A 55,699-nucleotide genomic window follows, 5' to 3' on the forward strand; every position below is an offset into this window, starting at 1 on the left:
CCAAGCAGCAGAGTGGCGGGCAGCAGGTCTCACTGCATCAACAACTGTCCCTATTCATCCGTACGAGACTGGGGACGTTCACGTGTACGCCGACAGCCGGGCGAATCGTTGGAGGCTGGGCAGGTCGGCGTTGGTCGCAGCCTCGATCCATGCCGGAAGTTGGTGGCCTTGCAGCTGAGTCAGCATGTGGGCGAAGGAACGGACGTGCCCGGCGAGTGCGTCCAGTTCGGGGCAGTTTGCCAGTACGACCTTGAGCTGGAACCGGTCGCCCTCGGCCAGGGCCTCGGGGTGGGTAAGGATCCAGCGGGTGACGGCGCGAGCGGATGGCGGCCGGGGCCCGACCGGCTGGGGCTTGCCTCGCAGGTTCCGGCTGACGTAGGCGCGAACGTTGCCGTAGCCGTCCGGGTAGCCCTGTTCTTTGATCTCCTCCCACAGCTTCCAGGCGTTGGTGCAGCCCTCCTGCCATCGCTCATCGAGGTAGGGCTTGAAGGCATCGAGCTTGGTGGGTCGGCTTTGCCACTGTCCGGTGAAGAGCTGCTCGGGCTCCGCGGCATGGGCAAAGCGCAGGACCGTGCTGAAGCCCATGCCGAGCTGGCGGGCGATGGACCGTTTGCTGTGGCCAGCGGCCAGGAGTGTGTGGATGGTTGCATGCTTGGCGCGGGTTCGCTCAGCGAATCGGTGCCCTGTCGGCCACGGCGACGACACGGGCGGAGGTGGCTCCTGCTGGGGCTCCTCCGGACGCGCCGACGTCGATCGCAGGCAGGCCCGATGCCGGAAGACACACTTCTCAGCGGCTTCGCCGAGGTTGTGCCACAGGTGCCATCGGTCGGCGACCTGGAGGGCCTGCGGGGCGCCGCGGGTAGCGCCTTCGGCGTAGAACACGGCGCGGTCACGGCAGATGATCTCGATTCCCGGCCCCTCGGAGAGCCAGGCCGCGAGCGTGTCCGCCTCACGGTTCGGAAGGAGATCCACCGGCCGACGCGTCTCGACGTCGACGAGGACCGTTCCGTAGATCCGGCCCTTGCGCTGAGCGTATTCGTCCACACCCACCACCCGCGGGGTGGCGGTGGGTGGATCCGGCAGCGAGGTGATCAGCCTCAGCAGAGTGTTCCGGCTGACCCGCACCCCGAAGGCGTCCGACATCCGGGCGCCGGCCCGTCCCGCGAGCGCGAGACCGACAGAGACCAGGGTCCACCGCAGCCGCTCCGTCCGTCGGCCGAACCGACGGGTGAGCCCCGGCACCTGTTCGACAAACGTCTTGCGCGAGCAGGACGCCTCGACGCAGAGGAACCGACGCACTCGTAAAGACACCACGACCCGCTTGTCAGCGATTGGCAGGTCACAGGGAAACCGCGGGTAGGAGCCGTGTATTCGCCCTGACCAACACTCGCAGCCCGGACAGGCGGCCCTAATGGCCGTGGCCTGGGCCTGCACGCGCACGACGGTGTCGGCCACCTCGACCAACTCCACCGACACGTTCTCCACCGGCGGCCGCGGCCCCATTGACTGATTTTCTTGTCGCAGTAGGTGCGGGAGGTGGGATTGGCCAGGGCAGCGAACGCAGAGAGGAAGGAAGCCGGTTTGAGCTGCTTGTTTCCGCGTCGGGAGGGCTGTTCGCCACGGATTGACGAGCCTGAGCCGCTGGTCTCCGGGGCCAGGCCGGCGTAGGCGGCAAGGTGGGCGGCAGACGGGAAGCCGGATCCGTCGCCGACGTCGATGAGGATCCGTGCTCCGGTCCTGACGCCGATCCCCGGCGTGGGCGTCAGGACCTTGAAGAGGCCGAATACCTCGCTCACTGCATCGCGGACTCGCCTCCCGAGGCCTGGACTGCGCTTGGCGCAGTCAAGCCGGCGACCCGCCGGTAGAGCCCAAAGGCACAGCCGGCGAAAGCCAGGTACAGGAGCGCCGCGGAGACGGGGTTCGCCAGAGCGACGAACACCTGTGCTGGGACGAGGGCGGCAGCGAGGTTGAAGCCCAGGTGCAGGAGCACGCAGGGCAACAGCACGCGCGTGTGTTCGTAGATCAGGGCCAGAAGCACCGCCAATGGCAGGGTCGAGGCGAACTGCACGGCGTTGCCGTGCAGCAGGCCGAACACCACGGCGGTGACCAGAGTGGAAGCGAGGATGCTCACCCGCTTGCGCAGCAATGGGTAGACCAGCCCTCGGAACAGGGCCTCCTCCCCCGCAGGAGCCGCGACCACGGCGAGCAGCAGGGTCGCCAGCACTCCAGCCGCGTGCCTCGTCTGGTTCGACGCATCGAAGCCTGTGGACCCGGTCGTGGCGTAGATCCACAAGGCCATCGACTGCCCGGCGAGGAATGCCAGAACCGCGCAGCCGACGACGGTCCATCCGAAGCGCGGAATTTCCACGCTCGGCCGCGGGGCCGGCGCATGCGCGAGCCACTGGGGCCGCTGGATCCTCACCGAGCCGACCAGGATGACAACAAGCATGCCCAGGACGGAGGTCGCGACGATCGGCTCTCCGATGAGGCGGACTGCGACGGTGCCCAGACCGAGGTAGACCGCGACGACGGCGAACGGCACGAGAGCGCACCACCCGATGCCGAGCAGACGCGAAGTGGTCGGTGGCGTCGTCATGGTCTCCTCCTCTACGGGGCTCAAGCACCCGTGATGATCTGTTCGTTGATGACGGCCTGGACGCGGGTGTCGCCGCGGAAGGTGTCCAGCTGCGACGTCGCCGTGAAGCGCAGCGTCCCGAGCCGGGTACGGCCGGCGCGCTGCACGAAGCTCTGGATCACGTCGAACTTCTCCTCGGCGACGTTCCACCACAGGCAGGACAGGCCGGACCGGGTGACCAGGCGCAGGTGCTGCGGATCGGATCCGATCCGGTCCACGCACGGGCCCCAGGGCTCGATCACGATCTCGACGACCGGCGTGGTGGAGCCGTGCCCGAAGGGCTTGAGGCCCTCGGTCCGGCGCACCGGCTCGAACAGCGGCCGCAGATCTTCACGGCCGGCGTCGCAGTCGGCGTCCGGGCCGAGCACGAGATCGCCCTTGGGGCCACCTGGTGCCCGATGGCGCTGAGACCGTCGTGCTGCTCCAGGTTGGTGGTGATGTCGAACCACCTCGGCGCGCGGCCGGAACCGCTGACGAAATCGTCGGGGCCGGCAGGCCGGTTGACGACGACGACCGGGTGGCCGTTCGGCACCGTCGGCGGTGAACACCGCGAAGCACGGATCAAGCGCGGCCCCCGTGCGGCGCGGGCTGTTCATCGCCGGGGCGAGGCAGAAGCCGCAGAAGCCCGCGTCGCGGTCGTCGGCGTCTCGGATCTTTCCGACCTGGGCGAAGGTCTTGAGCACGATCGCGAAGCCCTCGAAGGCCCGGAGGAAGACCGGGTGATGCGGCTCGGTGCGCAGCAGCTGCATCAGTATCGACTGCTCGATGTCGATGGCATCGGGGTCGGCGTCGACCCCACCGCAGGGATTGGGGATGGTCTTCGGCGCGGCGACGCGCAGCAGGCGGATCTCCCACGGCTGCTCGGGCCGGTGCACGCGGGTGTAGGCCTCGATCGCCGTGTAGAGGACGTGGGCACCGCAGATCCCGGTGTGGGTGTAGGTCTCGTCGATCCGGCACGGGGCGACAGTGATGTCCGCGGTCGAGCCCGGCGCGAGTTCCTCGTGGTGGTCGGTCACCAACGTCGGCCAGCCCAGGGCACGCGCGGCGGCGATACCGCGGTGGGGGTTCACTCCGCCGTCGCAGGCGAGCAGGAGCCGGGTATCAGGCCACTTCGCATGGATCTCGGCGACGTCCTCGGGCGCGAACTCGTGGCCGCGGCGGTAGTCGGGCAGGTGCGGCGCGACGTCGAAGCCGAGTTCGGACAGACCTGCGTGGCCGAGGACGCCAGAGGAGATGCCGTCCATGTCGACTCGATCTCCTTCGGGCACTGATCCGACCATCCAGTGCGCCGGCACAGCTGCGTGAAGAGGTCGATGTCCTCGTCGATGAGCGAGTGGTCGTCGACGGCATGAAGCGCGGACATGGTGGAGGCCCTCTCGATCGGGGTCGCTGGTCGGTGGAGAACGAGGTATGAGACACCTTTCAACGTTGCTGCGATTCTAGCAGTAACAGTCACTTCTTCTGCCAATTCATCAGCATCTTTGAGTCTCATTCAGGCTCCGAATGGCGCACTTATATCGAATGATCACGACAGGCTTTCCAAACTCCTTGCGCATCGGCTACGCTCGCCGGTATGGCTATTCGAAGCATTGTCGAGTCAGATCTCAGCGGTAAGCCGGATGCGGCTACCGTGACCTTCGGCCTGGGAGACACCTGGTACGAAGTCGATCTCACAGTTGAGGAGAAGAAGGGCCTTGAGGCTGCGCTGAAGTCGTACCTGGAAGTCAGCCGGAAAGCCGGGAAGCCCGCACCCAGGAAGCGAGTCGTACCCGAGACGACTGCCGAGGAGCGAGACAAGATCCGCGAGTGGGCCAAGGAGAAGGGCCACGAGTTCGCGGATCGGGGGCGCATCCCGAAGAAGGTCATGAAGGCCTACGACGAGGCTCACGACATCGATCGGAGCATCTAGCGCTGAGCCCGATGTTCGCCTCCTTGCCGACTTCTCTCGTTCACCCCCGAAGGGCCCTGCAGCACATTGCAGGGCCCTTCGCGCGTCTTCAGACCGGATGGATCACGTCGGTCGCCTTGATCCCCGCAGCTCGCGCCCGAGCCCTGCAGTGGATGGTCCGTCTGAGAAGTGCGCCGCTGTATCCGGCATGAGCCGCTCCTGGCTCCGCTGCGGGCATCCGGGCTTCTGGCAGAAGTCGAGGAAGGCCGTGCACAGCACCTGAGCCCCGGCCTCGCGGAAGACCTGGGCGGCGTCGGCCATCTCCTGGTTCCGCCCGAAGCCGGCCGCCCTCCCGTGGGCCGACCAATCGGCGGGAAAGAAGACGATCTCGAAGCCTGCGTCCCGCCACATCGGTTCAGCCATGGCGTCAGCCCCCTTGGGACAGTGCCCCGAAAGAAGCACCGGCCGGGTGACGTTCTTTGGCCCCCCCAGCCGCGCCAGGCGTCGTTCAACGTCTCACGCACGCTCTTCGCGTCGTTCCAGCTGCGGAAACCGGTGACGAGGACGACGTGCGAGAACGATTTCGGAATCATTTCAGCAATCATTCGAGTCTCCTCTCCTTATGACTCGGCGCTCTCCACGGCTGGAGTCGAGAGCTGTGGTCACGACGTCCGGGCAGGCGCGGCGGCCTGCGTGCCGCTGCCCCATTCCGGCCGGCCGGTACTGGACCCGATCACGGCCAGGCCCTTCTCCCGATGGAGCTCGACGCGGATCCGATCGTCACCACACACCTGCATGAGTCGGACGATGTACATCCCGTCACCGCTGCGGGGGATGTTCACGGTGACGACCGTGCTGTCCTCGTCGTCGGTGAAGTCGGTGTTACCGACGTCCCCGACTTCGCCGGAGCGCGTCCTCGGCGACCGGCTTCGCTGTTCGACTGCCACAACTTCGGCACGCAGCGGGCTCCTCCATCGCAAGACGAGTTGAGGCTGCGGCTGTGTCGTGGTTGTGCCTCTTCGTGGACTCGCGTGGGGTGGCGACCATCGAGTGCGGACCCCGGTGGGGCCCGTGCGATCTCGATGTTCAGCCCAGCTCCCGCGCCGGCCCTGCCGGCTGACGCCCCGGAAGATCCCGCTGGATTGATCCACCCCCGGACGGATCGCACTGCGAGCCACCGCGCGGAGCGTCTCTTCTCGCCCGAGCCGGGCGCTGCGCGCCTGCCTATCCGCTGCCGCACCCTTCGCCCCTGTTCACGTCTGTGGCCAACTGCGGCGGGGCAGTGTCGGGGGTCGTCTCTCAAGCGCAGGGCCGGGCATGGCCAGAGGGAGCGCCGGCGACCGACGGACCGGCGAGCCAAGCGACCGGTGGAACCCGTCGGCCATGCCTGACACGTCATCGGAGCGCGATGAAAAGGCCGAGCGGAGCGAGGGTCGGCAGGACCCGTGTTATCAGATTCCCTTATGCCCTTTTCACTTCCTTGTCGACGTCCCCGCTGTTCCACGGCTGGAGCATTGGCGGAAGCCTGGAACATCAGGGGAAACGGTCCGTACCCCCTCGACTCGTACCCCTCCCCCCTTTCGCGCAGCGGGGGTACGGGTCCGGCTTTTTCGCCTGGTCATCACACCTTCTGGCCGTACTGCTGTTTCGCCGTTCGGGATACGGCCGTACCCCCGTGCCGATCCGTCCTCGTAAGGCACGAACGAGGCGGGGTACGGGTCTGCTCCGGACGGGGCGCAGCTCCGGTTCATCACCTTGCCGCCGCAGGCGGCACAGCCCTCGCCCGGCAGCGGATCCGTCCTCTCGCGACGCCGTCGCTCCGGCCGCGGATGACGCTCTGCTTCACCGGTCACTGCCGACGGCGTAGCCGGCCTCGCAGCATCGTGTTGCGCTGGTTGCGCCAACCTGGATTTGCCGTGCCCCGGTCGTTGCTCCGGTGCTGCTGCGCAGCGTGCCGGCACGTCATGCACCGCGTCCGAGGCGGGCGTTCGGCACTACCTCGTCGACACACGATCCGGCCTCCGGCCGTGTTTCGTTTCGCGCTTGCGCGGCGAGCCCGGAACGGCCTCTCGTGGATGCATCAGAAGAAGAGAGTCCCGGCTGCTGCGACCATCCGCCCATCGGGCACAGCGAGCAGCTCGAGGGGTACCGGAGCGTTGTCGTCTTCCTCCAGGGGGTGCCTCCGCGGCAATGCCTCCGAGCCTCTTCCACCCCACGGCCCATGCTGCGCAAGCACGTCGTTCCTCGCACGCTCGCCGGGTGTGGGGGCCTACTCCCCCTTCGACCTTTCTCTCTCCGCGCAACCTTGTCGGCTCGATGACGCCCCTGCGCCGACCGCCGCACCAGCGCCGTGTCGGTGTCTCGCTGACAGCTGTACCGGCCAGGCTCCGCCGGCGGTCCGTGACCGTCTCGACGTACCCGCCGGATGGCTTTGGCAAGGGGTGCGGTCAGGCCTCGCGGCCCCGTGAATCAGCCCTTCTCTCGCGTCTCTGCGGTGACCCATCGGAACGCGCAGGGGCCGCAACTGGGACACGCACAAGACACCGACTGCTGCTGCTGGGTCTTACAGAGTCCCGCACGTGTCCGCGCAGCATCTCGCGCGCGCTCCAAAAGTGCCGCCCCGGTGTCGCACATGGTGCACTCGGAGGACACATCTGCGTCGGGGAGCCGGGCGGTGTCTCTCAGGAGGCACAGTCGGGACACGAGTGGGAGCTCAGTTGTGCCCCCGTGCGGCTTCCCCGAGACCACGCCCTGACGCCAGGTGTCTCACAAGTGTCCCGTGGGAGCCCTTGTTGCGTTGCATGCGGGACGCATGGGCGCATGGCGCCGTCGGCTTGCGCCCAGCCGTCTCCGGCAGGGGCGCTGCGGCGTCTCACAGATGCCCCCGCCAGAGACGATTGGGGACATCAATGGCGTCTGACTCGCGTATCGAATGAGACTTGCATGGGACTCGATAGGGACACTAGAGTCGACTCATGGCGATTCATATTCGAAGGGAAGCATGAAGGGCGGCGAGTCCACGTGACAGAGCGAGAGACATCCGGCGAACGACCGGATGGAGTGCAGGAGCGAGTGGCAGGGCGAGGTGAGTTCAATGGCGAATCAGCCGAGTGAACCTCGCAAGGTCCGCTGGACCGTGCCCGCTGCCGACACCTCGGTGATCGAGTGGCTCGATCAGCAGGAGAACATCTCGCAGTCACTGCGACTGCTCATTCGGGAGTCCATTCAGCGCGACGGATACGTCGACGTCTACTACAAGCCCGTCGAGCAGCTGCCGCGTCGCGGCCGGCCGCCGCTGGAGAGCACCGATCAGCGCGAGGACGACGAGGCGGTCACCGAGCGCCGTCCGGCCGCCATTCCTCGCCGGCCACAGCCCGTGGCCGCCGACGAGACGGACGCCGTCGGCGAGAAGGCAGCGCCAGCGCCGGTAGCCCAACCCGAGCCGGTTCCGAGACCTGTCGAGACCGTCGAGGATCCTGCGGTAAGTGCCCCCGGCCCAACCCCGGAGCCGCCGAAGCTGGCCTCCATTGACGAAATCATGGCGAGTACTCGGCGCTGAGTGACGCGGTGATTTTCATCTTCCAGGCAGACAACACAGACACCGAGGGACCGCATTCATGAGCGCCAACAGCAACGACATCATCACCCTCACCGGCGGCATCGACGTCGGCAACGGCTACGTCAAGGGCGTCATCCAGAATACGAAGCTGGAGATCTTCGACGAGATCGATCTGCCCAGCGCAGTCGTCTCGACTTCCCGCACCTCGCCGAAGGTGCCGCTCCCCGACGCGGATGCGGCCTCCGTGATGGCCGGCGACTTCTACAACCAGCTCGACTGCTCGCTCACCACGACCCTGGTAGCGGCGTCGGACCGCCGAATCTTCGGCCGGGCAGCGCTGAGCGTGCGCGGCTCGAAGTTCACCGAGTTCGAGGTACTGGGCAAGCACTCCAAGGCTGATCAGGAGCTGAGCAAGGTCCTGGTCCTGGGTGCCTTCGCCGCGAAGGCCCTGCGCGACTACGTCCGCGTGAACGGCGCGCTGCCCGATCACGAGCTGCGCGTGCACGTGCGCGCCGGCCTGGCGCTGCCGATCTCCGAGTTCGTCGCGCGCCGCCACTCCTACGCCGCCGAGTTCATCGGCCTGCTGGGCGGCTCCGACCCCACGGTGCACCTGGTGACGATCAAGAACTTCAGCACCCCGGTCTCGGTGCGCCTGCAGTTCGTCGACATTCAGGTGATGGCCGAGGGTGCCTCCGCTCAGTTCGCCATCACCGACAAGGGCGAGCCGCTGGCCCAGGCTCTTCTCGATGATCTGCGCACGCGCGACGCCTCCGTCGTGGAAGGGGTCACGGCCTCCGATCTGGTGGCGGTGCAGAACACCATCGGCGTCGACGTCGGTGAGGGCACCGTGAACTTCCCGGTCTTCACCGATGGGCGGTTCAACCCCGAGGCGGCAGCCACGCTCGACGAGGGCTACGGCACCGCGCTGATGAACGCCATGGAGCGCATGAGTGAGTCGGACGCCACGCTGCAGTTCTCCTCACGCAAGCAGCTGGCGGACTTCCTCCACGCGAAGCCGTCCGTGCTGGTGAAGAATCGTCACCAGCGCGCCGCCGGCTTCGTCGAGGACGAGGCCGGCTACCTGGTCGACGAGATCGCCTCTTCCTTCGGCGACGTCCTCTCCCAGGCCGGTGCGACGACCGAGGTCGTCTACGTCTACGGCGGCGGCTCGGGCCCCATCAAGCACCTGCTGCACCCTGTGCTCCTGAAGGCCGCCGGCGATGTGCCCGTGCTCTACCTCGACTCGAGCTACTCGCGGCACCTGAACCGCGAGGGCCTGTACATCGCGGCACGGCACGTCGAGCGGCAGGCCCTCGCCGCGAAGGCCCGCGGGCAAGCACAGTAGGGAGGTGGCCTGATGTGTGAAGAAGCATTGGACGCGACCTCGAAGGCCGAGGTCGAAGAGATCAGCGGCATCGAGCTGCCGGACTAGATCAGCGGGCACCTCCGGAAGGAGGTCGAGGTCACGGGTGACGACCAAACGGTGAACCGCGCAGCCGGCTGCATCGGCCAAGGTGCGCCGCGCCTGGTGGACGGGCTCCTTGAGGATCCGGCAGTGAGACCCCCGCCGCTGCTCTGCAGCGGAGCGCCTGGCTCACGGCTTTACTCCTGGCGCGGACGTGATCTTCCGAAGGCCAGACCGGATCAGCTCCGCTGATCATGCAGTAACGGAGAGCCTCCAGTCGGCTACGGCTGATACTGCCGTGGTCTCCGTACGCCGACCGGAGTGCGGTCGGTGCCCACGCCCCGCCTCGAACTGGGAGGGACCGGCCAAAGGCCCCGCGTCCGGAGGCGCCCTGGCGTTAGAACGGAGGGCAGTAGCGGCGACCAGTGCACACGTGCGCGGTGGTCGCGGCTCCCGCCGCACACGGCGCGTTGTCGCGCCGGCTGTGACCGGTGGTCCCGTCCGTGGACCGGTCAAGGTGGGTGATCAGGCCGTGGTCTTCGTGCGAGCCGTACAGCGGTTCCGGGGCGTGCGGAGTCTCGCCGGACACGCATGACGACGGGGCCTGGACCAGCCGACTCCTCTCCTGCTCTTCGGTCTCGATGAAGCCGATGCGAACGAGGTCGTCCGCGGTGACACCCCCGCCGTGGCTGAGCGACCACGCGGCGAGGCGGGGCAAGACGGCTGACAAGATCTCCTGCCGCGATGAAGAGGATGACCTCGCCGGGTACGGCAGCGGCAGTAGCCGCTCATGGAGTCGGCCAGGCCGAATCCTGGCGGAACAAGGATGTTCTTCAACGTCAGATCCGGATCAGCTCTGCTGATCCCTTGTACTCACTGCCTTCGCGGGGCGAGTAAGGCGAGCCACGAAAAAACAAAGCACCCCGGCGCCGCGGTTGCCCGAAGGCAGCGCGGCGCCGGGGTGCTGGGGTAGTTGGAACTGCGAGATCTCCAGGGACACGCCACAGGGATCACATGCAGCGCTCAGGAGTCGAACCTGCGCCGAGGATCACCCGGCGCACTGCGGATCAGAACCGCTCCGTGCAGAGCTTCACGCCCGTTCGGACATGACCTTCTGGATCAGGGGCAGCACCGTGGGTGGCTGGAGGTTGAGGGTGGCCAGGGCCTCGGGAGTGGTGAGGGGCGTCTCGACGAGTTCGTAGGTGCCGCGATCGGCACGCGTGAACTCGCTGCCGGTACGGTCGTCGAAGGCCCAGGTCCGGACCTCGGCGAGATAGATGTGCTGGATCTCTTCGCGTTCGGTGTCGGTGAGAGTGCCCAGCAGCCGGACGATGTGGGCCTTCCCGGCAATCTCCTCGTGGATCTCACGGTGGAGAGCCGCTTCCGGTGTGGGGTCGCCGTCCTCGATGCCACCGCCGACGAGGACGTGGTAGACGTCGCGGCCGGGGATGGTGCGGCGGATGATGAGCATGGTGCGGGCCGGGGTGATCAGGACGGCACGGACGCGTTCTTTCACTGTGTCTCCTCAGGCGTTGCTGTCGAGGAGATCAGTTCATCATCCAGCCGCCATCACCGTGGCGACTCCGACCGGTGATGAACCCGGCCGATGGAGATCAGCTCATCATCCAGCCGCCATCAACGTGGAGGTTCTGACCGGTGATGAACTCGGTCGAAGGACTTGCCAGGAAGGCGACAGCGGCGGCCACGTCCTCCGGCAGCCCGCGGCGGGGAACGCACTGGCGGGCGATCTGGTGCTCGGGGGACACCCGGGCGGTGGGCGGGAGGAGATCCTCGGCAGGAACCTGGATCGCTCCGGGCAGGACCCCGTTGACGGTGATCCCGCCCGCGCCGACCTCGCGGGCCAGGGACCGGGTCAGTCCGATCAGCGCGGCCTTGGCAGCGACGTAGGGGGTGAGGTCGCGACGGCCCACGAGCGCGTTGATCGAGCCGATGTTCACGATCCTGCCCCACTGACGTTCCGTCATGCTCGCGGTGACAGCCGCGCACAGGCGGCGCGGAGCGTGGAAGTTGATCGCGAAGGACTTTTCCCAGTCGGCCTCGCTCAGCTTGTCCCAGCGGATACGGGGGTACATGCCGGCGTTGTTGACCAGGACGTCGACGCCTCCGAAGGCGTCGGTGACGGTGTCGACCAGGGCGGCCGGGAACTTCGGATCGGTGAGATCACCGGAGACGGCGATGCCTCGGGTGGGCAGCTTGCCCAGGAGGTCGGCGGCTGCAGCGTCCTCGCCGAAATGGGCGATGGCGACGTGGGCGCCGGCGTTGGCGAGGGCATGACAGATCGCGGTGCCGATGCCACCGGTGGCTCCGGTGACCAGAGCAGTGCGGCCGAGCAGGGGTCGGGCGCTCAGCGACTGATCGGTGATGGGGAGGGCGGGGTTCACGAAAGCTCCGTTTCAAGTGTGTGCTGAGTGAAGAACTCGGTGGCGTTGCTGCTCGTCTGATGGAGTTCGGCAGCTTTGATCAGCGTCAGGAGGGTGTCGGTCGTCGTGAAGGGCCCGGGACGGACGACACCGAGGACGCGGAGGGTGAGGAAGGGGCGCAAGTCGTGCCAGGGGATGTCGGGCAGGGCTCGCAGGGCGGTGGTGAGGGCGGCTCGGCGGCCGGGGCCGCTGTTCCAGCGGTAGTGGATGTCGAGGTGTCGGAGTCGGGGGTGGTGGTCCAGGTGGGTGACCTGGGGGGTCGTGAGGGGCGGGAGGGCGCGGCGCATGGTGCGGTGGTAGGTGTCGGGTTGATAGGTGGGGACGAGCCAGCCGCCCAGGCCCATCAGGTACCAGAGGAGGTTGGCGGCTTCGCCCGGAAGGGTGTTGAGGCCGGCGAGTGCGAAGTCGAGCCAGCACAGGGGGTCGGCGATGTTGGGCTCGGTGGGGTCTCCCTGAGTGAGTCCGCTCACCCAGCTGCTGTCCGGTGTCAGGATCTGGCGGGTGGTACGGACGATGTCGGGGAGGTTGATGGTGAGCGGCCGGCCGTTGACGGTGATCGTGTGGTCGGCGAGGTCGGCCACAGTGAGAGCCGGAACGTTCCCTCCGGCCGGAACGACGGAGTGGCCGGGCTTCAGGTACCAGGCGTCCAGGCGTCCACCGGGTCGGATGCGGTCGGCGTAAAGGGTGGGAACGCAGCTACTCAGGGGGTATCGGCGTTCGTGCGTGAAGGCGGTGGTCAGGTCGCGACACACCGCTTCAACGAGCTCGACGAGACGGGGTATGTGGCTCGGGTCGCGGTCGGCGAGGGCGATGAGGTCGCCGAGGAGGAGTTCGCACCGTCCCTGAGCGAACACGTCGTCGAAGACCACGTGGCTGCCGTCCGGCCCGTCGTGAAGACCATGGAGCCGGGGAACGGAGAGACGGTGTTCCATCAGGCGGTGGCCAAGAACCTCCCCCATCGCGGCCGTGCGATGGGGGAAGTCCTTCGTGAAGACTGCGTCGATCACTGCTGCACTCCGTTCATGGTGTCGTCCCACAGGCCGAAGACGATCCAGGCGACCTCGAGGGCGGCGGCGCGGTCGGTACGGGCGGTGCGGGCCAGAGAGATGTCGTGGCCGTGGGCGCCGAGGAGCATGGTCAGGGCGTCCTCGTCGGCGGAGACCCGTACGTGGCGGAACTCCAACTGCACCTTCGCGGACAGCCCCGTCACCTTGTACAGGGCGTGCAGATTGCCGGCGCCGGCGAGGATCTGGCGGCGGAACTCGAAGGTTGCCAGGACCCCGCTCATGACGGTGTCGGCCACGGTGGCGTCCGGGTCCGGAGCGGGGAGCCGCAGGCCGTTTCGGACCCACAGCGGGGTGATGTCACCTGCACCGATCTGGGCCAGCACGTGCTGGAGCCGAGTGGACACGGTGCCGGTGCGGCATTCGGCGAGCGTGACGACGCTGACACCGAGCTTGACGCCCTCCAGGCCGGCGCGGAGTTCGTCCAGCACGTCGGCGAGGGCGTCCAAACGGGCGTTGTCGGAGACGACGAGCACATCGAGGTCGCTCCACCCGCTCTCGTACCTGCCCTTGGCAGCGGACCCGGTGACGGCCAGCAGGTCCACCACCGGGTCAGCGCCGCCGGTGGTGCGGTCCAGCAGCTTGTGCAGGTAGGACTCCAGGCTGTTCGGGAGGCCCAGCCTGCTCACGGGCTGCGTCTCCGGCTGCCGTGCGGGCCAGTGGCGATCGAGGACCAGCGCGTCCAAGCAGCGCTCCAGGTGCAGCCGTGTACCGGAGTTGTCGATCACCAGGTCCGCGATGTCCGCGATCTTGTCCGCGCCTCGACTCTCCTTGACGAGGTCGCGCACGCCCACGTCGTCGGCTCCGGTTTCGCTGCGTGCGCGACGGGCCGCCATGGGCGTGTCGAGGTACGTGACGGTGATCTGCCGTCCGAGCAGTCGCCGCAGTTCGGCGGTGGACTCCAAGGAGTGCAGCGACTCGATCGTCACGTCGGTCAGGTAGTAATGGGCCGCCAGATAGCGATCCAGGGCGTCGACGATCAACTCGGCCTGGACGACCTCCGTGACCGCGTACGGGTCGGGTATGCCGGCGTGCGCGGCGGCGGTGGCGAGCAGCCACCCGACCTTGAGGCGGGCGTGGCCGTGTTCCACGCGCAGGTACTCGGCGGTGTAGCTCTTGCCGCTCTCGGACAGCCCGCCGAGCCCGGTGATCTGCACCCCGTCCAGGGCACCGGCAGGGACGGCCGGGTGCCGCGGGTGCAGCAGACGCCGGATGTCCCGCTGCACCTCGACGATGGAGCGGTCACCGACCAGCACCGTGTGCGAGAAGCGGCCCTCTTCGGTGGCCATGACGTGGAGTCGTTCGTGCAGGGCCCGCTGGTAGCGGTCGTAGGGCGGGGTGACGCTCGCCTGGTGGGCGAGGCTGTGGGCCACGTTCTTGTCGATCTCATTGGAGAACGCCAGGTAGAGGGAAACCTCGGCGCCCTCGGCGACGCGAAGGTCCGTGGCCCAAGGTTCGAGCAGGGCCCGTGCCCGGTCGGCCGCCGCCGGGGCGGCCAGGTTCTCGCGGACGGCGACGGTGGCGGCGACCGACGCCTCCAGCATGGGGATGCCCCGGTCGAACAGTCGCAGGCTCCCGTCGACGGGGGCGGCGGTTCGCGCGAGGTAAGAAGACGCGAGGACGTCCACGAACTCTTCGATGCGGCTCGTCCCGAACCACCACCCGGCCATGTCGCCCCGGATGTCGGCCCATCGAGGGTCGTGGTCGTGCAGGGCTCCGGCGAGCGCCGCAGCCGGACCGATCCGGCGGGCCAGCACGCCGATCTGCGTGGTCTTACCCGTGTTATCGGCCCCGTTGAACGCGACCGACAACATCGTGGACTCGTGATCCATAAGGTTTCTCCTTCTACGGCGGGCAGCACAAAGTGGCGCCCACTACATGGGTGTTCAGGGAAAGGGGTTCAAGTGCGGGATCCGGCCTGATCAAGGCCAACCCCGATAGGCAGCACAGCGCCCGGATCGATGACGTCGTCCGCGCGCAGTTGGGTGATGTGGGCCTGGGCGGCACCCAGTTGCCTGTCATGCCATCACCCGGATCGGCTTCGCCGATCAGACGGTTTTCTCCTTCAACGCTCCACCCGAATCAGCTCCGCTGATCGAATGCACCGTCAATCCGAACCCCGGATCGGCTCCGCCGATCAAGCTCGCATCCTCCGCCAACCAACCGACCAACCCTGGCCAGACCGCGACGCGATACCCCCCAGCTCGGCAATCACTTGCCCTGCTTCAGGACGTGCACCCAAAGGGTTCTGACGGCGAATCACATCGGCATGGCGCGCCGTCATGAGCTGACGGACGCGAAACAGCACAGGACCCGGATCGATGACATCGTCCGCGCGCAGTTGGGTGATTGCGGCCAAGACATTCAGCTGCCTGTCATGCCATCACCCGGATCGGCTTCGCCGATCAGACGGTTTTCTCCTTCAACGCTCCACCCGAATCAGCTCCGCTGATCGAATGCACCGTCAATCCGAGCCCCGGATCGGCTCCGCCGATCAAGCTCGCATCCTCCGCCAACCAACCGACCAACCCTGGCCAGACCGCGACGCGACACCCCCCCAGCTCGGCAATCACTTGGCCCGCTTTAAGAGGCCGTTGTCTTTCCGAGAGTGATGGATGCGTTTCTGCTGGTCAGGGATGGGGTGTTGTTTCCGGTGGCAGGGAGGGGATGTCGTGTCGTCCCTTGGGTGGAGGTGCCGGATGCCGTCGGTGATGGGTCTGCTGGAGGAGCGTGAACGTGCCGCTCGGCAGCGGGTGGATGCCCTTCAGGCCGAGCTGCGGGAGGCCGAGGCTGCGTGGGAACGGTTCGTGATCGCCCGTGAGGCGGTGGCCGAGGTCCTGGCGGAACCTCGCGCGGGTGAGGAAGGGCCACCGGACGGGGTGGCCGGTGCTCAGCCGGTGCGGGTTGTGAGTGCAGTGCCTGGTTCGGTGGTGCCGGTGTGGCGCGAAGACCTCCTCGTCGCGGTGTTGTCGCCGGACTACCAGCACCTCATGAACGCTCTGGCCGGTGGAAGTGGGGCAGATCCCGTGGCGATGGACTGCCGGGAGCTTGCGGTGGCGGTCGGGCTGGAGCCGGTGCCCGCGAAGGTGGAGGGCGTGCGGTCGAAGGTCAGGCGCCTCGCCGCCCGAGGCTGGCTGTCGGAAGCGCGTCCGGGCGTTGCTGTCGAGGAGATCAGTTCATCATCCAGCCGCCATCACCGTGGCGACTCCGACCGGTGATGAATCCGGCCGAAGGACTTGCCACGAAGGCGACAGCGGCGGCCACGTCATCCGGCCGCCCGCGGCGGGGAACGCACTGGCGGGCGATCTGGTGCTCGGGGGACACCCGGGCGGAGGGCGGGAGGGATTCTTCAGCAGGAACCTGGATCGCTCCGGGCAGGACCGAGTTGACGGTGATCCCGCACTCGCCGACCGCGACGCCAGTCGAGCACTCGGCCCCCTGTTCTTGCCCCGGGAGGGACCCGCCCGGAAACCTTCCGGTTAAAGACTTCCTCAGCCCCAACCCAAGATGAACCCGCCCACAGAAAACCCGCAGATAAGAATCGGCACTAATAGCGCAGGAAGTTGATTGGCGGCGCCTGGTCCGTCGCTACGACTTGCGTCGGAAATCGCAACCACGATACCCGCCCGCACCAGTGACTGCCCGCACCCAAGCAAGGCGCTACAGCCACCCCATCGACTTCAAGTGGCGCACATATATTCACAGGCGCCGCAATTCCTCTTGCGCCCATTTCGGTAGCTTAGGTTTATGCGGGTCAGCCATTCGACTTCACCTCTTCGTACCGGACGCAATGGGTAACCACGGACGTACTGGGAACCGACTTACCGTTCACTATGGTCACCGTGCTCACAATCTGCGTGTCGTAGTCGAGACACTTACGGTCGTCACACCCGCTGAGGCTCAGCAGGAGGAGCGGCATCGGGAATGCCACGACGACAAGCCGCCACCGGATACTCATCAAATTCTCCTCAACGCCAACGGGCCACATACCGAAATTGGTATGTGACCCGTGACAGTGTCGCTATTTGGCTTTCCTCGCGCAGAAGGTATCGGGCGAGTCCCAGAATGTCCTCAGGCTCAGCGTCCACCTGTAGCCGGGATGACTGAACCAGGCTTACGGCCGTCCGATACACATCCGCACGCATGGCAACCTCTTCGGCTTCGCGGATTTCTCGGCTGGTCGGCTCAGGCAGCGCCATGAGCGAGACCCTGAAGAAGGTTGGCAGCGTCAGCATGCGTCAGAACCACAGTGGCCACCGTGCGGCCCTCAGCGTTCCATCTGTACTTGGCGGACGCTCCACCCGAATCAGCTCCGCTGATCGAATGCACCGTCAATCCGAACCCCGGATCGGCTCCGCCGATCAAGCTCGCATCCTCCGCCGACCAACCGACCAGACCACGACGCGATACCCCCCAGCACGGCAATCACTTGCCCTGCTTCAGGACGCGCCCTCAAAGAGTTCACGTCGGCATGGCGCGCCGTCATGACCTGACGGATGCGAAACAGCACAGCGCCCGGATCGATCACATCGTCCGCACGCAGTTGACTGATCGGGGCCAAGACATCCAGATACCTGTCATACCACCACCCGGATCGGCTTCGCCGATCAGACGGCTTCCACCTTCAACGCTCCACCCGAATCAGCTCCGCTGATCGAATGCACCGTCAATCCGAACCCCGGATCGGCTCCGCCGATCAAGCTCGCATCCTCCGCCGACCAACCGACCAGACCACGACGCGATACCCCCCAGCACGGCAATCACTTGCCCTGCTTCAGGACGCGCCCTCAAAGAGTTCACGTCGGCATGGCGCGCCGTCATGACCTGACGGATGCGAAACAGCACAGGGCCCGGATCGATCACATCGTCCGCACGCAGTTAACTGATCGGGGCCAAGACATCCAGATACCTGTCATACCACCACCCGGATCGGCTTCGCCGATCAGACGGCTTCCACCTTCAACGCTCCACCCGAATCAGCTCCGCTGATCGAATGCACCGTCAATCCGAACCCCGGATCGGCTCCGCCGATCAATCTCGCATCCTCCGCCAACCAACCGACCAACCCCAACCAGACCACGGCGCGATGTCCCCCGGCTCGGCATTCACTTGGCCCGCTTTTAGGGTGTTGGAGAAGGCTCGGTCAGGGGCATTTGCATGTATGGGTGGGGTGTTTCGGGCTGAATCGTTGTGGGTGGAGAGGTTCACGGGCTTGCGGATGGATCGGTTCGTGAAGCTGGTGAAGGTGGTGCGGGAGCAGCATGGGAACGGGCCCCGGGGGTGGTAAGCCGTGGTGTCTGCCGCTGGCGGATCGCGTACTGCTGGTGGCGGTGTACTACCGCACGAACCTCACGATGCGGCAGCTGGCCCCCTGTTCGGTATCTCCTCGGCGACGGCCTGCCGGGGCATCCAGCGGCTGGGGCCGTTGCCGGCGCCGGCGGCGGCAACGCGGCCCATCGCGGACGCGGACCGGTTGTGGATCGTGGACGGCACCCCGATCCCGGTCCGCGACCGCACGATCGCCGCCTCATCCCAGAATTGCCGGTTCTGGGCGAACGTGCAGGTCATCATCGACGCGGACAGCCGCCTGGTCATCGCCACCGCACGCCCTGCACCGGGCAACAAGGCCGACGCCCACGTCTGGCGCGAGTCGGACCTTCCCGCTGCGGTGGCTGGGGCGACCGTCATCGCGGACGGCGCCTACCTCGGCACCGGGCTGATCGCCCCGCACCGCAGAAGGGCCGGCCGTCCCCTCCTGCGCGGCCAGGAGGAGGACAACGCCGAACACCGACGGGTACGGGCCCGCGTCGAGCAGGCCTTCGCCCGGATGAAGAACTGGAAGGTCCTCCGCGACCGCCGCCAAAAAGGAGACGGCCTCCACCACGCCGTCCAGGCCGTCGCCACCTGTCGGCGTACTCCAGAAAGTGCTCAGGCAGGTACGGAGGAACGGAGTCTGTCGCTGATCTTGTGATCGGCTGTGGTCAGGTTCTGAGGAGGATCCGGGTTCGCAGGAGGTCGAGTTTGGCTCGGCCGTATCCGGCTCGCTTGATCAGCTTGACGCGTGTGACCTGGCCTTCGACTTGTCCTGAGCTCCAGGTTGAGGAGAGGCCGGCGACGGCGGTCTCCTGGTCATGGGGGAGGCCGCGGGCGAACTGTTGTAGCGATGCAAGGTCGCTGTTGTGGACCTGTTCGATCCAGTCGAAGAGGTCCTGGCCACGTCGTTCGTGCATGAGGGCGTCGAAGTCTCGGACGTGCTCGACAGCCGAGTTGAGCTCAGGGCAGGTGGTCCGGACCATCTTGAGGCCGAGGACTTCGTGTGGCCGAAGCCGGTCGGGGTGCGTCATCACCCAACGCAGTGCCTGCCGCGGTTTGGGTAGGGCGGGTGTTGGAGGGGCGGTCTCGATGCCCTGCTTCAGCTGACGGATGTATCGGGTGACCCCCGTGCGTTCGCCGCGAAATCCCTGGTCACGGACTTCGCGGAAGAGCCGGCTGGCGTTGCGGCAGCCCTGGGTGAAGCGTTCGTAGAGGTAGGGCTTGTAGTCATCGAGCAGGGTGCGTCGCTGGGTGACCTTGACCAATGGCTGATCGACGTTCGGGGTTTGGGCGTATCGGTGGACGGTGTAGTAGTCCAGGTCAAGGTCCCGGCTAATGCCACGCAGGGATCGGCCTTGGGCAAGAAGTTCATGGACGCGGCGGTGTCGTTCGCGGATCCTTCCGACGATCCGGCGGGGGCGTCCGTTGACGTCGAGGGTTCCGTCCGGTGGTGCGACGGGAGCCTCCTCGTGAGACTGCCTGGCGGCCTCGTAGCCGGCGCGGATGCAGGAGTAGTGGCTGGTGAGGGTCCTCTCGACGGCTGCGGCGAGATTGTTCCAGAGGTGCCACACGTCTGCGATCCGGACCGCTTGAGGCGCGGCCGCCCTGGCCGCCTCGGCGTAGGCGGAGGCACGGTCGCGGCAGATGATCTCGACTTCCGGATGGCCTTGAAGCCACCGGGCGACCGTCGCGGCCTCCCGTCCAGGCAGGACGTCGATGGGCCGGCGGGCCTCGAGGTCGACCAGCAGCGTCGCGTAGTTGTGCTCCTTGATCAGGGCGAATTCGTCCACCCGCAAGACCCGCACTGCCCCGGGTTCCTCGAGGTCAGCTCGAAGAAGCCGTAGCAGGGTGTCCTTCGCCACCGGCATCCCCATCCGTCGGGCCAGGCGGGCTCCGGCCCGGCCGGCCAGGACCTCGGCGACCCGCGCCAGCAGCTTGCGAAGGACCGGCGTGTGTCGGGCGTGAGGGCTGGTCAGTCCCGGTATCTGTTCGGCGAAGGTCACCGTCGGGCAGTCGGAGCCAAGGCACTTGAACCTGCGGACCACCAACCGGATCAGCACCGGCATGGTCCCCACGGCAGCATCCGCCAGACGCCGTTCGTATCGGCCGTGCACCCGCCACGACAGCGACCGGCACCTTCCAAGACCACGGTCAGCCGCCCTCCGCCACCCTTCACAGGCCGGCATCAGACTGCCCCCGATCAAAGACTGCCCCGGCACCGGGCGGCGCGGAAGGTGTCCCGCTCGCCCCGAACCAGGGCGGTCACCCAGTCGAGCCGGCCGGGCTCGATCGGGACCGGGTGCTGCTCGCCTGTCGCCGGGTCGGCGACTGTGGCGATCACGGGCGCTGTGCCTCCGGGTCGGTCGGGTATCCGTCGGTCGGCTCGGCGAGAGCCTGGGCGAAGTGGGCGGCAGCCGTGGTGGTCTCGGTGCTCATGCGTCGGCTTTCGTTCGCTGGGCGATCTCGTCGTCGAGTTGGTACGCCTCGCCCCACGGGTTCGGCTCCTCGGCGGGGCGGCCGCGCCTGATGTCGCGCAGCCGTTCGCGGCGGCGCTCCTGGACGTAGCCGCGGCAGTGCAGGGCGTCGTGCTGGGAGGTGGGCCAGTTCGAGGCGGTCGCGCACCACCCGCAGTGCGGCGTGCGGGTCAGTCTGCGCCGGATGGCGAGGGCGAGCAGAGTGGCGGCGCAGCCGAGCAGCGCGCCGATCGCGAGCATGATGTCGTGTCTCCGTCCGTCGTGGTGGTGTTGGTGTGCATCTGGCCGGTGCTCGAGATCAACGCACGCAACAACATGTCCACGTACCAGGTACTCGGTTCCAGCCGCCGCTCGTAGAGCGGAGAAGAGGGGTATGCGTCCCCGTAGCGCCGCTCGAACGCGCGGCGTCCGAGGATGCTCTCCCCCGGCGCCAGGCGGATGAGCACGCGGAGGAGCCGCTGGTCGGTACGGACGACCGGACCTGGCTCCATGAGCGCGGGGACGTGCGCAGCATGCATGGTCATGTCCCGCGCCCTCCTTCCGGAAGCGGACGCGCGTCAGAGTGTGGCCCCCTGCATGAGCTGCCGGTCGCAGGCGATGGACGCGAGCACTGCGTTGAAGGTCCGAGGGAGCCGACCGCAGCGGGTCGAGTCGTCCATCTCGACTGCGAGGCACGGCAGTTCCCCCAACCAGGCTGCGCCCTGCCTGTCGACGTAGACCGGGTTCTCACCCTCGAAGAGGGTCGGTACCAGGTCTTGTGCTCATCACTCACTTGCAGCGTGAGCGTGAGCGTCAGCCGATCGACGTCGGCAGTGGTCCGGTCAGAAGCAAGAGCAGTCATGGCGAGCAGTCCTTCGTGGGAGGAGATGAGAAGCCCACGAACAGCCGTCCGACAGGGGGCCACCCGTAGCCGACACGCGCATGGCGTCATCGCAGAGCCCTCTGGATCAAGTCCGTTGATCCCCAAGCGCCAGACGGGCCCTCAGGCACTCTGCGCGCCCGAGTCCCGCTCTGCGCATCCTCTGCATCCTCTATCTCGCGACATTCTGACTCACCATCGACCATCATTCAATGGCTACTCGAATGAGATACCCTCAGAGACCAGTGGATCCAATCAGACTGGTCGGCCACAGGGGATGCGAGGCGAGAAGAGATGAGGACCTGGAGGACGGGGAAGGCTGGACTCTCCACTGCGGTGCTGACTGCGGGCGTTGTGCTCGTCGGGTGCTCCAGCGGCAACGGCGGAACGGCCAAGGAGGCGCAGCCGTCGCCTGTACCAAGCCCGACCGCGAGCACCGCCAAGGTCACCGACAAGGCTCTCGGCAAGGCGCTGGACAAGCTCGCCTTCCAAGGCGCCGGAAGCTCCGGAGAGGACGTCGGAGCTTGCCTGGGTAACGCGGTGCGGAAGGCGGGAATGTCGGAGGAGGCGCTGGCCTACATCGTCAAGGCCGACAGCGACGACAAGGGCGCAGTCATCGGCGGACTGAACAAGGTGAACGAGGACGACGCCGCACTGCTGGCCTCGCGGTCGCTGCGCGAGGACTTCGACGGATGCATCGGCAAGGCTGCGCTTCCGGACAGCGGTAACGCCAAGACCCAGAGCTACGCGCCGCCGGAGGCAGCCCCGAAGCCAGTGGTGGGCAAGCCGAACCTGAAGCCCGCTTACCCAGTTCGCGCGGATCAGCCAGTCAACTCTTCCATCGAACTCACCAAGGGCCTGGTCTCGATGTTCTCCTCCTACGCCCGTGACGAGAGCCAGAAGAAGACCTACGCGGCGGCCGGCCAGTGCCTGTCGACCTCGGTGTACAAGGCAGGCTTCAGTCAGGAGGCGCTGCACTTCCTCGCCGGTGGTGCGCCGCTCGGCACCGGGTCGATCGTCGAACACCTGCCGAACGACAAAGACAAGGCGATCTGGCGCTCCCCGAGGTTCACCCAGGAGCTTGTCGACTGCACGACGAACGCGACGCCGACTTCCCTGCCCAACTCCTGAGCCCGCGGCAGGTGGCCCCCTCAGAGAGAAGGAATCGAGCAGGACCACCCGTGCGGCAGTGCGTGGCAAGGGGGCCGACCGGGCACGTCTTCGACTCTTTCGATGCTCGACAGGAAACATGAAGAGTGGCAGGTGCCTTATCCACTAGCGTCGATAAGGCGACTTCACGGATTGACGAGGCAAGGCATGGAGAAGCCGCAGATGACTGCCGAACACGAGTCGGACAAGACGACGCAACCTGTGCGCGGCGCGAAGAAGAAGCTGCCGGGCGGGACACAGAGCAGCAGCGGTGGCCGCCAGGGCATGTTCGTCCGGCTGAGCTCGGACGAGAAGCAGCGCGCGGAGTACTGGGCCGACAAGCGCGGGTTCTCCTCGGTGAGCGAGTACGTGGCCGAGGCGGTGATCGAGAAGATCCGGCGCGAGAACCTCGACTATGACCTGCCGACCCTGGAGATCGCGCGGCTCAATGAACTCGTCGATCAGGTCGCGGCGCTGGCCAAGAACTCGGCGAACCTCGAACGCGTCGTCACCACGGGCTTCGACTCGCTGATCGGGCTCACCCGCGGCGACAACTACCTGCTCGACGAGGAGGACGGTGAGCTCGTATGAGCCGGGACTTCGCAGAGATGCTGGAGGCGGCCACGCCCACCGACGAGGTGATGGATGTGGACACGTCCTTCCTCGACGCCTACCGGCGTGGTGGGAGCGAGGAGTTGAAGCGCGTCCAGGCTCAGGCCGCACAGCCTGGGCCTGAGGCGACAACGCCCGAGCCGGAGGTGCGGTTCGACGGGACCGGCGGCATCGACTCTCAACTCGATGTCGAAGGTCCGCAGGCTGATCTCGATGGGGAAGCCAAAACAGATCGCCCGAACCCGGAGCCGGACCGCGAGCCCGACGTGGGCAACTCCGAGCGGGCCGGCGGATCCCCTCAGCGCGGTGGCGCCGGCGGCGGACAGAACACCGCTGACGGGGTGCTCCCGGGCGGTGTGCCGGCGGGCCCTGCGGCCGATGCCGTTTCCGCTCCCGGGTACCGGCCGGACGTGGAGGGCGCCGCTACAGCCGAAATCGCCGCTCATGACGACGTCGCCGCACCGGACGAACCCGAGCATGTGGGGCCCGGATCGCTGCAGTTCAGCGGTGATCGGCGCGCCGTGCGGAGCGCGCCCTCGAAAAGGGGCTCGGGCAGTACGGCCGAGACCGCCACGCTCCCCCAGTCGGGCTTCCGGCTGGTCGGCGTGCAGAGCCAGCCGCACATCAAGGCGCTGCCCGAGAGCGTCATGAACGCGCTGCGGGAGCAGTTGCGAGCAGCCGCAGTCCGTGAGCTGGGCGTGAGCGACAGCGCCGCTCGGGAGTTCGGCCGGCGGCTGAGCCAGGGCACGCTGGTGGTGGCGTTCCTGTTGGCACAGCTCGACCTGCACCTCGATGCCGATCCTGCCACCGAACGCGCCGTGGAGCTGTTCCGCTCCAGCAACCCGCTGCTGGGCAGCGTGTTGACACGGTTGGTGAGCATCGAGGCCGTCGAACGCGAGCGGGACGGGTTGTTGCGCAAGCTGCGCGACGAGCTGGGCGAGGTGCGCCAGACCAGCGCGGTGATCGAGCAGGCGCTCGCATACTCCATCGCCGACCGCACGGAGAACTTCCTGCGGGGCTCGCACAACCTTCATGACGCGCCGATCACGCACAAGGAGGCGATCCATCTCCGGGACATGGCCCGTGAGGCGACCAGGAAGCAGTCGAAGCTCGAACGCGAGCGGGAAGGACGGCCGATCCGATGACCGCGACGAGCGATGCGGGGCATCGCCGCCGGGATCGTGACGCCGAGGAGCGCCCGGCCGTCGTCGCCGACCGGGTGCGCGAGGACATCGCCACGATGACGAAGAACGCCTCGTCCATGCGCGCCGAGCCGGGCCTGAAAGAGCAGGTCGGCGCTGCCCGCGCCGAGGGCGTGTGGCGGGCCGCCCCAGGTGGTCCGAAGAAGGTCGCCTTCAAGAAGGTCTGGTCGGGCCACGAGTTCAGCGATGACGAGGTGACAAAGCTGCTCGCGGGCGAAACGATCTCGTTCGAGGCGAGGTCGAAGGAGAACGAGCCCTTCCCGGCCACCGGTGCGCTCGGCGTCGGCAACTTCAAGGGCCGCGAGTTCGTCGGGTTCCGGCCGGAGGTGCCGGACAAGCCGACGAAGTGGTCTGGCCGGACGTTCACGCCGGCGGAGGTCGCCGTGCTCCTGGCGGGCCAGGCGCTGGAGATCGACGACTTCGTCAGCGCGCGGACTCACAAGACCTTCGCTTGCAAGGTCACCTGGGACGCGAAGGCCGGGAAGATCATCCCTGATTTCGGCTCCGAGGACGAGCCACCTCGGTCCTGGTGCCAGGTGACCTTCACCGATGCGCAGCGCAAGGACCTGGCGGCCGGTAAGACCATCGAGGGCACGGGCTTCGTCTCGGCCAAGGGCAGGACCTTCGACGCCCGCATCTCCTGGAAGAAGGAGGGCGGCAAGAAGAAGATCGTCCCGTCGTTCGGTTGATGTCGGCCGGGTACTGACGAGTGGCAGCGGGTCCCGGACCTCGGGGCCCGCTGCTGCCGTTTCACGACAGGAACGAGGAGGAGACGCCGCGCGTCGCCGGGCACGCACCCCCCGGCACTCGGAGCAGGCAGTGCTCGCTCGACGACTCGGATCCGCTAGTCGGACTCGCCACACGCCACCATCCGAGCCCCTTTCAATCTCGTTTCGAATGACTTATCTAAGATAGGATGCCATTCGCGGAGCCTCACGTATGAAGACTTCTCGATAGGTCGAGCAATGGCCATTGCGGTCGCAGGGGGGATGGGAGATTCATGGCGAAACTGTCCTACAAGGTGCCCAGTTCGCTGAACAGGAGCTTTCTGGATCACGAGATCACGCTCAGCAAGGGCGGCTGGGCGGCGAAGCCCTCCCCGATCAAGCAGCTGCTCTTCTTCGGTGGCGGCATCCTCGCCCTGCTGTGGTTCAGCACGTCGACGTTCGTCGCGAGCTCGGGCCCAGTCGCCATCGCGTTCTTCGTTCTCTGGGGACTGGCGGCGATCGCCTACTTCGGCGGGCTGATGAAGACGAAGGAACTGCGCATCATGCGGGTGCCGGCCTTCCTTGCCTATCTGCCCCACAAGGCCCGCCACGTCCTCACCCGTCGCAGCTCGAACCCCACGGACTTCTACTCGATCGTCGGCATCGACGGGATCGACGAGGACGGGCTGATCCGTTTCTCCGACGGCGGCGAAGGCCGGGTCTACCTGGTCGTCGGCTCGGCGAGCTATCTGCTCTTCGACGAGGACCGGATCGGGATCCTCGACCGGGTCGACTCCTTCTGGCGCAAGGTCGAGACGACCTGCGAGCACAGCTTCATCACGACGAAGGAGCCGCAGCGGATCTACCACCAGGTGGCGAACCTGGAGCAGCGCAACCAGGCCCTTCAGTTCCGTGACCCCGATCTGATCGAGCTGCAGAACGAGCAGTACGACATCCTCACGCAGCACGTGGGCGGGAAGTTCCCCTCGATCCACCAGTACCTGCTGCTCAAGGGCAAGAACACCGACGCACTGCGCAAGGGACACCAAGTCCTCCAGGCCGAGGTCGGCGGCTCCACCCTCATGATCAAGGAAGCCACGATGCTCGACCGCGAGGAAGCCGAGCCGATGCTGCGGGTCTTCTACCAGGGCATCGACGACGAACTGCTCGATCTCAAGACGTCGCTGAACTGACAGCGCCAGGCCGACCCCCACGACGAGGAACGAACGAAGGACACCATGGCGCTGATGACGAAAGTCCGGGCACAGCTCGGCGTCCCGGGAAAGAAGCCTGACGAGACGAACGAGAGCGCGGAGCTTCCGGTCGGTGATCTGCCCGCGGACGACGCCGCTCGGGCCGAGGGCGTGCAGAACACAGCGGCAGCTCACGGCGTGGCCGACGAAGCCGCCGAGCCGAAGCGGAACTGGTGGCAGCGCCGCCGGGAGGTGAAGCACCTCCAGGGCGCATTCGACGCCTATCCGCATCTGCTCGCGCTGAAGCCGAAGGAGAAGTACCTCTTCCGCTCCGACTACTTCGAGGTCGACGGCTCGGTCGCCTGCGTCCTGGCGTACTTCCACGACGACGCCGCGCACGACAACTTCGCCGCCTTCTGGGGCATCGATCGGATCCCGGACGGCCTGGACGAGCGGGTCACCGCGGTCGTGCTCGAGCAGGTCAAGCGGATGGACGACAAGTGGATCGACTCATACACGAAACAGTCCGAGAAGCTGGAACGGCTCGATGCCAACGAGCAGGAGGAGACGGGCACAACCTCCTCCAAGCGCAAGGCCGCGAAGATCTCCGGTGACCTCGGGGTCACGATCGGAGAGCTCCAAGACGGCGCGAGCTACCTCTCGGTGCACAACCGGCTCTTTCTCAAGGCCCCGGATCTGGCGACCCTGGACGACACGATCGACCGGGTCACGCGCCTATACATCGACCGCTTCGGCACGCTGAAGGCCGCGCCCTACGCCGGCGAGCAGCGCCAGGAGCTCTCGGGCCTGTGGAAGAACAACGAGAAGAAGAAGGGCAAGGGCTTCCACTTCACCTCGACCGAGCTGGCCGGCTCGTACTCGCTGGTGACCAACGGCCTCAACGACAAGGGCGGCGAGTACGTCGGCTACATGGTCGGCGACGTCAACAACAGCGCCGTGCTCATGGACGTGAACGCCTACGACCACCACGTGATCGTCGCCGACGCCACCCTCAGCGAGTACCTCGACCGCCAGCGGGTGGCCAACATGTGGTGCTCGAAGATCTCGCAGGCGACGCTGCTGAACAACGGCCAGGTCGTCCACCTCGTCCTTGACGGGGCGAACCTCGACAAGCTCGGCCCGAGGTTCGAGCGGCTCACCTCCCGCGTGGACCTGAACCAGGGCGACGTGAACATGTTCGAAATGTTCGGCGAGGAGGAGGACGAGCTGACGGTCTTCTCCGCTCAGATGGAGAAGCTCAAGCTGATGTTCGAGCAGCTCTACGAGAGCACCGATGGTGCCGTCGGCTCGATCATCCGCAGTGCCCTCGAAGACACCGCCACGGACTTCTACATCGAGCAGGGCATGTGGCGGCACAACGCCCAGGAGCAGCGTAACCGCCTGCGCGTGGTGAACATCCCGCACACCCAGGTGCCGCGTCTTCAGATGTTCGTCTCCTACCTGGCGACCGCGCACAAGGCGCTGTTGAACTCCAGCAAGACCGACCCGGACCAGCTGCGCGCCTACAACGTGCTCAGAGGCATCGCCAACGCGATGCTGAGCACGAACGGCGACCTGTTCAACAACCACACGGCCTCGGCCGTGGACGGGGTCCGGGATTCACGGCGCGTGGTCTACGACTTCTCGCGGCTCATGCGCCGCGGCAAGGGCGTGGCGATGGCGCAGTTGGTGAACATCGTCGGCTTCGCCGTCGGCAAGCTGGGAATCGGCGACACAGTGATCATCCATGGCACCGAGCACATCGACGACCGGGTGAAGAAGTACCTCAAGGACCAGTTCGACCACATGCACGAGCGCGGCGGCCGGGTGGTCTACAGCTACAACGACGTCGACAAGATGCTGGCCGACAGCGACTTCAACAAGTTCGACGCCGCGGACTACACGCTCTTCGGCCCGATGCGCGACAAAACAGTGGCGGAGTACCAGAAGCAGTTGCACCAGCGGATCCCGCCGGATCTCGCCCGGCTCATCACGACCAAGGACGAGAACCTCACGTACCTGCGCCGGGGCGTCTCGAACGTGGTCTTTCACCTGGATCTGGCACTGGGAATCAATCCCTACCGCGAGGCCCAACGCAGGCAGGTCCGACTGGAGGCGGCCAAGGCCGAAGAGACGGCGCGGATGGACTCGATCATGCACGACAAGCCGGCACCGGGCGCGAACCTCACCAGCATCCGGAAGCGCAGCGAGGGCGACGACGGTGAGGCCGACGCGGGCCAGGCCGACGCGATCAAGCGCAACATCGGCAAGAGCCTGCGGCAGCCCGAGAACAACGCAAAGCGACCGGCAACAAGGCCCAGGCCCAAGAAGCTGGAAAAGACATGAGCGAGGTCGGCCCTGATACGAGGACGAGGAGCAGAGGAGAGACCATGAACGGGACGATCACGGCGGTGGCGAGGCTGCGTGCCCGGGCCGGCCGCAGCGTGGGTGCAGTCCGCCCGGGCGGGCTCGCGCGCGGGCTCGCCCTCATGCTCCTGGCGGCGCTGCTCGTGCCGGTCTTCATGATGGCGACGTCTTCGCCGGCGTCCGCGGACGACAAGAAGGAGCGCGACAACTACAGCCTCTACCAGCTGGCCTCGAACGCGAGCTCGTACTTCAGCGAGAAGAACTCGCCGCAGAACGACAAGGGCATGCACGAGAACTGGAAGCCGGTCACGTCCAGCCCGGCCTCGGGCGGTTCCATTCTCGGTTACGCCGACCCGGAGTTCAGCCTGGGCAACATCGTGGGCTGGTTCTTCGCCGAGGTGTCGGGGTCCTCGCAGACCGTCACCTACGAGACCCTGGCCGCGAAAGACGACAAGGGCAACGCCAAGTACTCGGGCATGCTCGACTACGCGCACTTCGGGGCTGCCAACAACGACCTCGGCCTGGACACGATGTCCTCGGGCATCGGCGGCCAGATCGTGAGCGTGATCGGGGGGTCGATCATCTGGGTCCTCTACGCCCTGGCGCTGGCGGTCGGCACGCTGTTCTACTTCATCATCCAGTTCCTGAAGCTCATCAACCCCTTCCTGTGGTTCTACAACGCGGTCGCGGCGGTGAATCCGACTTTTGCCGAGGGTATGACCGGAGGCGATACCGGAGGCGGCGCGCTCTCGGGTCTGCAGCACTGGATCAGCGGCTGGTACGGCTTGCTCGTCGACATCTCGTGGCAGGCGCTCGTGCCGATCTTCATCGGCGTCCTGCTCATCGGCCTGGTCATGTTCAAGAAGATGGACCGAGGCTCTGCGATCAAGAAGCTCATCGTGCGCGTCGTCTTCATCGGCGTCGGCCTGCCGCTCGTCGGGTCGATGTACTCCAGCGTGCTCGGAAAGTTCGACGACTCCGTTCTCGGTCAACACGCCGGCCCGACGCGCGTCGTGCTGAGCACGTACGTCGACTTCGAGGCGTGGATGATGAACGACCGCCTGGGGATCCCGGACCAGGCCACTGTTTCCTGGAACGATGACCAGGCCAGCCCGGACGCGATGATGGCTGTGCGCACGAGTGCGCTGGCAATCAACAAGCAGTCCCACGGGGCGACGTTCAACGGCATCAACATCGGAACGAAGGCCAACGACGCCGAGTCGGCCTGGAAGGACGGCACCGTCTCCGGCACCGGAAACCGTGCCTCGGACGACTTCAAAGCGGTGTTCTCGACCTTCGGGATCATCGGCAAGTACATCGCGAGCAACGAGATCGCTGCCTCCGACTTCGAGTCGGGGATCAAGAGCTCGATCACGCAACTGGACGAGAGCTCGGATACCAAGAAGAGCTGGTTTGTCGACAAGGAGGGCTACGGCGACGTAAAGGAGTTCGGTGAAGAGGGGCCGAAGCCCGTCGATCACCCCGTGATCTCAACCAACGGCACGGGCTTGACCTCCTCTCGTCCCGGCAAGGACTCGACGGTCTTCACCACGACGGGGACGAAGGCCGGCTGTGGCTTCACGGTGGGCAAGACACCCTCCTCGTGCAACCTGTCTCCTCTGGCGGCGTACAACTACCTCAACACCGGGTTCAACCCCGGCTCACTGGCCATGTACTCCTCGAACAACGCCACCAGCGGGTTCACCCGCGAGAACCACATGGCCGTCAGCCAGGTGGGCACGGGGCCGGCGAAGTTCATGTACTGGAGCAACTCGGCCACGGTCCTCGGCTCCATCGTCCTGCTCGGCTTCTGGTACGCCATCGGCATGCTGGCCGGGGCGATCAAGCGGACCTTCGGCCTGGTAGCCGCCGTACCGTTCGCGACCCTGGGCGCCATGCAGGCGATCGCCAAAGTGATCGTCTACTCCACGGCGATGATCCTGGAAGTCCTCGTCACGCTGTTCATCTACCAGTTCGTCTCGGAGTTCCTGATCTCGGTCCCGGACATCATGGCCGGCCCCGTGTCGAGCTTCATGAGCCCGGGCGGCCTGTGGGGCAACGCCGCGCTCGGCGGGATCATCGTGGTGGTCCTGACCCTGATCTCCTCGCTGGTGATCATAGGCATCACCTTCGCCCTGCTACGGGTGCGCAAGACCGTGCTGCAGGCAATGGACGAGGTGGTCACCAAGCTCGTGGACAAGTTCCTCGAGACGAACAGCACGCCCAAGCCGGACAAGGGTGGGCTGATGCCTGCTCTGGCCTCGGGTGCGGGGGCCGGCGCGGGCATGGCCATGGGCAACAATCTCGCCAACGGGTTCAGCAACAAGACCAGCGGTCCGGCGTCCCCGAGCACGGGCAAGCCCAAGGGCAAGACGGCGTCGACGAACGCCGGCGGCACGAACGGTGGCTCCAAGGAGTTGACGTCCGGTAAGCAGCAGCTGACCCTCGAGGGTGGCGGGCAGGACGGACCGAATGGCCCGGACAGTCCGGCGCTGGAGGGTGGTCCTGGTGGTAGTGGCTCCGACGGCGGCAGTGACGGCGTCAAGGCTCTGCCGGGCGGCATCGGTCCCGCTGGTGCTCCGGGCACGCACGGTCACGACGGACACACCGACAAGGGTGGTCCGCTGCAGCTGACGAGTGGCGGAGCGGGCAACTCGCGCTCGGACAAGGACATGGCGCAGAATCTGAGCAACCAGGGTGGCCTGTCGAACCTCGGGTACGGCGACAAGGTCATCCCCGGTGAGGTACTTTCCAGGTCGACGGAGCCGCCGAATTCTCGTGGTGGTGCTCAGGGCCGGAGCGGCGCCGACGGCGCAGGCTCTGTCCCGACCACCGGAGACCATAAGGCTGTCCCCGGTCAGACGGGAGCGACGCAGTTCGGCACGGGTTCCCAGGGTGCGCAGAGCCAACAGGGCAGCGACCCGGAGGCTGCACCGCAGCGCTTCAGCGGCGACGCTGTGCCTGCCCCGGCTCCTGCTCCGACCCCGCCGGGTGCGCCGAGTGCGCCTCCGACGCGCTCCACTCAGGGCACACCTGCCCCGGCTCAGGCCCCGACCCAGCCGGGTACGCCGAGTGCGCCTCCGACGCGCTCCACTCAGGGCACACCTGCCCCGGCTCAGGCCCCGACCCAGCCGGGTACGCCGAGCACGCCTCCGACGCGCTCCACTCAGGACACCCCTGCCCCGGCTCAGGCCCCGACCCAGCCGGGTACGCGGAGCACGCCTCCGACGCGCTCCACTCAGGACACCCCTGCCCCGACACCCATCCGGCCGCCGGCACCGCCGGAGCAGGCCAAGCCGCCGGCGAACCGTGACCGGCTGCTGCCCGTCGCCCGCCCGGCTCCTGGGCGGCCAGGGGCCGGTGCTACGGAGGTGGTTCAGACTCCGGCTGCGCCTGGTGCGCGGCCTCAGACTCCGACGCCGGCAGCCCGTCAGCCGCGTTCGATCCAGGCGCCGACGTCGACGTCGATGCCGCGCCCGACGCCTGCCCCGCAGGCTCAAGCTCCGCAGCCGCCGACTCCTGCATCGGCTACCTCGCCGACTCCTGCATCGGCTACCTCGCCGCCGCCGGCTCCGGTTCCGCGCCTGATTGCCGATCCGACGCCTCAGAGCGTCGAGACCCGTCCGCAGCCGCGGCTGGCGGGTGGTACTCGCCGTGGCCGGGACGCGGGGGACTGATCGTCCGATCGAGGGCGAGCGTGGAGGCCTGACGCACCCGGTGAGATCGATCAACCTCACCGGGTGCGTCGTCCTTTGAGGCGTGTGAGAAGGAGGGGAGCATGGGGCTCGGATCAAGGCTTCGCGGCGAGTTCCCTCGTGGCTGGTGGAGCTCGGCGCGATGGTGGGTCACCGGGATCCGTGAGCTGGCACTGAGCACCGCGGCGGCTGTGGCTACCGTAGTGTTCGTCGGCGAGATGGTGCGCGCCGTGCGGCATCGCGACGAGCCGAGGATCCTGGCGCGTCTGGCCGGCACGTTCGAGGGGTACGTCTCGGGCCTTCTGGTCAACGGCGCAGGCTTGGGCGTTTTGGGCACCATGGAGATCGAGAATGATCCCCCTGTGGTGCTGATGGTGCTGCTGACGGGGTGGTGTCTGACCAACATCGGGGTCAGCGCCGTGGTGTTCGTCGCGGTGGCCCAGTCGAGGATTCGGAGGCCAGCGGCATGGGCCGAACTCGATTTCGTCGAACGGCATGCCCCGAAGTACGGCCGACCGCCGGAGACGATCGAGGAATACCGGGCGCTGCAGCTTCAGGAGTACACGTCAGGGGCTTGACCAGCCGAGGAAGCACAGAACCCCGTGGACACGATGCCCACGGGGTTCTGCGCTGCTTGGCCGGTCGGCGGGACGTCGACGTTACTTCTTGCACTTGGCCTTGAGGCCGTCCAGTAGAGCCTTGCCCGCATCGGAGTTGTCCCGCACGTACACGCTACCGCTGATGCTGATCGAGGTGTTGCTGGTTGAGATGGACTCGCTGCCGGTCCGCTTGTTGCGGGTGTCGTCTCCGGCGACCGTCCAGATGATCTGGGACTGATCCTTGTTGAACTCGCCGGTGCTGGTCACGCCCGGCTTCTCGTAGACACCATCGCACTTGTACTCATGATGCGAGACACTGTTGCCCTTGACGACCAGCTGGCCGAGGTTGGACGTGCCGTTGACGTCCTTGATGTAGTACGTACCGTCGAGCTTGCCGGCGCCGTCGCTGCTTCCGCTGCTTCCGCTGCAGGCGGTGAGTATGAGTGAGCCAGCGGCCAGCGTCGCGATGGACACGGCAATCTTGGCCCGCGTCCTACGTGCGGTCCCGGTGATCCTCATGACGTTCTCCATTCGTTCGTTATGGCAGTCGGTTTGAGATAGACAGGCCAGTCAAAATAGCCTATGGATAGGTGACTTTGGCGGACCGAGACCGTTTGTCAGGTGCCTTCTCTTAGGTTGTCAAAATGATGCCCAGTCAGCGCCACTGCGACCTCGGCCTGATTGAGCGCGTGTTCGCCGTCCTGGATGCGCCACTACAGACGCCGCGCGGGCGGGGCGTCAGCTGACCACGAGTACCTGTTCCCGGCCATTGGCGGCGGGCTGCCGGCCCTGTCCGTGCGACCGTGTACGCCGGGAAGCGGCTGTACCTGCTTCGCCACGGCGGCAAGGAGTGGCTCGGCGAAGATCGACACAGTCGCATCGCCGTGGAGACCCGCATGCGGCAGGGGTGGCGTCGCACACCCCTCCTCACCGCTTCGCGTGAACCGCAGGCCGTTCGGGAACGTTCCCGGGCGGCCCGCGCGTCGTTGTGCCTGGAGAGGCTCGAAGGCAAGCAGCAGGGGGTGTCCCATGGGTCGAGTGGTGCTGGAGCGGTTTCCGGCCGGAAGTCCGAGGGGGAGCTGGCCCGCGGAGGAGTACGCGGCGCAGCGCCTGCGGGAGGGGGTGCAGGCCGAGGTGGTGATGGACCTGGACAGCGACGCCTTCCTCGTCGTGGTCCGCCAGCGGGAGGCGCATTCCGGTCACTGACCGTCCGTGCGGAGATCCGGTCGGCGCACGCCCCTTGGCCTTGCGACCCTCCGCCCCCACACTGTCCCGATGACTCAGCGTGTGGACCTCGCGACGGTGATGGACCGGCTGGCGATCGACGAGGTGGTCTCGGGGTACGCGGTGGCCGTCGACGACGGCGACTGGGAGGGGTACCGGGCCCTGTTCGCCCCGGCCGGGCGGGCGGACTACAGCTCGGCGGGCGGGATGGAGGGGCCCGCCGGGGAGGTCGCCGACTGGCTCGCGGAGACCATGAAGCTCTTCCCCGTACGCCAGCACCTCATCGTGAACCGGCTGATCCGGCTGGAGGACGCGGGCGGTTCTCCCGGCGACAGTGCCGAGGTGCGCGCGGACTTCCTCAATCCGATGCGGCTGGACGGGGACGAGTTCGACGGGAGCGTCACCGCGCCCAACTTCGTCGCCGCCGGGCGTTACACCTTCGCCCTCGCCCGCACCCACGACGGCTGGCGGCTGACCCGGGTCACCGTGCACGAGAAGTGGCGGCACATCTCCGCCTGACTGCCACACTGGAAGCGGAGGCGCCCATGATCTCGGCACGGAACGGGTGGTCCCCCCGGTCGATCCCCCGGTCGTTCCCGCGGCGGTCCTCCGGGTGGCGCACGGCGGCCGCGGTCGGCGCCGGTGCGCTGCCCGCCCTCGCCTTCCCCGCTCCCGCGCTCTGGTGGTTCGCGTACGTCGCCCTCGTGCCCTGGATGATGCTGCTGAGGTCGGCGCCCACCCGGCGGCGGGCAGCGCTGGAGGGCTGGTCCGGCGGCGCCGGGTTCATCGTGGCCGTCCACCACTGGCTGCTGCCCAGCCTGCACGTCTTCCTGGTGCTGATCGCCGTGCTGCTGGGCGTGCTGTGGATCCCCTGGGCGCTGCTGGTGCGGGAGTTTCTCGGCGGGCGGCCCACGGCGGGGCGCGCGGCCGCGGGGCTGGTACTCGTGCCCGCCGGATGGCTGCTGTCGGAGCTGGTCCGGTCCTGGCAGGGCTTGGGCGGTCCGTGGGGGCTGCTGGGGGCGAGCCAGTGGCAGGTGCCGCCCGCGCTGCGGCTGGCCTCGGTGGGCGGGGTGTGGCTGGTGAGCCTGCTGGTGGTGGCGGTGAACTGCGCGGTGGTACTGCTGGTCGCGGTGCCGGGGGCGCGGATCCCGGCGGTGGTCGGGTTGGCGGGGTTCGCGGTGCTGACGGGGGCGGTGTGGATGTGGGCGCCGCGGCCCGAGGTGTCGGGCCGGCTGCGGGTGGCCGTCGTACAGCCCGGGCTGATCCCGGACGGGCCGGACAGTGCCGAGCGGCGGTTCGCGGCCGGGGAGCGGCTGACGCGGACACTGGTCGGGCAGCGGCCGGACCTGGTGGTGTGGGGCGAGAGCAGCGTCGGCGCGGACCTGACGGCCCGGCCCGACCTGGCCCGGCGGCTCGCGGCCCTGTCGGCGCAGGTCGGGGCTCCGCTGTTGGTCAACGTGGACGCCCGGGGTGCGGTCCGGCCCGGCATCTACAAGTCCTCGGTGCTGGTGGGTCCCGAGGGGCCGACGGGTCCGGTGTACGACAAGATGCGGCTGGTGCCCTTCGGGGAGTACGTGCCCGCCCGCTCCCTGCTCGGCTGGGCCACCTCGGTGGGCCGGGCCGCCGGCGAGGACCGGATGCGCGGCCGGGCTCCGGTGATCATGCACCTTCCCGGGGGCGTCCGCGTCGGGCCCCTGGTGTGCTTCGAATCGGCTTTCCCCGACATGAGCCGGCGCCTCACCCTGGACGGGGCCTCGCTGCTCGTCGCCCAGTCGTCGACCTCCACCTTCCAGCACAGCTGGGCCCCGGCGCAGCACGCCTCGCTCGCCGCGCTGCGGGCCGCGGAGGACGGCCGCCCGATGGTGCACGCCACCCTGACCGGCGTCAGCGTGGTGCACGGCCCCTCGGGCGAGCGGATCGGCCCGGCCCTGCCCACCTCGGCGAGTACGGCGCACGTGTACGAGGTGCCGCCAGCGACGGGCACGACCCTGTACGTCCGCTTCGGGGACTGGGCGGTCTACGCGGCCGTCGCCGCGCTCGCGGCGTACTGCGCGGCACGGATCGCGCTCACGCTCAGGAGGCGGCCTGCTCCAGAGCCGAGTCCACGACCCGCTCGCACAGCTCGTGGGTGAGGAGCGCATCGCGAGCGTCGAGCGTCCTGCCCGTCGCCACGGCCTCCAGGAAGTGGTCCACGACCTGCTCGATGCCGCGCTGGCGGGCGACGGACACCCAGTCCCCACGGCGCCGGACGCTCGGCTGACCCTTGTGGTCGATGACCTCCGCGAGGTTGACGACCTGCCGCTTGGTGTCCTGCCCGGACACTTCCAGGATCTCCTCGGTGGAACCCGAGAGCCGGTTCATGATCCCGAGCGCGGTGAAACCGGCGCCGGACATCTGGAGCACCACCTGGTGCATCAGCCCCTCTCGCACCACGGCCCGGACGTCGACGTGGTCGGCCTCGCCGGGCAGCAGGAAGCGCAGGGTGTCCACGACGTGGATGAAGTCGTCCAGCACCATCGTGCGCGGGTCCTCGGGCAGCCCGACCCGGTTCTTCTGCATGACGATCAGATCGCGGGCGTGCTCGGCGCACTGGGCGTACCCGGGCGCGTAGCGGCGGTTGAAGCCGACGGCGAGTGACACCCCGCGCTCCTCGGCCAGTTCCACGAGCCGCGCCGAATCCGCGAGCTCGTAGGCGAGCGGCTTGTCCACGTAGGTCGGCACGCCCCCCTCCAGGAGGCGCTCGACGATCTCGGGGTGCGCGGTGGTCGGCGCGTGCACGAACGCCGCGTCGAGGCCCTCGGCGAGCAGCGCGTCGAGGTCGGTGTGCCGGTGCTCCGCCGGGACGTGGTGGATCGCGCCGACCCGCTCCAGGGTCGCGGGGGTGCGCGTCTGCAGGTGCAGTTCGATTCCCGGGCGGGTGGTGAGCACGGGCAGGTACGCCTTCTGCGCGATGTCGCCGAGTCCGATGCAGCCGACCTTCACCGGGCGCCTCCTGATGTGTTCCTTGTGGGACGTGTGCAGCTTAGGGCCTGTGCCGAGGGCCGGACGGGCCCGGGTGACGGCGGTCCGGGTGACGGCGGCCTCGCGAGGAGGCGGGCGCGAATCCCTGGTGGCGGCGGGCACGTTCACCGAGGATGTTCCTCATGCCGATCACCTCCGGATCCCATCGCGAAGAGCCCTCCACCACCGCCGACGAGCGGGAGATGTTGGACGGCTGGCTCGACTACCACCGCTCCACCCTCGCCTGGAAGTGCGAGGGGCTCGACGAGGAGCAGTTGCGCGGTACTCCGCTCGCCCCGTCCGAACTGAGCCTGCTGGGGCTCGTACGGCACCTGGCGGAGGTGGAGCGGTACTGGTTCCGGGAGGTCATGCTGGGCGAGGACCTCCCCGAGCTGTACGTCACCCGGGAGGACGTGGACGGCGACTTCCACTTCACCGACGGGGACACCTGGGCCGAGGCCGAGCGGGTGTGGCGGGCCGAGGTCGACCTGGCCCGGAAGGCCGCCGCGGGCCGCTCGCTCGACCTGCGCTCGAAGCCGGAGAGCCACCACCGGGGCGAGGTGTTCAGCCTGCGCTGGGTCTACACCCACATGATCGAGGAGTACGCGCGCCACAACGGCCACGCGGATCTGCTGCGCGAGCACCTCGACGGCGCCACGGGCGAATAGCCGCCGGTCGGCGGACGGGGTTCGGTTGGCCCGCGCCCCGTCACCCGTGCGGGGTGAATATGGCCTCCGGGTTTCCCAACGCGGCGTCCGTCCGAGCAGAGTTGCGCGAGTGCATCCAACCCGAACCACGACAACGTTGCTGCTCGGAGTCGCCTGTGCCGTCTCGGCCGTCTCCGGCTGTGTGAAGGTGGGCCCCGCGCCCGTGACCCCGGCCGTCGGCCCCTCGGCGGGGCCGGCGCCGCACCACGAGCCGCGCGGCGGGCCCGGAGCCTCCCCGGTGGTCGTCCAGGCGCCCGCGCTGGAGGCGCTCAAGGCGGCCCCCGGGGCGGCGCCGCCGCCCGCGACCTCCGCCCCCGCCACCGCCCCGGCGGCTCCGCAGCGGAGCGTCCAGGCTCCGGCGCCCGTCCCGGACATCCCCGAGCCGCGCAAGCCCGCCGAGGCCGCCCGCGGGCACGGGGAGGGCGGGCGTCCGGGGGCCGCGCGGCCCGACGCGAAGGCGGAACGGGAGCTGATGCGGGAACTGCCGGTGCGGCCGGCCGACGTGTGCGCGCTGGGCCGCCGGCACGGTCACTGGCGGCCGGACAGCCCGGAGGCCCGCATCTGCGCGGGCGTCCACGGCGGCTGAGGGACCTGCGAGGTCTGCTCTACGGGTACTGCTCGGGGAACGGCCGGGGCGGGGTGCCCGGCTCGGCGGCCAGGCGCCGCTCCAACCGGAGCATGGCGCCCCGTACGCCGTTCCCGTACTCGTCGTCGGGCAGCGCGGCGGCCGCCGCCCGGGCCCGGGACAGGTGCGCCCTGGCCGCCTCGGGCCGCCCCAGCTTCACGTAGTCGTCGGCGAGGCTCAGGTGCAGGGACGGGTAGAAACCCCGGGGCATCAGCGGCCCGTCCCCCAGCGCCTCGGCGGCGGACAGCGCCCTGAGGTCCCAGGCCAGCGCGTCCGCGGGATCGTCCTGGGCGTCGGCCATGTAGTGCGCGAGGGTGCACCGGTGGAGGGAGTCGCCCTCCGCCCCGAGCTCGGTCCAGATGTCGCCGAGCCGGTTGCGTGCCTCCTCGCGGTCCCCGGCGTGCAGCAGGATGGCCGCCTGGCCGATCCTGGTCATGACGGCGTCCTCCGACGCCTCCTGCTGCTCCGTCACCGCGGCCTCCGGCTCACTCCGCCAGACCTGCTCCGGTCTGATCATCAAGAAGCTAGCCGGAGGCACCGGCAATGGCGCCGAGGCGCGGCGCGGTGTGGCGTCAGCCGAGGTCCGGGATCCGCCAGTCGATCGGCTCATGCCCCTGGGCGGCGACGGCCTCGTTGATCTGCGTGAAGGGGCGGGAGCCGAAGAACTTCTTCGCCGACAGCGGGGACGGGTGGGCGCCCTTGACGACCACGTGGCGCTCTTCGTCGATCAGCGGGATCTTCTTCTGGGCGTAGGCGCCCCACAGCACGAAGACGGCCGGGTCCGGGCGGTCGGACACCGCGCGGATCACCGCGTCGGTGAACTTCTCCCAGCCCTTGCCCTTGTGCGAATTGGGCTCGGCCTCGCGGACCGTGAGCACCGCGTTGAGCAGCAGGACGCCCTGCGCGGCCCACGGCATCAGGTAACCGTTGTCGGGGACGGGGAGGCCGAGCTCCTCCTTCATCTCCTTGTAGATGTTGCGCAGCGAGGGCGGGGTCTTCACGCCGGGCTGCACGGAGAAGCACAGGCCGTGGCCCTGGCCGGCGCCGTGGTACGGGTCCTGGCCGAGGACCAGCACCTTCACCTGGTCGAAGGGAGTGGCCTCCAGGGCCGCGAGCACCTGCTCACGGGGCGGGTAGACCGGCCCGTTCGCCCGCTCCTTCTCGACGAACTCGGTGAGCTCTTTGAAGTAGGGCTGGTCCAGCTCCCCGCCGAGGACGGGAAGCCAGGACTCGGGCAGCATCTGGGTCACGGCACAACCTCCGGTACAAGTTCTTGCGACAGATCAAGAACCTACCGGGCGCCACTGACAACGCGTCGGCCGCCCTTCCCGGCGGCCGACGCGTGCGGCCTTGCTACCAACTGGTCTTGCGGTAGAACTCCCACATCTGCATGACGGTCTGCGGGTCCAGGGCCCGCTCGGCGCCCGCGATGTCCTCCCGGGCGGCGACGTACAGCTTGCCCTGCCACAGGGGCAGCAGCCGGACGTCTTCGGCGAAGACCTGCTGCGCCTTCTCGAACTGCTGGATTCCGGCCGAGCGGTCGCCCTCGCGGCGGGACTTGGGCAGCAGGTCGTTCAGGATCTCGGCGGGCTCGTACGGGGTGCCGACCGCGTTCTCCTTGCCGACGAACGGCGCGATGAAGTTGTCCGGGTCCGGGAAGTCGGGGAACCAACCTCGGCCGAAGACGGGGTACTCCTGGTTCTTGTAGCTCTTCTGGAATTCCTTCCAGGGCGCGCTGCGCAGGGTGACCTTGAAGAGCAGGCTCTCGTCCAGCTGGCGCTTGAGCTCGGTGAACTCGTCGGCGGTCGAGGCGCCGTAGCGGTCGGTGGTGTACCAGAAGGTCAGGTCGACGGCCTGGTTGATCCCGGCGTCCCTGAGGATCTTCTTGGCCTTGGCCACGTCCGGCTGGCCGAACTTGTCGTAGAAGGGCGTCTTGTGGCCCACGACCCCCTTGGGGACCATCGAGTACAGCGGCTCGGCGGTGCCCTGGTAGACCTTGGAGACGAGCGCGCCGCGGTCGATCACCTGGGCGATGGCCTGGCGGACCGGGGCCTTGGCGACCGCCGGGTCCTTGGGGTTGAAGACGAGGTACCGGATCTCGGAGCCGACGTTCTCCACGACCCCGACGCCCTGCCCGTGCGACGCGGGGGTCTGGAGGTCCAGGATCTCGGGGGCCGACAGACCTCGGTAGATCGCGTCGATCTCCTTGCCCTTGAGGGCGGAGATCATCTTCGGGGATTCCTTGAAGTAGCGGATGGTCACGCCGGCGTTCTTGCGGTTGGCGAAACCGTTGTAGTTCTCGTTGCGGTTGAGGACGGCCTCGCCGCCCTCCTTGTACGACTCGAGCACGTACGGGCCGGAGCCGACGATCTTGCCGTCGTCGCGGACCTTGTCCGCGGGGTACTCCTTGGGCGCGACCAGCGAGGCGGCCGGCGAGCCGAGGACGAACGGGAACGTGGCGTCCGAGGTGTTCAGGTGGAAGACGACCGTCAGCGCGTCCGGGGTCTCGATCTTGTCGAGCGCCCCGAAGAGGTCCTTGGGGCCCGTCGAGGAGCCGATAGTCCTGATCCGGTCCAGGGAGTGCTTGACGGCCTTGGCGTCGAGCACCTCGCCGTTGGAGAACTTCAGGCCCTTGCGCAGGACGCACCGGTACGCCTGGTTCGCCGCGTCCGTGAACTCGCAGCTCTGGGCGGCGTCCGGCTGGGGCTTGGTGGAGCCCGTCGGGAAGGCCACCAGGGTCTGGTAGACGTTCCGGTAGAGCTCCCAGGAGCCGTCCCACGCCGCGGCGGGGTCGAGGGTGCTCGGGGCGCTGGTAGTGCCGACGACGATGCGCTTGGCGTCGTCGCCCTTGTCGTCCGAGAGCAGGCCGCATCCGGCGAGCAGGGATATGGACGCAAGGGCCGCAGTGATCTGCAGACATCTGGTCCGGATGAACACGTGCACGCTCCTCGATCAGCCAGGGTGCGGCAGACCTTACCGCAGTGCCCCACGAATCCAATGGACAGGTTTCGTGGGGCACATGACCGGTTCCGTGCATATTCGTGACACATTCACCTCCCTTAAGGAAGGGAATGTGTCCGGTTATCGATCAGTGCACTCCGGCATTCAGGAACATTCCCCCGTCTACGACCAGAGTTTGCCCTGTGATCCATTCCGCTTGTGCAGATGTAAGAAAGGCCGCGGCCCCTCCGATGTCCGCCGGAACCCCGAGCCGACCCAGCGGATAGGCGGCCGCGGCCTCCTGCTCGCGGCCCTCGTAGAGAGCCTGCGCGAACTTGGTCTTGACCACCGCGGGCGCGATCGCGTTGACCCGGACCCCGGGCGCCATCTCGTGGGCGAGCTGGAGGGTCAGGTTGATCATCGCCGCCTTGCTCATCCCGTACGCCCCGATGAAGGGCGAGGCGGAGACGCCGGCGATGGAGGCGATGTTCACGATCGCGCCGCCGTTGTCCTTCTGCCAGGCGTGCCAGGTCCGCTGCGCGAAACCGAGCGCCGAGATCACGTTGGTCTCGAAGACCTTGCGCGCGACCCCGAGGTCCAGGTCCGCGATGGGCCCGAAGACCGGATTGGTGCCGGCGTTGTTCACCAGGAAGTCGACCCGGCCGAACGCCTCCATCGTCCGCTCGACGGCGACGGCCTGGTGCTCCTCGTCGTGCGCCTTGCCCGCGACCCCGATGACCCGGTCGGCGCCGAGCCGCTCGACGGCCTCCTTGAGGGCGTCCTCGTTGCGCCCGGTGATGCACAGCCGGTCCCCGCGGGCGACCAGCGCCTCGGCGACGCCGTAGCCGATGCCCCGGCTCGCACCGGTGATCAGCGCGACCTTGCCGCTGTCCGTTCCTTCGTACGTCATGTCGTACGCCCCTGCCTCTCGTGGACCGTCAGTTGAGCGGGCCGCCGGCCACGTACAGGACCTGGCCGGAGACGAAGCCGGCCGCCTCGCCCGTGAAGAAGGCGATGGCGTTGGCGATGTCGTCGGGGGTGCCGACGCGCTGGACGGGGATCTGGGTGGCGGCGGCGGCCTTGAAGTCCTCGAAGCCCATGCCGACTCGGGCGGCGGTCTGCGCGGTCATCTCGGTGGCGATGAAACCGGGGGCGACGGCGTTGGCGGTGACGCCGAACTTGCCGAGCTCGATGGCCAGGGTCTTGGTGAAGCCCTGCAGACCGGCCTTGGCGGCCGAGTAGTTGGCCTGGCCGCGGTTGCCGAGGGCCGAGCTGCTGGAGAGGTTGACGATGCGTCCGAACTTGGCCTCGACCATGTACTTCTGACAGGCCTTCGACATCAGGAACGCCCCGCGCAGGTGCACGTTCATGACGGTGTCCCAGTCGGACTCGCCCATCTTGAACAGCAGGTTGTCGCGCAGCACGCCCGCGTTGTTGACCAGCACGGTCGGAGCGCCGAGCGTGCTCGCGACGCGCTCGACCGCCGCCTCCACCTGCGCGCCGTCCGAGACGTCGCAGCCGACGGCGATGGCCTTGCCGCCGGCCGCCGTGATGGCCTCGACGGTGTCCTTGCAGGCAGCCTCGTCGAGGTCGAGTACGGCGACCGCCCGACCCTCGGCGGCCAGGCGTACGGCGGTGGCGGCGCCGATGCCCCGGGCCGCCCCGGTCACGATCGCGACGCGCTGCTCGGTGGTGGACATGCTGGATCTCCTCGCCCTTGAGAGACGGCCGCCCAGAGGTGAGCAACCGCTTAGTAGCTTCAGCTGAGGAGACGCTAGGAGCCGCAGCGCCACGCTGTCAACGGCAGCCCGCCGGGGCCGATCCCACTCCCACCGGGGAGGAATCCAGCCCCGGCGGGGAGAAATCCGGCCCCGCCGGCGTTCGAGGCGCGGGGGCCCGGGGGCGGAGCCCCCGGCAACGGCGCCGCACCCGAAGGTCGACGGCCCTCCCGGGGGGATCAGCGCACCAGCAGGTCCAGCAGCCGCTCCACCTCCGCGGCGGGATCGGCCGTCAGCCCGGTGTGCACGGGCCCCGGCTGCACGACAGTGCTCCGCGGCGCGATCAGCCAGCGGAACCGCCGCCCGGCGTCGTCCCCGGCGGCCTGCCCCGCCGCGGTGCCCCCCGTGCACACCCCTTCCACGCCGCGCAGCGCCGCCCGCACCCCGGCCACATCGGCCCCGGGGTCCAGGGCGAGCAGCTTCGCCTCGTCGAGGTGGGTGCGCGCGGCGACGTACGCGTGCGCCCGGCAGTAGACGATCACGCCGGCGTTGAAACACTCGCCCCGTTCCATCCGGGGCACCACACGCACCAGCGCGTACTCGAACACGTCCCGCTTGGTCACTCGTCGCCGCTCTTCTTCTTGGTCTTGTGGGGCCATTCCGCCAGGTGGTCGGTGAGCCAGCCCGGCGGCTTCTGCGGGGCCTTCACCTCGGCCTCCATCGAGATCCTCTCGTGGATCGTGGCCGCGCGCGGCAGCAGTGCCTCCACATAGGCGCGGCGCAGCTCGTCCGTGGTGTCGAAGCCGGGCTCGTCGACGAGCCATTCGTCCGGGACGTCGGCCGCGACCTCGGTGAGCAGTTCCTCGGTGACCAGCGGGGCGAGCGCGGCCGCGGCGCTCGCGATGTCCGGGCCCACGGGGGCGAGCACGTGGTCCGAGGCGTTGTACGGCTTGGCGGCCGCGGCCGCGGCGGTGGGCCAGTTGTGCTGCCAGATCATGGTGGCGCCGTGGTCGATGAGCCACAGGTCCCCGTGCCAGACCAGCATGTTGGGATTGCGCCAGGACCGGTCGACGTTGTTGATCAGGGCGTCGAACCAGACCACGCGCCCCGCCTCGACCGGGTCCACCTGGTACGCGAGCGGGTCGAAGCCGATCGATCCGGGCAGGTAGTCCATGCCGAGGTTGAGCCCGCCGCTGGCCTTCAGCAGCTCCTGGACCTCCTGGTCGGGCTCGGCGAGCCCGATGACGGGGTCGAGCTGCATCTGCACCAGCCGCGGTACCCGCAGGCCCAGCCGCTGGGCGAGCCGCCCGCAGATGACCTCGGCGACCAGGGTCTTGCGGCCCTGGCCGGCGCCGGTGAACTTCATGACGTACGTGCCGAGGTCATCGGCCTCGACGATTCCTGGGAGCGAACCGCCCTCACGCAGCGGCGTGACGTAACGGGTCGCGATCACTTCGGACAGCATTCGTCCAGGTTACGGGGGTCAGCTCGGCGGAGCCCACTGCATAAGGAGCGCCTCGGTGGTGGTGATGGCCGCGACCAGCCCGAGGGAGTTGCGGATCACCTCCGCCGTGCAGGAGGCGGGCACGCCGGCGATGGCGTCGGACGGGACGACCACCTGGTAGCCGAGGTTCACGGCGTCGAAGACGGTGTTGGGGATGGCGATGTTGGAGGAGACCCCGGTGACGACGAGCGTACGGACGCCGAGGTTGCGCAGCAGCGCGTCGAGGTCGGTTCCCGCCATCGGGGAGAGGCCGTGGAGCCGGCGGACCACCAGGTCCTGTTCGGCCACGGTGATCGGGGCCGCGACCTCCACGGCCCGACTTCCGGTCAACTGGCGGACGGGCAGCTTCCCGGCCGCCCGGAACAGCCGTGCGTTGGTGTTGGCCCCGCGTCCGTCCGGCCGCCGCTCGGCCACGGCGTGCAGCACCTGTACACCGGCCCCGCGCGCGGCGTCGACCAGTGCGGCCACCCGCTCCAGCGTTCCGGAGTCCCGCGCCTCTTTGGCGAGTTCGGGCAGCGCGCTCTCCTCGCCGACCACCCCGTTCTGGCACTCGACGGTGAGCAGTGCGGTGGTGGCGGGATCGAGTTCCTGCATGGCTCCCCCTGGCGTGACGACCCGACAGCCCGCATGATTCCTGACACACAGTCAGATGTGAAGGGGTGCGGGACGGATGGACGAGGCACGCTCGGCAACGGCACAGCGGCGGGGGCGCCGCATCATGATGAGCGACGCGGAGGTGGACGCCTTCCTCCGCGAGCAGCGCACCTGCCGGGTGGCCACGGTCTCACCGGACGGCCGCCCGCACGTGGGGGCCCTCTGGTTCGCCTGGGACGGCACCTCGCTGTGGCTGTACTCGATCACGCGCAGCCGGCGCTGGTCCGACCTGCGCAAGGACCCCCGGATCTCGGTGGTCGTGGACTCGGGCGAGGCGTACGACGAACTGCGCGGGGTGGAACTGTCCGGCACCGCCGTCTTCGTGGGCGAGGCCCCGCGCACCGGCGAGCCCTGCCCGGAGCTGGCGGAGGTAGAGCAGATCTTTCCGGTCAAGAACTTCGGCATCGAGCAGATGCCGCACGACGGCCGGCACGCCTGGATCCGCCTCACCCCGGAGTCGGTCGTCTCCTGGGACTTCCGCAAGCTGTAGGGCGCGGAGCGGGCTACCGGATTCCGGCGGCCACCTCCCGCAGGGCGTCCACGGCGGCCCGGATGGAGGGCCGCCGGTCGGCGTCCGCCCGCCACACCGCGTACACGTGGCGGCGTACGGTGTCGCAGACAGGCAGCAGCCGGACCCCGGGCGGCACCGGACCACGACCCAGCTTCGGCGCGACGCACACGCCGAGCCCGGCCTCCACGAAGGCGAGCTGGGTGTGGTGCTCCTCGGCGATGTGCGCGATGCGCGGCTCGATCCCCGTGCCGCGGAGGGTGAATACCAGCCACTCGTGGCAGAACTGGCCCTCGTTCCAGGAGATCCAGTCGTCCTCGGCGAATTCGGCCAGGGAGATCTTGTCCCGGCCGGCGAGCCGGTGGTCCGCCGGGACGGCGATGTCTACGGAGTCGTCGAGCAGGTGGACCCGGGTCAGCTCGGCGGGAACCGGCATGCGCTTGTTGTGCCAGTCGATGGCGAGGGCCATGTCGAGGTCCCCGCGCACGACCGCCGTCATGCTCTCCTCCGGTTCCTGCTCGCGCACCCGGACCCGCAGCTCCGGATGGCCCTGGCGCAGGGCGGACAGCACCTGGGGCAGCAGACCGCGCATGGCGGTCGGGAAGGCGCCGATCCGCAGTTCGCCGACCGCGCAGCCCCGCTGGGCCTCGACATCCGCCTGGGCGAGCTCCACCTGGGAGATGATCCGCGCCGCGTGGTCGGCGAGCAATCGCCCGGCGTCGGTGAGCCGCACCCCGCGGCCGTTCTTGGCGAGCAGCGGCTGGCCGATCTCCCGTTCCAACTTGGCCATCTGCTGGGAGACGGCGGAGGTGGTGACGTGGAGCCCGTCGGCCGCGCCGCTGACCGAGCCGTGGCGGGCGAGGGCGTCGAGGGTGCGCAGGCGCTCCAGGTTCAACATGTAAGCGATGCTACGGCGTCACCCCCAGGAAGTCTCGCTTGTCCTACGAAGTCGAGACGCGCACAGTAAGTGCCATGAGCGCACCCACCGCCCCGCGGCCCACCCTCCCGACCACCGCGGCCACCGCCACCAGCGCCGTTCGCCGGGGCCGGCTCCTCGACTGGCGGGTCCGCTTCGCGATCCTGTCCGTCATCTGGGGCTTCAGCTTCCTCCTGATCAAGGTGGGTACGGAGGCCTACGCGCCGTTCCAGGTGGCGCTGGGCCGGGTCCTGTTCGGCGCGCTCGCCCTCCTCGCGGTCCTGCTGGTGCGCCGGGAGCCGCTCCCCCGGGGGCTGCGCACCTGGGGGCACCTCACCGTGGCGGCGCTCCTGCTCAACACGGCCCCGTTCTCGCTCTTCGCGTACGCGGAGCTGAGCATCCCGTCGAGCCTGGCCGGCATCTGCAACGCCACCTCCCCGCTGTGGGGCATGGCGCTGTCGCTGGTCGCGCTGTCCGAGGACCGCCCGACACGGCACCGCTTCGCGGGGCTGGGGCTGGGCTTCCTGGGCGTCCTCACGGTCCTGGGCGCCTGGCAGGGCTTCGCGGGGGTCGACGCCAAGGGCACCGCGTTCGCCCTGCTGGCCGCGCTCTGCTACCCCATCGGCTGGATCTACGTCCGCCGCACCCTGGCCGGGACTCCGGGCTCCCCGGTGGCCATGACGGGTGGCCAGCTGATGCTCTCCACCCTCCAGCTCGCCCTGGTCAGCTCCCTGTTCACCAGCGCCCCGACGTCCTTCCCGCTCTGGCCGACCCTGTCGGTGATCGCCCTGGGCGCCCTCGGGACGGGCATGGCCCTGCAGATGCAGTACGGCCTGGTGACGGAGGTCGGCCCGACCACCGCGCAGATGGTCACGTACTTCATCCCGGTCGTGGCCACGACGGCGGGCGTCCTGGTCCTCGGCGAGCAGCTCCACTGGAACACCCCGGTCGGCGCCGCGATCATCCTGGCGGGCGCCGCCCTCACCCAGACCCGCCCCGGGGCCCGTCGGACCGCGTGACCCCTGGTACCGTCCGGGCGATCATCACACCGCCCGGGGGGCACCTTTTGAACTTGGCCATCGTCCTTCTGACCGCCGGACCGATCACCCTCGTCGGTGGCGGCCGGCTCGCACTGAACGTCCGGGGATCGGCCACGTCCCTGGCCCGCCGGGCGGAGGCCAACGCGGAACTGCGCAGGCACTCCCGGGGGGACCTCGGTTCGGCGCCGCAACGCGCCCCGGCCGGCCTCTTCCGCGCCGGGGGCGCGGTCTTGGCCCTGTGCGGGGCCGTCCTCACGCTGGGCGGCGTCATCGAACTCCTCTGACCCCGCGGCCCTTGGTCCGTCCGGCCCGCCGCGCCGGGGCACCGCTCCGGACGCGGCGGGTGGGGCCCGCGGGTCGGGTTCAGACCGAGCGGCCGCCCCCCGACGGGCGGACCGCCGCGGCCACCGCGTCCGCCAGGGCCGGGATGTCGGCCGGGACCAGCGTCGAGACGGTCACGCGGATGCCCGGGCCCGACTCCACCCGGTAGCGGGAGCCCGGCGCCACCGCCCACCCCGCGGCCAACAGCCCCGCCACCACCGCGGTCTCGCCGACCCCGACCAGCGGCACCCACACGTTCAGGCCGCTCCGCCCGTGCGCCGGCACCCCCCGCTCCCGCAGCGCCGCGATCACCGCGTTCCGCCGCTCGTCGTAGGCCCGGGACACCGCCGCACGGTCCACGGCCCCCGAGGTCCACAGCTCCACCACGGCGTACTGGAGCAGCCGGCTCACCCACCCCGGGCCGAGCCGCTGCCGCCCGCGGACCCGGTCCAGCGTCACCGCGTCACCCGTGAGCACCGCCAACCGCAGGTCCGGCCCGTACGCCTTCGCGGCGGACCGAGTCAGCGCCCAGTGCCGGGTCACCCCGCCCAGGGAATGGAGCGGCCGGTCCACGATCCCGTGGCCGTGGTCGTCGTCGATCGCCAGCACCTCCGGATGGCCCGCCACCAGCGCCCGCAGCTGCGCCGCCCGCTCCGCGCTCAGCACCGCCCCGGTCGGGTTCTGCGCCCGCGGTGTGACCAGCAGGGCTCGCGCCCCGGCCGCCAGCGCCCGCGCCACCGCGTCCACCTCGGGGCCGTCGTCGTCGACGGCCACCGGCAGCACCCGCAGTCCGAGGGCCGCGACCAGGTCCAACACGCTCCCCCACCCCGGGTCCTCGACCGCCACCGCGTCCCCCGGCCGCAGATGCGCGGCCAGGACCCGTTCGATCGCGTCCAGCGCACCCGAGGTCACCGCCACCGGACCCGCGGGAACCCCGTCCGCGTCGAGGTCCGCCCGGGCCATCCGTTCGAGCTCCGGCAGCAGCGGATCGTCCCCGTAGAGGGTCGGCGCCTGCGCGTACCGCCGGGCGGCGAAGGCCAGGGCCCCGTCCAGGGCGGGGAGCAGCGACACGTCCGGGTTGCCCGAGCCGAGGTCCCGTACGCCCTCCGGCACCGCCATCGGGGCCGCGTCGCGGGGCGCGCTCGACGGGCGGGCCCGCACTCGGCTGCCGCGCCGCCCGTCGGTCTCGATGACCCCGCGCTCGCGCAGCGTCCGGTACGCGGCCGCGACGGTGTTCGGGTTCACCCCCAACTCGCCCGCCAGCTCCCGCATCGGCGGCAACGGCGATCCGGGCGGGAGCGCGCCCGATCCCACGCCCGCTTCGACACTGGCCGCGATATCCGATGCGCGGCGCCCTTCGATCCGATAATCTCCTAGCACAAAGACAATTATGCACTAGTACAACGGAGCGCGCACGATGACCACGACCCCCGCCACTGAGACGGCGTACGAACCCACCGACCGCACCGTGCCCACCCGCTCCCGCGACCGGGCGCGCTACGACCGCGAGACGGTGCACTCGATACTCGACCAGGCCTACATCTGCCACCTCGGCTTCGTCCGCGACGGCGCCCCGGTGGTCCTCCCCACGCTCTTCGCCCGCGTCGGCGAGGTCCTCTACGTACACGGCTCCACCGGCTCCCGCCCGCTGCTCGCGGCGGGCAAGCCCGACCCGGGTCTCGCCGTCTGCGTGACGGTGACCCACGTCGACGGCCTGGTACTGGCCCGCTCGGCCTTCCACCACTCGCTCAACTACCGCTCGGTGGTGGCCCACGGCACCGCCTACCAGGTCACCGACGAGGCGGAGCGCCGGCTCGCCCTGGACGCCCTCGTCGACCACGTCGTACCGGGCCGCTCCGCCGACTCCCGGCCCGCCAACGCGAAGGAACTCGCCGCCACGGCCGTGATCCGCCTGGATCTGGAGGAGGTGTCCGCGAAGCTCCGCACCGGCGGCCCGAACGACGACGCCGAGGACCTGGGCCTGCCGTACTGGACGGGCGTGGTCCCCGTCGCACCGGCGTACGGAGTCCCCGTGCCCGCCGCGGACCTGGCCCCCGGCATCGCCGTCCCGGACTACATCACCGCGCTCTGAGGACGCTCCCGCACCGCGGCGGGCCCGGCCGCCACCGGCCCGGGCCCGGCCGCCGGACGGCGCGCTTCCGCCGCGATCAGCGCCCCCACCGCCGTCAGCAGCAGTACGGTCCCCAGCACCACGGCACCGGTCAGCCGCTCCCCCAGCACCAGGACGGCGATGGCGGCCGCGCTCACCGGCTCGATCAGCATGATCACGGACACGGTCGCGGCCCGCACCGCGGCCGCGCCCGTGAAGTAGAGGACGTACGCGAGCGCCGTCGGGACGAGGGCGACGTACGCCAGCAGCCCGAGCACCCGTGCCGGTTCGGCGGTGTGCGGCAGCAGCCCCTCCGCCCAGGCGAGCGGCAGCAGGGCGACCGCGCCCACCGCGACCGACCAGGCGGTGGTCACCAGGGGGTCCCCGCCCGCCCCGCGCTGCCCGAGCCGGCGGGCCCGCAGGGTCATGGCCGCGTACCCGGCGGCGGAGAGCAGCGCCCAGCCGACACCGAGCGGCCGCACCTCGCCGCCCCCGCTGCCCAGCACGAGGACGGCCAGCCCGGCGAGGGCCCCGCAGACCGCGGTCAGGCCGGCGCGGCCGAGCCGCTCGCCCGTCCAGTACCGGGCCCCGAGCGCGATGAGCACGGGCCCGGCGCCGAGGGTGACGACGGTGCCGACCGCGAGGCCGGTCTCGCGCACGGCGGCGAAGTAGGCGGCCTGGAAGAGGGTGAACAGCAGCCCGGTCCCGATCAGCGAGGCCTTGGACGGCCGCGCCCGCCCGTCGTCCGCCCGGCGGCGCCCGCGTACGGCGAGCACCGCGAGCAGCACCACGAGCCCGCCCGCGCACCGCCAGAAGGACAGGGCGAGCGGGCCGAGGTCACTGGCCAGGAAGAGGAGGGAGGCGGCCGCCCCGGCGGTGCCCCAGGCGGCTCCGGCGATGACGAGGTACAGCAGACTGCGCCCGGTGGCGGGCGAATGGTTCGACACGTGGTTCTCCGCGCATGCGTGAAGGATGAGAAGAGCAGGTCATCGCTTCGCGGGCAGCGCTCACCGGCCCGGGAACCCCCGGGCGCTCGGTTGCGTGAAAGTGCGGCCCGCGCCTAGGCGGCGGGCGGCGAAAGCACGGTCGAATACATGCGCATCACCCTAGGCCGTCGTGGTCTCGCGGTCCAGCAGGACCGGTTCGGGCTCGGCCGGCACGTCCGGCACCTCCGGCGGCGCCTGTCGCGAGGACTGCGCGATGAACGCACCGCCCAGCACCAGCCCACCGCCGACGATCTGCCAGGTGGAGAGGTGCTCGCCGAGCAGGATCCAGGCCAGCACGGTGGCGACGACGGCCTCCAGGAAGGCCACCACGCCCGCGATCTGGGGCGAGAGCCTGCGCACGGAGACGACGCCGGTCAGGTACGCGAAGACGGTCGCGATCAGCACCACCCAGCCGAGCAGCACCCCGGCGGGCACCATGAGGTCGCCCAGGGCCGCGTCGCCGCCCAGCACCTGCCAGTCGATCTCCCACGGGCGGGCGATCACGGTCATGACGAGGGCACCCACGACCAGGCCGTACGCGGTCACGCCGAGCGGGTCCGGGGCGTCCTCCCCGTCGGAACCCTGGTCGGCGAAGACGAAGTAGGAGGCCTGGCACAGGGCCGCGCAGAGGCCGAAGACCACGCCGAGCAGGTCGAGCCGCAACCCTGCCCAGATCTCGACCACGCAGGCGAGCCCCACGACGGCCACGGCCGCGCCGGCGGCGGCGCCCCGCGTCACGGGCTTGCGCTGGACGAAGCGGATGTAGCCGAGCAGCAGCGCCGGGCCCAGGTACTCCAGGAGCAGGGCCACGCCGACGGGAATCCGGGACAGCGAGGCGAAGTAGAAGGCCTGTACGCCCGCGACGGCGACCAGGCCGAAGCCGGCGAGCAGCGCGGGCTTGCGCCGCACCAGGCCGCGATGGCGCCAGGCCAGCGGGGACAGCACGAGCGCCGCCCCGGCCACCCTGAGCCAGACCATCTGGAGGGGGTCCAGACCCGCCTCGATCAGCGGCTTCGCCGCCACCCCGGAACCACCGAACGCAACCGCCGAGACGAGGGCGAGGCCCAGTCCGGCGTTCTTCCCTGACGCTTGCATCGGGCCATCATGACAGGGCCGGTCAGGAGCGTCACGAGCATGACACCTGTTGAGACGCAGTCGATACCCCGGCCTCCGCTCGGGCCGCCCGCCCCGCCGATTTCTGACAGGTCGTCAGTATTGAATGTTCCGCCCGCCGGGGCTACGTTCCGCCGCACGTACCCGACGAGAAGGGGTGGTCGCATGGCTGAAGTCACCGCGGAATCACGCATCGAGGCGTCCGCCGCGAAGGTCTGGTCCCAGCTGACGGACTGGGACGCGTACGGCCAGTGGAGCATGACCCACACGAACTTCCCGAAGGGCGGACCCGAGACCCTCGCGGTCGGATCCACCTTCGCCGAGAACATGAAGATGATGGGCTTCCCGGCCGAGGTCGTCTGGACCGTCTCCGAGCTGGAGGACGAGCGCGTCTTCGCCATCACGGGCAAGGGGCCGATGGGCGTGGCCGTGCTCACCCGGTACACGCTGATCCCGGACGGCGGGGCCACCACCGTCCGCATCGACGGCGAGTTCACGGGCGCCGCGGTCTCGCTGATGGCGGGCAAGCTCAAGGACTCGGCGACCGCCGCGCTGAACGAATCCCTGCGCAAGCTGGCCGGCCTGGTCGTCTGACCCGACCGCCGGACCGCACGACGGAGCGCCCCGCGAGAGGACTCGCGGGGCGCTCCGTTTCCTCCTGGACCCGACCGGCTCAGTGCTCGTCGGCCAGGATCAGGTAGAGCTTCTTGCGGGCGTCGTTGATGACGGCGAGGGCCTTCTCCCGCTGTTCGGGCGAGCCGGTCTTGAAGACCTGCCCGAAGGCCTCCATCAGGCCGAACCCGGCCGTCCGGATCTCCTGCATCGCCTCGAAGTCGAAACCCCGCCCGGCGTCCGCCCAGGGGGCGTCGGGGCCGGCCTCGGCCTCGGTGCGGCCGGCGTCGGTGAGCGTGAACAGCTTCTTGCCGCCCTCGCTCTCGCTGACGATCAGGCCCTCGTCCTCCAGCAGTTGGAGGGTCGGGTAGACCGAGCCGGGGCTGGGCTTCCACGCCCCGCCGCTGCGCTCGCCGATCTCCTGGATCATCTCGTAGCCGTGCATCGACCGGTCGGCGAGCAGCGCCAGGATCGAGGCGCGTACGTCTCCGCGCCGAGCCCTGCCGCGCGGCCCGCCGCGACCGCCGCGTCCACCGAAGGGTCCGCCGCCGAAGGGAGGCCCGAACGGGCCGAAGGCGGCGCGCAGCCCCCTGAACTCCTCCCGACGATCGGGCCCGCAGTGGCCGTGGCCCCGTCCGTGCTCGTGTCCGTGCCCGTGTTCGTGCTGTCCACGTGAACGCATGACTGCGCTCCTTCCGTCACTTCGTAGTGGTTCACATCGGTTCATCGGTTCCCCGATGTCTCCACTATCGGTGACCGATCGCGATGCGTCAACGATATATCGGAACCTTTCTCACCGAACAGCAACCGGGCAGCACGAGGGCCGGCCCCCGGGGCGGAGCAGTTCGCGGGCCGGGCCGGGGCCGGTGCCGGAAAGGCCGGCTCCGGTCGGCCCCGGTCGGCGCTCGCGCGACACCAGGCCAGACACCCCGCATTGGCCTTTGTCGGTGATCAAGGATCCGTCCTACGGTCTGGGCATGCGCATCCGAATCGTCGACGCCTTCACCGACCGTCCCTTCCACGGGAACCCCGCCGGAGTCCTGATCCTCGACGGCGGGTTCCCGCCGGACGCCTGGCTCCAGCAGGTCGCCGCGGAGATGAACCTCTCCGAGACCGCCTTCGCCCACCCCCTGCCGCCCGGCGGCGACGCCGACTGGGCGCTGCGCTGGTTCACCCCGGCCGCGGAGGTCGACATGTGCGGGCACGCCACGCTCGCCACGGCGCACGTACTGGCCACGAGCGGGCTCGCCAAGGGACTGGTCCGCTTCACCGCCCGCTGCGGCATCCTCACCGCCGAGACGGCCGAGGACGGCGGCATCACCCTCGACTTCCCGACGTCCTCCCTGACGCCCGTCCCGGCGCCGACCGCCGTCGACCACGCGCTCGGCGGCGCCCCGATCCTCTCCGTGCACGACACCGCCTCGCACATCGGCGACCTGCTGATCGAGCTCGCCGACGAGCAGACCGTGCGCGAACTGGAGCCGGACCACGCCGCCCTGCGCGCCTTCGCCAAGCGCGGGGTGATCGTCACCGCCCCCGCCGAGGACCCCTCGCGCGGCTACGACTTCGTCTCGCGGGGCTTCTTCCCCGCCTTCGGGATCGACGAGGACCCGGTGACCGGCAGCGCCCACACCGCGCTCGCCCCGTTCTGGGCGCAGCGCCTGGGCCGGGACGAGCTGACCGGCCTCCAGGGCGGCGCCCGCCAGGGGCTGGTCAAGGTCACGCTGGCCGGAGAGCGCACCCTGCTGACCGGCCACGCGGTCACCGTCCTCGACGGCGAGCTCCTCGCGGCCCCGCTCACGGCGCCCGAGGCCGACCGTACGGAGTGACGAGGGGCACCGAACCGGGCCGGTCCCGACCGACCGGGCCCGGTCAGCCCTTCGATCGGCCCTTCCGGCGCGCTTTCGCCTCCGCCTTCGTGCGAGCGGCTCGCCGCCGCGCGTCCTCGTTCGCGATCCAGGCCGCCGAGTCGATCCGCTTGCGATAGACCTGCGCCGGCTCCGCCGCGCCCAGGTGCACCGTCCACACCCACAGGACGGCCGACACGACGAAGAAGACGCCCGCCAAACCCAGATAGGAGGCGATCTCCTCGGACTCGGAGGCGCCCTCCTGGTGCACGAAGCCGGGCACGCCGGCGACGAGCGCGTTCACCCACCACGCGAGCGCCCCGTTGAACAGGGCGAGGGAGATCCAGTAGACGACCCGCACGGTCTTCGCCGGGCCGCTCACCTCCCCCAGCAGCAGGAGCCGCCGCAGCGAGACCGGCCCCGTCCGGTGGCGGCCACCGGTGTCCTCCTTGGCCCGCCGCACCGACGCGTAGCACTCGTCCAGCCACTGCCCCGGGGCCGGATCCGGTGGCGGGGCGTCGGTCGGCGCCAGTTCCTTGGCCTGGATCCAGCCGCTGAGGAACTGGATCTCCAGCTGGGCCTTCTCCAGTCGTCTGCGGTAGTGGTGGTCGCTGCTGCGCGCCTCGCGACGGTCGCGGATGAGGAGGCTGATCCCGCCCACCAGGCCGGTGACCACCGGCACGAAGAACGGCGCGAACTGCACCACGGAGTC

At 69.0% G+C, this 55,699-nt stretch carries 53 protein-coding genes and 2 pseudogenes (1 of these 55 cut by a window edge); 24 read left to right on the top strand and 31 right to left on the bottom strand.

All coding sequences use genetic code 11. The annotated features are described in order from the left end of the window. Positions 1 to 78 precede the first annotated feature (78 nt). The 4 genes and pseudogenes from ACFYYJ_RS38650 to ACFYYJ_RS38665 all read right to left on the bottom strand — a co-directional run bounded on the left by ACFYYJ_RS38650 (position 79) and on the right by ACFYYJ_RS38665 (position 3,879). Entirely contained in the window at positions 79 to 1,503 is a 1,425-nt protein-coding gene (locus ACFYYJ_RS38650) for an ISL3 family transposase (protein ID WP_389139274.1), read from the bottom strand. An 8-nt stretch (positions 1,504 to 1,511) separates the two neighbouring features. Continuing rightward, positions 1,512 to 1,778, bottom strand: a pseudogene (locus tag ACFYYJ_RS38655) (IS110 family transposase); the annotation flags it as partial. 14 nt (positions 1,779 to 1,792) lie between these two features. After that, a complete protein-coding gene (locus ACFYYJ_RS38660) occupies positions 1,793 to 2,596 on the bottom strand; it encodes a CPBP family intramembrane glutamic endopeptidase (protein WP_389139278.1) in 804 nt (267 codons plus the stop codon). A 20-nt stretch (positions 2,597 to 2,616) separates the two neighbouring features. Continuing rightward, positions 2,617 to 3,879, bottom strand: coding sequence for a DHH family phosphoesterase (locus tag ACFYYJ_RS38665; RefSeq protein WP_389139280.1), 1,263 nt, complete (start codon positions 3,877 to 3,879; stop codon positions 2,617 to 2,619). Between the two features lie 329 nt (positions 3,880 to 4,208). Between ACFYYJ_RS38665 and ACFYYJ_RS38670 the strand changes: the two genes are divergently transcribed. Then, a complete protein-coding gene (locus ACFYYJ_RS38670) occupies positions 4,209 to 4,544 on the top strand; it encodes an Lsr2 family protein (RefSeq protein ID WP_385126842.1) in 336 nt (111 codons plus the stop codon). A 102-nt stretch (positions 4,545 to 4,646) separates the two neighbouring features. Here ACFYYJ_RS38670 and ACFYYJ_RS38675 read toward each other — a convergent pair whose 3' ends face one another. Both ACFYYJ_RS38675 and ACFYYJ_RS38680 read right to left on the bottom strand, forming a co-directional pair. Next, a complete protein-coding gene (locus tag ACFYYJ_RS38675; protein WP_385359980.1) occupies positions 4,647 to 4,946 on the bottom strand; it encodes a hypothetical protein in 300 nt (99 codons plus the stop codon). Between the two features lie 239 nt (positions 4,947 to 5,185). Next, a complete protein-coding gene (locus ACFYYJ_RS38680; RefSeq protein WP_389139283.1) occupies positions 5,186 to 5,470 on the bottom strand; it encodes a hypothetical protein in 285 nt (94 codons plus the stop codon). A gap of 2,147 nt (positions 5,471 to 7,617) precedes the next feature. Here ACFYYJ_RS38680 and ACFYYJ_RS38685 point away from each other — a divergent pair. Both ACFYYJ_RS38685 and ACFYYJ_RS38690 read left to right on the top strand, forming a co-directional pair. Continuing rightward, positions 7,618 to 8,082, top strand: coding sequence for a hypothetical protein (locus ACFYYJ_RS38685; protein ID WP_385359973.1), 465 nt, complete (start codon positions 7,618 to 7,620; stop codon positions 8,080 to 8,082). 58 nt (positions 8,083 to 8,140) lie between these two features. Next, complete coding sequence (locus ACFYYJ_RS38690; RefSeq protein ID WP_385126848.1) at positions 8,141 to 9,427, top strand: hypothetical protein; 1,287 nt, start codon at positions 8,141 to 8,143, stop codon at positions 9,425 to 9,427. Between the two features lie 457 nt (positions 9,428 to 9,884). Here the strand turns inward: ACFYYJ_RS38690 and ACFYYJ_RS38695 are convergent, their stop codons facing one another. The 5 genes from ACFYYJ_RS38695 to ACFYYJ_RS38715 form a co-directional block, all read right to left on the bottom strand. Continuing rightward, positions 9,885 to 10,217, bottom strand: a complete 333-nt coding sequence (locus ACFYYJ_RS38695; protein WP_389139286.1) for a hypothetical protein — start codon at positions 10,215 to 10,217, stop codon at positions 9,885 to 9,887. 360 nt (positions 10,218 to 10,577) lie between these two features. Then, positions 10,578 to 11,003: an NUDIX domain-containing protein gene (locus tag ACFYYJ_RS38700; protein ID WP_389139288.1), complete on the bottom strand. Its 426-nt coding sequence runs from the start codon at positions 11,001 to 11,003 to the stop codon at positions 10,578 to 10,580. 97 nt (positions 11,004 to 11,100) lie between these two features. Next, positions 11,101 to 11,889 (bottom strand): SDR family NAD(P)-dependent oxidoreductase, encoded by a 789-nt coding sequence (locus tag ACFYYJ_RS38705; RefSeq protein ID WP_389139290.1) that lies wholly within the window; start codon positions 11,887 to 11,889, stop codon positions 11,101 to 11,103. Beyond that, positions 11,886 to 12,935 carry a hypothetical protein gene (locus tag ACFYYJ_RS38710; protein WP_389139292.1) on the bottom strand — a complete coding sequence of 350 codons (1,050 nt, stop codon included), beginning with the start codon at positions 12,933 to 12,935 and terminating at the stop codon, positions 11,886 to 11,888. The genes ACFYYJ_RS38705 and ACFYYJ_RS38710 overlap by 4 nt, the downstream gene beginning before the upstream one ends. Continuing rightward, positions 12,932 to 14,824, bottom strand: a complete 1,893-nt coding sequence (locus tag ACFYYJ_RS38715) for a nucleotidyltransferase domain-containing protein (protein ID WP_389139294.1) — start codon at positions 14,822 to 14,824, stop codon at positions 12,932 to 12,934. Before ACFYYJ_RS38715 ends, ACFYYJ_RS38710 begins: the two co-directional genes overlap by 4 nt. 867 nt (positions 14,825 to 15,691) lie before the next feature. On the opposite strand from ACFYYJ_RS38715, the gene ACFYYJ_RS38720 reads away from it, so the two are divergent. Then, complete coding sequence (locus tag ACFYYJ_RS38720) at positions 15,692 to 16,210, top strand: hypothetical protein (RefSeq protein WP_389139296.1); 519 nt, start codon at positions 15,692 to 15,694, stop codon at positions 16,208 to 16,210. Here the strand turns inward: ACFYYJ_RS38720 and ACFYYJ_RS38725 are convergent. Then, a complete protein-coding gene (locus ACFYYJ_RS38725; protein WP_389139298.1) occupies positions 16,164 to 16,493 on the bottom strand; it encodes an SDR family oxidoreductase in 330 nt (109 codons plus the stop codon). The two genes, ACFYYJ_RS38720 and ACFYYJ_RS38725, sit on opposite strands and share 47 nt — an antisense overlap. Positions 16,494 to 18,153: 1,660 nt before the next feature. Between ACFYYJ_RS38725 and ACFYYJ_RS38730 the strand changes: the two are divergent. Further along, positions 18,154 to 18,963 (top strand): annotated as a pseudogene (locus ACFYYJ_RS38730) (transposase). A gap of 10 nt (positions 18,964 to 18,973) precedes the next feature. Here the strand turns inward: ACFYYJ_RS38730 and ACFYYJ_RS38735 are convergent. From ACFYYJ_RS38735 to ACFYYJ_RS38745, 3 genes are all read right to left on the bottom strand, one after another. After that, positions 18,974 to 20,491, bottom strand: a complete 1,518-nt coding sequence (locus ACFYYJ_RS38735) for an ISL3 family transposase (RefSeq protein WP_389139300.1) — start codon at positions 20,489 to 20,491, stop codon at positions 18,974 to 18,976. 14 nt (positions 20,492 to 20,505) lie between these two features. After that, on the bottom strand, positions 20,506 to 20,646 hold the full coding sequence (locus ACFYYJ_RS38740; RefSeq protein WP_389139303.1) for a hypothetical protein: 141 nt from the start codon (positions 20,644 to 20,646) through the stop codon (positions 20,506 to 20,508). A 91-nt stretch (positions 20,647 to 20,737) separates the two neighbouring features. Beyond that, complete coding sequence (locus tag ACFYYJ_RS38745) at positions 20,738 to 21,019, bottom strand: hypothetical protein (protein WP_385128327.1); 282 nt, start codon at positions 21,017 to 21,019, stop codon at positions 20,738 to 20,740. Between the two features lie 955 nt (positions 21,020 to 21,974). Between ACFYYJ_RS38745 and ACFYYJ_RS38750 the strand changes: the two genes are divergently transcribed. From ACFYYJ_RS38750 to ACFYYJ_RS38785, 8 genes are all read left to right on the top strand, one after another. Continuing rightward, positions 21,975 to 22,769: a hypothetical protein gene (locus ACFYYJ_RS38750; protein ID WP_389139306.1), complete on the top strand. Its 795-nt coding sequence runs from the start codon at positions 21,975 to 21,977 to the stop codon at positions 22,767 to 22,769. Between the two features lie 201 nt (positions 22,770 to 22,970). After that, positions 22,971 to 23,378: a hypothetical protein gene (locus ACFYYJ_RS38755; protein WP_389139308.1), complete on the top strand. Its 408-nt coding sequence runs from the start codon at positions 22,971 to 22,973 to the stop codon at positions 23,376 to 23,378. Beyond that, the gene (locus ACFYYJ_RS38760; RefSeq protein ID WP_389139310.1) at positions 23,375 to 24,544 is read left to right on the top strand and encodes a hypothetical protein; all 1,170 of its coding nucleotides are present in this window, start codon (positions 23,375 to 23,377) and stop codon (positions 24,542 to 24,544) included. The genes ACFYYJ_RS38755 and ACFYYJ_RS38760 overlap by 4 nt, the downstream gene beginning before the upstream one ends. Continuing rightward, on the top strand, positions 24,541 to 25,290 hold the full coding sequence (locus ACFYYJ_RS38765) for a DUF3945 domain-containing protein (protein WP_389139312.1): 750 nt from the start codon (positions 24,541 to 24,543) through the stop codon (positions 25,288 to 25,290). Before ACFYYJ_RS38760 ends, ACFYYJ_RS38765 begins: the two co-directional genes overlap by 4 nt. Positions 25,291 to 25,601: 311 nt before the next feature. Beyond that, entirely contained in the window at positions 25,602 to 26,501 is a 900-nt protein-coding gene (locus tag ACFYYJ_RS38770) for a hypothetical protein (protein WP_389139315.1), read from the top strand. 54 nt (positions 26,502 to 26,555) lie between these two features. Then, positions 26,556 to 28,847: a hypothetical protein gene (locus ACFYYJ_RS38775; RefSeq protein WP_389139317.1), complete on the top strand. Its 2,292-nt coding sequence runs from the start codon at positions 26,556 to 26,558 to the stop codon at positions 28,845 to 28,847. Positions 28,848 to 28,891: 44 nt separating this feature from the next. Continuing rightward, the gene (locus ACFYYJ_RS38780; RefSeq protein ID WP_389139319.1) at positions 28,892 to 32,545 is read left to right on the top strand and encodes a hypothetical protein; all 3,654 of its coding nucleotides are present in this window, start codon (positions 28,892 to 28,894) and stop codon (positions 32,543 to 32,545) included. A 101-nt stretch (positions 32,546 to 32,646) separates the two neighbouring features. Then, on the top strand, positions 32,647 to 33,141 hold the full coding sequence (locus tag ACFYYJ_RS38785) for a hypothetical protein (protein ID WP_389139321.1): 495 nt from the start codon (positions 32,647 to 32,649) through the stop codon (positions 33,139 to 33,141). Positions 33,142 to 33,222: 81 nt separating this feature from the next. Here the strand turns inward: ACFYYJ_RS38785 and ACFYYJ_RS38790 are convergent, their stop codons facing one another. Continuing rightward, positions 33,223 to 33,681: a hypothetical protein gene (locus tag ACFYYJ_RS38790; RefSeq protein WP_389139323.1), complete on the bottom strand. Its 459-nt coding sequence runs from the start codon at positions 33,679 to 33,681 to the stop codon at positions 33,223 to 33,225. Positions 33,682 to 34,191: 510 nt separating this feature from the next. On the opposite strand from ACFYYJ_RS38790, the gene ACFYYJ_RS38795 reads away from it, so the two are divergent. From ACFYYJ_RS38795 to lnt, 3 genes are all read left to right on the top strand, one after another. Beyond that, positions 34,192 to 34,368 carry a hypothetical protein gene (locus ACFYYJ_RS38795; RefSeq protein WP_384581886.1) on the top strand — a complete coding sequence of 59 codons (177 nt, stop codon included), beginning with the start codon at positions 34,192 to 34,194 and terminating at the stop codon, positions 34,366 to 34,368. Between the two features lie 69 nt (positions 34,369 to 34,437). Continuing rightward, positions 34,438 to 34,905, top strand: a complete 468-nt coding sequence (locus tag ACFYYJ_RS38800; protein ID WP_385128339.1) for a nuclear transport factor 2 family protein — start codon at positions 34,438 to 34,440, stop codon at positions 34,903 to 34,905. Between the two features lie 26 nt (positions 34,906 to 34,931). Further along, a complete protein-coding gene (gene lnt / locus ACFYYJ_RS38805) occupies positions 34,932 to 36,518 on the top strand; it encodes an apolipoprotein N-acyltransferase (protein ID WP_389139326.1) in 1,587 nt (528 codons plus the stop codon). Here lnt and ACFYYJ_RS38810 read toward each other — a convergent pair. Next, complete coding sequence (locus ACFYYJ_RS38810; protein WP_389139328.1) at positions 36,460 to 37,368, bottom strand: Gfo/Idh/MocA family protein; 909 nt, start codon at positions 37,366 to 37,368, stop codon at positions 36,460 to 36,462. The two genes, lnt and ACFYYJ_RS38810, sit on opposite strands and share 59 nt — an antisense overlap. Positions 37,369 to 37,529: 161 nt before the next feature. Between ACFYYJ_RS38810 and ACFYYJ_RS38815 the strand changes: the two genes are divergently transcribed. Next, positions 37,530 to 38,054 carry a DinB family protein gene (locus ACFYYJ_RS38815; protein WP_385363935.1) on the top strand — a complete coding sequence of 175 codons (525 nt, stop codon included), beginning with the start codon at positions 37,530 to 37,532 and terminating at the stop codon, positions 38,052 to 38,054. Positions 38,055 to 38,256: 202 nt separating this feature from the next. Further along, entirely contained in the window at positions 38,257 to 38,679 is a 423-nt protein-coding gene (locus ACFYYJ_RS38820; protein ID WP_389139331.1) for a hypothetical protein, read from the top strand. Between the two features lie 19 nt (positions 38,680 to 38,698). Here the strand turns inward: ACFYYJ_RS38820 and ACFYYJ_RS38825 are convergent, their stop codons facing one another. The 8 genes from ACFYYJ_RS38825 to ACFYYJ_RS38860 all read right to left on the bottom strand — a co-directional run bounded on the left by ACFYYJ_RS38825 (position 38,699) and on the right by ACFYYJ_RS38860 (position 45,474). Next, positions 38,699 to 39,190 carry a hypothetical protein gene (locus ACFYYJ_RS38825; RefSeq protein WP_385128372.1) on the bottom strand — a complete coding sequence of 164 codons (492 nt, stop codon included), beginning with the start codon at positions 39,188 to 39,190 and terminating at the stop codon, positions 38,699 to 38,701. A gap of 100 nt (positions 39,191 to 39,290) precedes the next feature. Beyond that, positions 39,291 to 39,959, bottom strand: coding sequence for a uracil-DNA glycosylase (locus ACFYYJ_RS38830; protein WP_389139376.1), 669 nt, complete (start codon positions 39,957 to 39,959; stop codon positions 39,291 to 39,293). Positions 39,960 to 40,071: 112 nt separating this feature from the next. Further along, positions 40,072 to 41,655 (bottom strand): ABC transporter substrate-binding protein, encoded by a 1,584-nt coding sequence (locus tag ACFYYJ_RS38835; RefSeq protein WP_385363937.1) that lies wholly within the window; start codon positions 41,653 to 41,655, stop codon positions 40,072 to 40,074. Positions 41,656 to 41,806: 151 nt separating this feature from the next. After that, the gene (locus ACFYYJ_RS38840; protein ID WP_385128345.1) at positions 41,807 to 42,568 is read right to left on the bottom strand and encodes an SDR family oxidoreductase; all 762 of its coding nucleotides are present in this window, start codon (positions 42,566 to 42,568) and stop codon (positions 41,807 to 41,809) included. Between the two features lie 28 nt (positions 42,569 to 42,596). Continuing rightward, a complete protein-coding gene (fabG, locus tag ACFYYJ_RS38845; protein ID WP_385128346.1) occupies positions 42,597 to 43,358 on the bottom strand; it encodes a 3-oxoacyl-ACP reductase FabG in 762 nt (253 codons plus the stop codon). A 257-nt stretch (positions 43,359 to 43,615) separates the two neighbouring features. Then, a complete protein-coding gene (locus ACFYYJ_RS38850) occupies positions 43,616 to 43,999 on the bottom strand; it encodes a DUF3037 domain-containing protein (protein WP_385366087.1) in 384 nt (127 codons plus the stop codon). After that, complete coding sequence (locus ACFYYJ_RS38855) at positions 43,996 to 44,841, bottom strand: HipA family kinase (RefSeq protein ID WP_389139335.1); 846 nt, start codon at positions 44,839 to 44,841, stop codon at positions 43,996 to 43,998. Before ACFYYJ_RS38855 ends, ACFYYJ_RS38850 begins: the two co-directional genes overlap by 4 nt. An 18-nt stretch (positions 44,842 to 44,859) precedes the next feature. Continuing rightward, positions 44,860 to 45,474 (bottom strand): cysteine hydrolase, encoded by a 615-nt coding sequence (locus ACFYYJ_RS38860; RefSeq protein ID WP_389139337.1) that lies wholly within the window; start codon positions 45,472 to 45,474, stop codon positions 44,860 to 44,862. 76 nt (positions 45,475 to 45,550) lie between these two features. On the opposite strand from ACFYYJ_RS38860, the gene ACFYYJ_RS38865 reads away from it, so the two are divergent. Next, on the top strand, positions 45,551 to 46,024 hold the full coding sequence (locus tag ACFYYJ_RS38865) for a pyridoxamine 5'-phosphate oxidase family protein (RefSeq protein WP_389139339.1): 474 nt from the start codon (positions 45,551 to 45,553) through the stop codon (positions 46,022 to 46,024). Between the two features lie 13 nt (positions 46,025 to 46,037). Here ACFYYJ_RS38865 and ACFYYJ_RS38870 read toward each other — a convergent pair whose 3' ends face one another. Next, on the bottom strand, positions 46,038 to 46,940 hold the full coding sequence (locus ACFYYJ_RS38870; protein ID WP_385128349.1) for a LysR substrate-binding domain-containing protein: 903 nt from the start codon (positions 46,938 to 46,940) through the stop codon (positions 46,038 to 46,040). 74 nt (positions 46,941 to 47,014) lie between these two features. On the opposite strand from ACFYYJ_RS38870, the gene ACFYYJ_RS38875 reads away from it, so the two are divergent. Together ACFYYJ_RS38875 and ACFYYJ_RS38880 are read left to right on the top strand one after the other, a co-directional pair. Then, on the top strand, positions 47,015 to 47,977 hold the full coding sequence (locus tag ACFYYJ_RS38875; protein WP_389139342.1) for a DMT family transporter: 963 nt from the start codon (positions 47,015 to 47,017) through the stop codon (positions 47,975 to 47,977). Between the two features lie 53 nt (positions 47,978 to 48,030). Then, on the top strand, positions 48,031 to 48,282 hold the full coding sequence (locus tag ACFYYJ_RS38880) for a hypothetical protein (protein WP_389139345.1): 252 nt from the start codon (positions 48,031 to 48,033) through the stop codon (positions 48,280 to 48,282). A 79-nt stretch (positions 48,283 to 48,361) separates the two neighbouring features. Here the strand turns inward: ACFYYJ_RS38880 and ACFYYJ_RS38885 are convergent, their stop codons facing one another. Beyond that, complete coding sequence (locus tag ACFYYJ_RS38885; RefSeq protein ID WP_389139347.1) at positions 48,362 to 49,699, bottom strand: aminotransferase class I/II-fold pyridoxal phosphate-dependent enzyme; 1,338 nt, start codon at positions 49,697 to 49,699, stop codon at positions 48,362 to 48,364. 37 nt (positions 49,700 to 49,736) lie between these two features. Between ACFYYJ_RS38885 and ACFYYJ_RS38890 the strand changes: the two genes are divergently transcribed. Further along, a complete protein-coding gene (locus tag ACFYYJ_RS38890) occupies positions 49,737 to 50,411 on the top strand; it encodes a pyridoxamine 5'-phosphate oxidase family protein (protein ID WP_389139349.1) in 675 nt (224 codons plus the stop codon). Here the strand turns inward: ACFYYJ_RS38890 and ACFYYJ_RS38895 are convergent. Beyond that, entirely contained in the window at positions 50,393 to 51,376 is a 984-nt protein-coding gene (locus tag ACFYYJ_RS38895) for a DMT family transporter (RefSeq protein ID WP_385128354.1), read from the bottom strand. The genes ACFYYJ_RS38890 and ACFYYJ_RS38895 overlap by 19 nt on opposite strands. Positions 51,377 to 51,535: 159 nt before the next feature. Further along, on the bottom strand, positions 51,536 to 52,510 hold the full coding sequence (locus tag ACFYYJ_RS38900) for a DMT family transporter (RefSeq protein ID WP_385128355.1): 975 nt from the start codon (positions 52,508 to 52,510) through the stop codon (positions 51,536 to 51,538). Positions 52,511 to 52,693: 183 nt separating this feature from the next. Here ACFYYJ_RS38900 and ACFYYJ_RS38905 point away from each other — a divergent pair, with 183 nt between their 5' ends. After that, positions 52,694 to 53,122 carry an SRPBCC family protein gene (locus ACFYYJ_RS38905; protein WP_384581928.1) on the top strand — a complete coding sequence of 143 codons (429 nt, stop codon included), beginning with the start codon at positions 52,694 to 52,696 and terminating at the stop codon, positions 53,120 to 53,122. A 79-nt stretch (positions 53,123 to 53,201) separates the two neighbouring features. Here ACFYYJ_RS38905 and ACFYYJ_RS38910 read toward each other — a convergent pair whose 3' ends face one another. Beyond that, the gene (locus ACFYYJ_RS38910) at positions 53,202 to 53,822 is read right to left on the bottom strand and encodes a PadR family transcriptional regulator (protein WP_389139353.1); all 621 of its coding nucleotides are present in this window, start codon (positions 53,820 to 53,822) and stop codon (positions 53,202 to 53,204) included. Positions 53,823 to 54,117: 295 nt separating this feature from the next. On the opposite strand from ACFYYJ_RS38910, the gene ACFYYJ_RS38915 reads away from it, so the two are divergent. Then, complete coding sequence (locus tag ACFYYJ_RS38915; protein ID WP_389139355.1) at positions 54,118 to 54,969, top strand: PhzF family phenazine biosynthesis protein; 852 nt, start codon at positions 54,118 to 54,120, stop codon at positions 54,967 to 54,969. A gap of 43 nt (positions 54,970 to 55,012) precedes the next feature. Here the strand turns inward: ACFYYJ_RS38915 and ACFYYJ_RS38920 are convergent, their stop codons facing one another. Next, positions 55,013 to 55,699 carry the 3' portion of a hypothetical protein gene (locus tag ACFYYJ_RS38920; RefSeq protein WP_389139357.1) on the bottom strand. 12 nt of this gene lie beyond the right edge of the window, so 687 of the gene's 699 nt are visible here — the last part of the coding sequence; its start codon lies beyond the right edge, outside the window; it ends in the stop codon at positions 55,013 to 55,015.

The sequence above is a fragment of the Streptomyces sp. NPDC002467 genome (assembly GCF_042889825.1).
Classification (GTDB): Bacteria; Actinomycetota; Actinomycetes; order Streptomycetales; family Streptomycetaceae; genus Streptomyces.

Excerpts from the sequence above, each read along its gene's own strand:
- ACFYYJ_RS38800 (WP_385128339.1), top strand. The coding sequence starts at position 34,438 with ATGACTCAGCGTGTGGACCTCGCGACGGTGATGGACCGGCTGGCGATC.
- ACFYYJ_RS38910 (WP_389139353.1), bottom strand. The coding sequence starts at position 53,822 with ATGCGTTCACGTGGACAGCACGAACACGGGCACGGACACGAGCACGGA.
- ACFYYJ_RS38890 (WP_389139349.1), top strand. The coding sequence starts at position 49,737 with ATGACCACGACCCCCGCCACTGAGACGGCGTACGAACCCACCGACCGC.
- ACFYYJ_RS38650 (WP_389139274.1), bottom strand. The coding sequence starts at position 1,503 with ATGGGGCCGCGGCCGCCGGTGGAGAACGTGTCGGTGGAGTTGGTCGAG.
- ACFYYJ_RS38830 (WP_389139376.1), bottom strand. The coding sequence starts at position 39,959 with ATGCTGCCCGAGTCCTGGCTTCCCGTCCTCGGCGGGGAGCTGGACCAG.
- ACFYYJ_RS38915 (WP_389139355.1), top strand. The coding sequence starts at position 54,118 with ATGCGCATCCGAATCGTCGACGCCTTCACCGACCGTCCCTTCCACGGG.
- ACFYYJ_RS38735 (WP_389139300.1), bottom strand. The coding sequence starts at position 20,491 with ATGCCGGCCTGTGAAGGGTGGCGGAGGGCGGCTGACCGTGGTCTTGGA.
- fabG (WP_385128346.1), bottom strand. The coding sequence starts at position 43,358 with ATGTCCACCACCGAGCAGCGCGTCGCGATCGTGACCGGGGCGGCCCGG.
- ACFYYJ_RS38815 (WP_385363935.1), top strand. The coding sequence starts at position 37,530 with ATGCCGATCACCTCCGGATCCCATCGCGAAGAGCCCTCCACCACCGCC.
- ACFYYJ_RS38685 (WP_385359973.1), top strand. The coding sequence starts at position 7,618 with ATGGCGAATCAGCCGAGTGAACCTCGCAAGGTCCGCTGGACCGTGCCC.
- ACFYYJ_RS38720 (WP_389139296.1), top strand. The coding sequence starts at position 15,692 with ATGCCGTCGGTGATGGGTCTGCTGGAGGAGCGTGAACGTGCCGCTCGG.
- ACFYYJ_RS38690 (WP_385126848.1), top strand. The coding sequence starts at position 8,141 with ATGAGCGCCAACAGCAACGACATCATCACCCTCACCGGCGGCATCGAC.
- ACFYYJ_RS38870 (WP_385128349.1), bottom strand. The coding sequence starts at position 46,940 with ATGTTGAACCTGGAGCGCCTGCGCACCCTCGACGCCCTCGCCCGCCAC.
- ACFYYJ_RS38900 (WP_385128355.1), bottom strand. The coding sequence starts at position 52,510 with ATGCAAGCGTCAGGGAAGAACGCCGGACTGGGCCTCGCCCTCGTCTCG.
- ACFYYJ_RS38875 (WP_389139342.1), top strand. The coding sequence starts at position 47,015 with ATGAGCGCACCCACCGCCCCGCGGCCCACCCTCCCGACCACCGCGGCC.
- ACFYYJ_RS38770 (WP_389139315.1), top strand. The coding sequence starts at position 25,602 with ATGGCGAAACTGTCCTACAAGGTGCCCAGTTCGCTGAACAGGAGCTTT.
- ACFYYJ_RS38745 (WP_385128327.1), bottom strand. The coding sequence starts at position 21,019 with ATGCTCGCGATCGGCGCGCTGCTCGGCTGCGCCGCCACTCTGCTCGCC.
- ACFYYJ_RS38905 (WP_384581928.1), top strand. The coding sequence starts at position 52,694 with ATGGCTGAAGTCACCGCGGAATCACGCATCGAGGCGTCCGCCGCGAAG.
- lnt (WP_389139326.1), top strand. The coding sequence starts at position 34,932 with ATGATCTCGGCACGGAACGGGTGGTCCCCCCGGTCGATCCCCCGGTCG.
- ACFYYJ_RS38840 (WP_385128345.1), bottom strand. The coding sequence starts at position 42,568 with ATGACGTACGAAGGAACGGACAGCGGCAAGGTCGCGCTGATCACCGGT.
- ACFYYJ_RS38795 (WP_384581886.1), top strand. The coding sequence starts at position 34,192 with ATGGGTCGAGTGGTGCTGGAGCGGTTTCCGGCCGGAAGTCCGAGGGGG.
- ACFYYJ_RS38780 (WP_389139319.1), top strand. The coding sequence starts at position 28,892 with ATGAACGGGACGATCACGGCGGTGGCGAGGCTGCGTGCCCGGGCCGGC.
- ACFYYJ_RS38855 (WP_389139335.1), bottom strand. The coding sequence starts at position 44,841 with ATGCTGTCCGAAGTGATCGCGACCCGTTACGTCACGCCGCTGCGTGAG.
- ACFYYJ_RS38755 (WP_389139308.1), top strand. The coding sequence starts at position 22,971 with ATGACTGCCGAACACGAGTCGGACAAGACGACGCAACCTGTGCGCGGC.
- ACFYYJ_RS38775 (WP_389139317.1), top strand. The coding sequence starts at position 26,556 with ATGACGAAAGTCCGGGCACAGCTCGGCGTCCCGGGAAAGAAGCCTGAC.
- ACFYYJ_RS38665 (WP_389139280.1), bottom strand. The coding sequence starts at position 3,879 with ATGGACGGCATCTCCTCTGGCGTCCTCGGCCACGCAGGTCTGTCCGAA.
- ACFYYJ_RS38785 (WP_389139321.1), top strand. The coding sequence starts at position 32,647 with ATGGGGCTCGGATCAAGGCTTCGCGGCGAGTTCCCTCGTGGCTGGTGG.
- ACFYYJ_RS38790 (WP_389139323.1), bottom strand. The coding sequence starts at position 33,681 with ATGAGGATCACCGGGACCGCACGTAGGACGCGGGCCAAGATTGCCGTG.
- ACFYYJ_RS38715 (WP_389139294.1), bottom strand. The coding sequence starts at position 14,824 with ATGGATCACGAGTCCACGATGTTGTCGGTCGCGTTCAACGGGGCCGAT.
- ACFYYJ_RS38670 (WP_385126842.1), top strand. The coding sequence starts at position 4,209 with ATGGCTATTCGAAGCATTGTCGAGTCAGATCTCAGCGGTAAGCCGGAT.
- ACFYYJ_RS38765 (WP_389139312.1), top strand. The coding sequence starts at position 24,541 with ATGACCGCGACGAGCGATGCGGGGCATCGCCGCCGGGATCGTGACGCC.
- ACFYYJ_RS38660 (WP_389139278.1), bottom strand. The coding sequence starts at position 2,596 with ATGACGACGCCACCGACCACTTCGCGTCTGCTCGGCATCGGGTGGTGC.
- ACFYYJ_RS38760 (WP_389139310.1), top strand. The coding sequence starts at position 23,375 with ATGAGCCGGGACTTCGCAGAGATGCTGGAGGCGGCCACGCCCACCGAC.
- ACFYYJ_RS38865 (WP_389139339.1), top strand. The coding sequence starts at position 45,551 with ATGGACGAGGCACGCTCGGCAACGGCACAGCGGCGGGGGCGCCGCATC.
- ACFYYJ_RS38675 (WP_385359980.1), bottom strand. The coding sequence starts at position 4,946 with ATGGCTGAACCGATGTGGCGGGACGCAGGCTTCGAGATCGTCTTCTTT.
- ACFYYJ_RS38860 (WP_389139337.1), bottom strand. The coding sequence starts at position 45,474 with ATGCAGGAACTCGATCCCGCCACCACCGCACTGCTCACCGTCGAGTGC.